Origin of the sequence: Sphingomonas sp. 37zxx (assembly GCF_000786205.1) — a bacterium.
GTDB lineage: Bacteria > Pseudomonadota > Alphaproteobacteria > Sphingomonadales > Sphingomonadaceae > Sphingomonas.
The window spans coordinates 1-54,378 of sequence record NZ_JROH01000011.1; the positions used below are offsets into that span (position 1 = coordinate 1).

At 63.7% G+C, this 54,378-nt stretch carries 65 protein-coding genes, 1 other RNA gene and 1 pseudogene (1 of these 67 only partly in view); 30 read left to right on the plus strand and 37 right to left on the minus strand.

The features are described 5' to 3' along the window. Positions 1-142: 142 nt before the first annotated feature. Together QU44_RS06880 and QU44_RS06885 are read right to left on the minus strand one after the other, a co-directional pair. Positions 143-1,228, minus strand: coding sequence for a PepSY-associated TM helix domain-containing protein (locus QU44_RS06880; protein WP_231621646.1), 1,086 nt, complete (start codon positions 1,226-1,228; stop codon positions 143-145). A 28-nt stretch (positions 1,229-1,256) separates the two neighbouring features. Further along, entirely contained in the window at positions 1,257-3,377 is a 2,121-nt protein-coding gene (locus tag QU44_RS06885) for a TonB-dependent receptor domain-containing protein (RefSeq protein ID WP_052134405.1), read from the minus strand. Positions 3,378-3,482: 105 nt separating this feature from the next. On the opposite strand from QU44_RS06885, the gene QU44_RS06890 reads away from it, so the two are divergent. The 3 genes from QU44_RS06890 (at position 3,483) to QU44_RS18485 (ending at position 6,942) form a co-directional block, all read left to right on the plus strand. Then, complete coding sequence (locus QU44_RS06890) at positions 3,483-5,663, plus strand: TonB-dependent hemoglobin/transferrin/lactoferrin family receptor (protein ID WP_033921178.1); 2,181 nt, start codon at positions 3,483-3,485, stop codon at positions 5,661-5,663. Positions 5,664-5,683: 20 nt separating this feature from the next. After that, entirely contained in the window at positions 5,684-6,697 is a 1,014-nt protein-coding gene (locus tag QU44_RS06895) for a DUF6607 family protein (RefSeq protein ID WP_033921179.1), read from the plus strand. Between the two features lie 77 nt (positions 6,698-6,774). Beyond that, complete coding sequence (locus tag QU44_RS18485; protein WP_231621654.1) at positions 6,775-6,942, plus strand: hypothetical protein; 168 nt, start codon at positions 6,775-6,777, stop codon at positions 6,940-6,942. Here QU44_RS18485 and QU44_RS06900 read toward each other — a convergent pair. Beyond that, entirely contained in the window at positions 6,937-8,208 is a 1,272-nt protein-coding gene (locus tag QU44_RS06900) for an MFS transporter (RefSeq protein ID WP_033921276.1), read from the minus strand. The two genes, QU44_RS18485 and QU44_RS06900, sit on opposite strands and share 6 nt — an antisense overlap. Positions 8,209-8,336: 128 nt before the next feature. On the opposite strand from QU44_RS06900, the gene pgsA reads away from it, so the two are divergent. Genes pgsA through QU44_RS06915 form a run of 3 tightly spaced genes read left to right on the plus strand, consistent with a single transcriptional unit; the run spans position 8,337 to position 9,594 of the window. Beyond that, positions 8,337-8,891 (plus strand): CDP-diacylglycerol--glycerol-3-phosphate 3-phosphatidyltransferase, encoded by a 555-nt coding sequence (gene pgsA / locus QU44_RS06905; protein ID WP_033921181.1) that lies wholly within the window; start codon positions 8,337-8,339, stop codon positions 8,889-8,891. Continuing rightward, positions 8,891-9,148 (plus strand): molybdopterin converting factor subunit 1, encoded by a 258-nt coding sequence (gene moaD / locus QU44_RS06910; protein WP_033921183.1) that lies wholly within the window; start codon positions 8,891-8,893, stop codon positions 9,146-9,148. The genes pgsA and moaD overlap by 1 nt, the downstream gene beginning before the upstream one ends. Next, positions 9,145-9,594: a molybdenum cofactor biosynthesis protein MoaE gene (locus QU44_RS06915; RefSeq protein ID WP_033921185.1), complete on the plus strand. Its 450-nt coding sequence runs from the start codon at positions 9,145-9,147 to the stop codon at positions 9,592-9,594. The genes moaD and QU44_RS06915 overlap by 4 nt, the downstream gene beginning before the upstream one ends. Positions 9,595-9,679: 85 nt before the next feature. Here the strand turns inward: QU44_RS06915 and QU44_RS06920 are convergent, their stop codons facing one another. From QU44_RS06920 to QU44_RS06930, 3 genes are all read right to left on the minus strand, one after another. Then, entirely contained in the window at positions 9,680-10,294 is a 615-nt protein-coding gene (locus QU44_RS06920) for a fasciclin domain-containing protein (RefSeq protein ID WP_081987900.1), read from the minus strand. Between the two features lie 97 nt (positions 10,295-10,391). Beyond that, complete coding sequence (locus QU44_RS06925; protein WP_033921186.1) at positions 10,392-11,312, minus strand: hydrogen peroxide-inducible genes activator; 921 nt, start codon at positions 11,310-11,312, stop codon at positions 10,392-10,394. Between the two features lie 56 nt (positions 11,313-11,368). Continuing rightward, positions 11,369-12,139 carry a sulfite exporter TauE/SafE family protein gene (locus QU44_RS06930; protein WP_443018080.1) on the minus strand — a complete coding sequence of 257 codons (771 nt, stop codon included), beginning with the start codon at positions 12,137-12,139 and terminating at the stop codon, positions 11,369-11,371. Positions 12,140-12,286: 147 nt separating this feature from the next. On the opposite strand from QU44_RS06930, the gene epsC reads away from it, so the two are divergent. Together epsC and QU44_RS06940 are read left to right on the plus strand one after the other, a co-directional pair. Further along, on the plus strand, positions 12,287-12,967 hold the full coding sequence (gene epsC, locus QU44_RS06935) for a serine O-acetyltransferase EpsC (protein ID WP_033921188.1): 681 nt from the start codon (positions 12,287-12,289) through the stop codon (positions 12,965-12,967). Further along, a complete protein-coding gene (locus QU44_RS06940; RefSeq protein ID WP_052134406.1) occupies positions 12,964-13,308 on the plus strand; it encodes a DUF2794 domain-containing protein in 345 nt (114 codons plus the stop codon). Before epsC ends, QU44_RS06940 begins: the two co-directional genes overlap by 4 nt. A 16-nt stretch (positions 13,309-13,324) precedes the next feature. Here the strand turns inward: QU44_RS06940 and QU44_RS06945 are convergent, their stop codons facing one another. The 9 genes from QU44_RS06945 to QU44_RS06985 all read right to left on the minus strand — a co-directional run bounded on the left by QU44_RS06945 (position 13,325) and on the right by QU44_RS06985 (position 21,990). Next, on the minus strand, positions 13,325-14,218 hold the full coding sequence (locus QU44_RS06945) for an SDR family NAD(P)-dependent oxidoreductase (protein ID WP_033921190.1): 894 nt from the start codon (positions 14,216-14,218) through the stop codon (positions 13,325-13,327). Positions 14,219-14,337: 119 nt separating this feature from the next. After that, positions 14,338-14,661 carry a hypothetical protein gene (locus tag QU44_RS17400; protein WP_052134407.1) on the minus strand — a complete coding sequence of 108 codons (324 nt, stop codon included), beginning with the start codon at positions 14,659-14,661 and terminating at the stop codon, positions 14,338-14,340. Positions 14,662-14,758: 97 nt separating this feature from the next. Beyond that, positions 14,759-15,451: a phosphate regulon transcriptional regulator PhoB gene (gene phoB / locus QU44_RS06955; protein WP_033921280.1), complete on the minus strand. Its 693-nt coding sequence runs from the start codon at positions 15,449-15,451 to the stop codon at positions 14,759-14,761. 11 nt (positions 15,452-15,462) lie between these two features. Further along, positions 15,463-16,152 carry a phosphate signaling complex protein PhoU gene (gene phoU / locus QU44_RS06960; protein WP_033921191.1) on the minus strand — a complete coding sequence of 230 codons (690 nt, stop codon included), beginning with the start codon at positions 16,150-16,152 and terminating at the stop codon, positions 15,463-15,465. Between the two features lie 25 nt (positions 16,153-16,177). Next, positions 16,178-16,984 carry a phosphate ABC transporter ATP-binding protein PstB gene (gene pstB / locus QU44_RS06965; protein ID WP_033921193.1) on the minus strand — a complete coding sequence of 269 codons (807 nt, stop codon included), beginning with the start codon at positions 16,982-16,984 and terminating at the stop codon, positions 16,178-16,180. Further along, a complete protein-coding gene (gene pstA, locus QU44_RS06970; RefSeq protein WP_033921195.1) occupies positions 16,984-18,282 on the minus strand; it encodes a phosphate ABC transporter permease PstA in 1,299 nt (432 codons plus the stop codon). Before pstA ends, pstB begins: the two co-directional genes overlap by 1 nt. Then, complete coding sequence (pstC, locus tag QU44_RS06975; RefSeq protein WP_033921197.1) at positions 18,275-19,651, minus strand: phosphate ABC transporter permease subunit PstC; 1,377 nt, start codon at positions 19,649-19,651, stop codon at positions 18,275-18,277. The genes pstA and pstC overlap by 8 nt, the downstream gene beginning before the upstream one ends. Further along, a complete protein-coding gene (locus QU44_RS06980; RefSeq protein WP_033921198.1) occupies positions 19,648-20,682 on the minus strand; it encodes a substrate-binding domain-containing protein in 1,035 nt (344 codons plus the stop codon). Before QU44_RS06980 ends, pstC begins: the two co-directional genes overlap by 4 nt. Before the next feature lie 57 nt (positions 20,683-20,739). Beyond that, positions 20,740-21,990 carry an ATP-binding protein gene (locus QU44_RS06985; RefSeq protein ID WP_033921281.1) on the minus strand — a complete coding sequence of 417 codons (1,251 nt, stop codon included), beginning with the start codon at positions 21,988-21,990 and terminating at the stop codon, positions 20,740-20,742. Positions 21,991-22,091: 101 nt separating this feature from the next. Here QU44_RS06985 and QU44_RS06990 point away from each other — a divergent pair, with 101 nt between their 5' ends. The 4 genes from QU44_RS06990 to QU44_RS07005 are packed head-to-tail and all read left to right on the plus strand — an operon-like array spanning position 22,092 to position 24,619. Continuing rightward, positions 22,092-22,481: a hypothetical protein gene (locus QU44_RS06990; protein ID WP_033921199.1), complete on the plus strand. Its 390-nt coding sequence runs from the start codon at positions 22,092-22,094 to the stop codon at positions 22,479-22,481. A gap of 13 nt (positions 22,482-22,494) precedes the next feature. Then, entirely contained in the window at positions 22,495-22,761 is a 267-nt protein-coding gene (locus QU44_RS06995; RefSeq protein ID WP_033921282.1) for an HPr-rel-A system PqqD family peptide chaperone, read from the plus strand. Then, positions 22,758-23,612 (plus strand): HprK-related kinase A, encoded by an 855-nt coding sequence (locus QU44_RS07000; protein WP_033921200.1) that lies wholly within the window; start codon positions 22,758-22,760, stop codon positions 23,610-23,612. The genes QU44_RS06995 and QU44_RS07000 overlap by 4 nt, the downstream gene beginning before the upstream one ends. Beyond that, positions 23,609-24,619, plus strand: coding sequence for a nucleotidyltransferase domain-containing protein (locus QU44_RS07005; protein WP_033921201.1), 1,011 nt, complete (start codon positions 23,609-23,611; stop codon positions 24,617-24,619). Before QU44_RS07000 ends, QU44_RS07005 begins: the two co-directional genes overlap by 4 nt. Here QU44_RS07005 and QU44_RS07010 read toward each other — a convergent pair. Then, the gene (locus QU44_RS07010) at positions 24,601-25,287 is read right to left on the minus strand and encodes an HAD-IA family hydrolase (RefSeq protein ID WP_033921202.1); all 687 of its coding nucleotides are present in this window, start codon (positions 25,285-25,287) and stop codon (positions 24,601-24,603) included. The two genes, QU44_RS07005 and QU44_RS07010, sit on opposite strands and share 19 nt — an antisense overlap. A 77-nt stretch (positions 25,288-25,364) precedes the next feature. Between QU44_RS07010 and glmU the strand changes: the two genes are divergently transcribed. The 5 genes from glmU (at position 25,365) to QU44_RS07035 (ending at position 31,103) form a co-directional block, all read left to right on the plus strand. Continuing rightward, a complete protein-coding gene (gene glmU, locus QU44_RS07015) occupies positions 25,365-26,720 on the plus strand; it encodes a bifunctional UDP-N-acetylglucosamine diphosphorylase/glucosamine-1-phosphate N-acetyltransferase GlmU (RefSeq protein WP_033921203.1) in 1,356 nt (451 codons plus the stop codon). Position 26,721: 1 nt separating this feature from the next. Further along, positions 26,722-28,557: a glutamine--fructose-6-phosphate transaminase (isomerizing) gene (gene glmS / locus QU44_RS07020; RefSeq protein WP_033921204.1), complete on the plus strand. Its 1,836-nt coding sequence runs from the start codon at positions 26,722-26,724 to the stop codon at positions 28,555-28,557. A gap of 81 nt (positions 28,558-28,638) precedes the next feature. Continuing rightward, positions 28,639-30,309 (plus strand): DNA polymerase III subunit gamma/tau, encoded by a 1,671-nt coding sequence (locus tag QU44_RS07025; protein ID WP_033921205.1) that lies wholly within the window; start codon positions 28,639-28,641, stop codon positions 30,307-30,309. Beyond that, positions 30,306-30,629 (plus strand): YbaB/EbfC family nucleoid-associated protein, encoded by a 324-nt coding sequence (locus QU44_RS07030; RefSeq protein ID WP_033921206.1) that lies wholly within the window; start codon positions 30,306-30,308, stop codon positions 30,627-30,629. The genes QU44_RS07025 and QU44_RS07030 overlap by 4 nt, the downstream gene beginning before the upstream one ends. Positions 30,630-30,854: 225 nt before the next feature. Next, positions 30,855-31,103, plus strand: a complete 249-nt coding sequence (locus QU44_RS07035; RefSeq protein ID WP_033921207.1) for a hypothetical protein — start codon at positions 30,855-30,857, stop codon at positions 31,101-31,103. Positions 31,104-31,124: 21 nt separating this feature from the next. Here the strand turns inward: QU44_RS07035 and mtgA are convergent, their stop codons facing one another. From mtgA to QU44_RS07050, 3 genes are all read right to left on the minus strand, one after another. Beyond that, the gene (gene mtgA / locus QU44_RS07040; RefSeq protein ID WP_052134408.1) at positions 31,125-31,832 is read right to left on the minus strand and encodes a monofunctional biosynthetic peptidoglycan transglycosylase; all 708 of its coding nucleotides are present in this window, start codon (positions 31,830-31,832) and stop codon (positions 31,125-31,127) included. Between the two features lie 73 nt (positions 31,833-31,905). Then, positions 31,906-32,811, minus strand: coding sequence for an RNA polymerase sigma factor RpoH (gene rpoH, locus QU44_RS07045; protein WP_033921208.1), 906 nt, complete (start codon positions 32,809-32,811; stop codon positions 31,906-31,908). A gap of 65 nt (positions 32,812-32,876) precedes the next feature. Beyond that, positions 32,877-33,827: an RluA family pseudouridine synthase gene (locus QU44_RS07050; protein ID WP_033921209.1), complete on the minus strand. Its 951-nt coding sequence runs from the start codon at positions 33,825-33,827 to the stop codon at positions 32,877-32,879. 17 nt (positions 33,828-33,844) lie between these two features. Between QU44_RS07050 and QU44_RS07055 the strand changes: the two genes are divergently transcribed. The 9 genes from QU44_RS07055 (at position 33,845) to rnpB (ending at position 41,424) form a co-directional block, all read left to right on the plus strand. After that, positions 33,845-34,273 carry a Mov34/MPN/PAD-1 family protein gene (locus tag QU44_RS07055; protein ID WP_231621647.1) on the plus strand — a complete coding sequence of 143 codons (429 nt, stop codon included), beginning with the start codon at positions 33,845-33,847 and terminating at the stop codon, positions 34,271-34,273. 42 nt (positions 34,274-34,315) lie between these two features. Then, a complete protein-coding gene (locus QU44_RS07060; RefSeq protein WP_033921210.1) occupies positions 34,316-34,960 on the plus strand; it encodes a histidine phosphotransferase family protein in 645 nt (214 codons plus the stop codon). A gap of 221 nt (positions 34,961-35,181) precedes the next feature. Beyond that, positions 35,182-37,494 (plus strand): chemotaxis protein CheA, encoded by a 2,313-nt coding sequence (locus tag QU44_RS07065; RefSeq protein WP_033921211.1) that lies wholly within the window; start codon positions 35,182-35,184, stop codon positions 37,492-37,494. Next, positions 37,491-37,910 carry a chemotaxis protein CheW gene (locus tag QU44_RS07070; RefSeq protein WP_033921212.1) on the plus strand — a complete coding sequence of 140 codons (420 nt, stop codon included), beginning with the start codon at positions 37,491-37,493 and terminating at the stop codon, positions 37,908-37,910. Before QU44_RS07065 ends, QU44_RS07070 begins: the two co-directional genes overlap by 4 nt. 83 nt (positions 37,911-37,993) lie before the next feature. Next, complete coding sequence (locus QU44_RS07075) at positions 37,994-38,359, plus strand: response regulator (RefSeq protein ID WP_033921213.1); 366 nt, start codon at positions 37,994-37,996, stop codon at positions 38,357-38,359. Positions 38,360-38,363: 4 nt separating this feature from the next. Beyond that, positions 38,364-39,428: a chemotaxis protein CheB gene (locus QU44_RS07080; protein ID WP_052134409.1), complete on the plus strand. Its 1,065-nt coding sequence runs from the start codon at positions 38,364-38,366 to the stop codon at positions 39,426-39,428. Continuing rightward, complete coding sequence (locus QU44_RS07085) at positions 39,425-40,252, plus strand: CheR family methyltransferase (protein ID WP_231621648.1); 828 nt, start codon at positions 39,425-39,427, stop codon at positions 40,250-40,252. The genes QU44_RS07080 and QU44_RS07085 overlap by 4 nt, the downstream gene beginning before the upstream one ends. Positions 40,253-40,344: 92 nt before the next feature. Beyond that, a complete protein-coding gene (locus QU44_RS07090) occupies positions 40,345-41,034 on the plus strand; it encodes an N-acetylmuramoyl-L-alanine amidase (protein WP_033921214.1) in 690 nt (229 codons plus the stop codon). 12 nt (positions 41,035-41,046) lie between these two features. Then, positions 41,047-41,424, plus strand: an RNA gene (rnpB, locus tag QU44_RS17405) — RNase P RNA component class A. A 137-nt stretch (positions 41,425-41,561) separates the two neighbouring features. Here the strand turns inward: rnpB and QU44_RS07095 are convergent. Next, positions 41,562-42,065, minus strand: a pseudogene (locus QU44_RS07095) (carbonic anhydrase); the annotation flags it as partial. After that, positions 42,062-43,633, minus strand: a complete 1,572-nt coding sequence (locus tag QU44_RS07100) for a SulP family inorganic anion transporter (protein WP_033921216.1) — start codon at positions 43,631-43,633, stop codon at positions 42,062-42,064. The pseudogene QU44_RS07095 and the gene QU44_RS07100, both read right to left, overlap by 4 nt. A gap of 133 nt (positions 43,634-43,766) precedes the next feature. On the opposite strand from QU44_RS07100, the gene QU44_RS07105 reads away from it, so the two are divergent. After that, on the plus strand, positions 43,767-44,303 hold the full coding sequence (locus QU44_RS07105; protein WP_033921287.1) for a J domain-containing protein: 537 nt from the start codon (positions 43,767-43,769) through the stop codon (positions 44,301-44,303). 6 nt (positions 44,304-44,309) lie between these two features. Beyond that, positions 44,310-44,627, plus strand: coding sequence for a (2Fe-2S) ferredoxin domain-containing protein (locus QU44_RS07110; RefSeq protein WP_033921217.1), 318 nt, complete (start codon positions 44,310-44,312; stop codon positions 44,625-44,627). On the opposite strand, the gene QU44_RS07115 is transcribed toward QU44_RS07110, so the two are convergent. The 9 genes from QU44_RS07115 to QU44_RS18185 form a co-directional block, all read right to left on the minus strand. Then, positions 44,624-45,028, minus strand: coding sequence for a SufE family protein (locus tag QU44_RS07115; RefSeq protein ID WP_033921288.1), 405 nt, complete (start codon positions 45,026-45,028; stop codon positions 44,624-44,626). The genes QU44_RS07110 and QU44_RS07115 overlap by 4 nt on opposite strands. A 55-nt stretch (positions 45,029-45,083) precedes the next feature. Next, complete coding sequence (locus QU44_RS07120) at positions 45,084-45,326, minus strand: hypothetical protein (protein ID WP_033921218.1); 243 nt, start codon at positions 45,324-45,326, stop codon at positions 45,084-45,086. A 40-nt stretch (positions 45,327-45,366) separates the two neighbouring features. Continuing rightward, positions 45,367-45,639: a hypothetical protein gene (locus tag QU44_RS07125; RefSeq protein WP_033921219.1), complete on the minus strand. Its 273-nt coding sequence runs from the start codon at positions 45,637-45,639 to the stop codon at positions 45,367-45,369. 12 nt (positions 45,640-45,651) lie between these two features. Beyond that, entirely contained in the window at positions 45,652-45,972 is a 321-nt protein-coding gene (locus QU44_RS07130) for a hypothetical protein (RefSeq protein WP_033921220.1), read from the minus strand. Positions 45,973-46,004: 32 nt separating this feature from the next. Continuing rightward, entirely contained in the window at positions 46,005-46,226 is a 222-nt protein-coding gene (locus QU44_RS07135) for a hypothetical protein (protein WP_443018081.1), read from the minus strand. Between the two features lie 94 nt (positions 46,227-46,320). Continuing rightward, positions 46,321-46,701: an envelope stress response membrane protein PspC gene (pspC, locus tag QU44_RS07140; protein WP_033921222.1), complete on the minus strand. Its 381-nt coding sequence runs from the start codon at positions 46,699-46,701 to the stop codon at positions 46,321-46,323. After that, positions 46,701-46,970 (minus strand): envelope stress response membrane protein PspB, encoded by a 270-nt coding sequence (gene pspB, locus QU44_RS07145; protein WP_033921223.1) that lies wholly within the window; start codon positions 46,968-46,970, stop codon positions 46,701-46,703. The genes pspC and pspB overlap by 1 nt, the downstream gene beginning before the upstream one ends. A 4-nt stretch (positions 46,971-46,974) precedes the next feature. Further along, positions 46,975-47,643 carry a phage shock protein PspA gene (gene pspA / locus QU44_RS07150; protein WP_033921224.1) on the minus strand — a complete coding sequence of 223 codons (669 nt, stop codon included), beginning with the start codon at positions 47,641-47,643 and terminating at the stop codon, positions 46,975-46,977. A gap of 68 nt (positions 47,644-47,711) precedes the next feature. After that, on the minus strand, positions 47,712-47,885 hold the full coding sequence (locus QU44_RS18185; RefSeq protein ID WP_156141002.1) for a hypothetical protein: 174 nt from the start codon (positions 47,883-47,885) through the stop codon (positions 47,712-47,714). A gap of 175 nt (positions 47,886-48,060) precedes the next feature. On the opposite strand from QU44_RS18185, the gene pspF reads away from it, so the two are divergent. Beyond that, on the plus strand, positions 48,061-49,056 hold the full coding sequence (gene pspF, locus QU44_RS07155) for a phage shock protein operon transcriptional activator (RefSeq protein ID WP_033921225.1): 996 nt from the start codon (positions 48,061-48,063) through the stop codon (positions 49,054-49,056). A 169-nt stretch (positions 49,057-49,225) separates the two neighbouring features. Here pspF and QU44_RS07160 read toward each other — a convergent pair whose 3' ends face one another. From QU44_RS07160 to QU44_RS07180, 5 genes are all read right to left on the minus strand, one after another. After that, positions 49,226-50,107 carry a transposase gene (locus tag QU44_RS07160; protein ID WP_033921226.1) on the minus strand — a complete coding sequence of 294 codons (882 nt, stop codon included), beginning with the start codon at positions 50,105-50,107 and terminating at the stop codon, positions 49,226-49,228. Positions 50,108-50,152: 45 nt separating this feature from the next. Next, positions 50,153-51,238 carry a helix-turn-helix domain-containing protein gene (locus QU44_RS07165; RefSeq protein ID WP_033921227.1) on the minus strand — a complete coding sequence of 362 codons (1,086 nt, stop codon included), beginning with the start codon at positions 51,236-51,238 and terminating at the stop codon, positions 50,153-50,155. Between the two features lie 2 nt (positions 51,239-51,240). Then, entirely contained in the window at positions 51,241-51,837 is a 597-nt protein-coding gene (locus tag QU44_RS07170; protein ID WP_156141004.1) for a hypothetical protein, read from the minus strand. Between the two features lie 69 nt (positions 51,838-51,906). Next, positions 51,907-52,137, minus strand: a complete 231-nt coding sequence (locus QU44_RS07175; protein WP_033921229.1) for an RNA-binding protein — start codon at positions 52,135-52,137, stop codon at positions 51,907-51,909. Continuing rightward, the gene (locus QU44_RS07180; RefSeq protein WP_052134410.1) at positions 52,130-52,405 is read right to left on the minus strand and encodes a hypothetical protein; all 276 of its coding nucleotides are present in this window, start codon (positions 52,403-52,405) and stop codon (positions 52,130-52,132) included. Before QU44_RS07180 ends, QU44_RS07175 begins: the two co-directional genes overlap by 8 nt. Before the next feature lie 180 nt (positions 52,406-52,585). Here QU44_RS07180 and QU44_RS07185 point away from each other — a divergent pair, with 180 nt between their 5' ends. After that, positions 52,586-53,197 (plus strand): superoxide dismutase, encoded by a 612-nt coding sequence (locus tag QU44_RS07185; protein ID WP_033921230.1) that lies wholly within the window; start codon positions 52,586-52,588, stop codon positions 53,195-53,197. Between the two features lie 45 nt (positions 53,198-53,242). On the opposite strand, the gene QU44_RS07190 is transcribed toward QU44_RS07185, so the two are convergent. Both QU44_RS07190 and ftsY read right to left on the minus strand, forming a co-directional pair. Beyond that, the gene (locus QU44_RS07190) at positions 53,243-53,821 is read right to left on the minus strand and encodes an inner membrane-spanning protein YciB (RefSeq protein WP_033921231.1); all 579 of its coding nucleotides are present in this window, start codon (positions 53,819-53,821) and stop codon (positions 53,243-53,245) included. Between the two features lie 61 nt (positions 53,822-53,882). Then, positions 53,883-54,378, minus strand: the 3' portion of a protein-coding gene (ftsY, locus tag QU44_RS07195; protein ID WP_033921232.1) for a signal recognition particle-docking protein FtsY. The gene runs 437 nt beyond the window's last position; 496 of the gene's 933 nt are visible here — the last part of the coding sequence; its start codon lies beyond the right edge, outside the window; it ends in the stop codon at positions 53,883-53,885.

Here is a 54,378-nt window from a genome sequence, read left to right on the forward strand (position 1 = left end):
CAGCGACGGCGAAAACCGCTCTAGTCGGTCGAAACGTTGGAGCCTGAGGATCAAGGTAGCCCAGACCGACCAAATGATCGATCCAAGCCGCCGCACGGCGCAAACCCCATTTTCGCAAACATCGCAATGCCCGGAAACGGCGCTATCGCTTTCGCCGCCGCCACCACAGGCGAACGCCGCTCCAGGCGAGCAGCAACGTAACGATGCCGCCGATGCTGACCAATATACGGCCAGCCCAGCCTGCCGCATGGCCCGAATGCAGCGGATATTGCCAGGCGAAAATGGCATCGCCCGCGCTTTCGCCGGCGTCATGGCGGCTGCCCACCACCTGGCCGTTGGTCATGGCGACATAGGTCCAGAGCCGCCCCTGATTGTCGACATCGCGGGCGTCGAAGCTACGCACCGCATACATCCCCTGACGCGGTAGCAGCCGGATGCTGTGAACCTTGGCCGGGGCGTTGGTGGCATTGGCGAGGGCTGTATCGATCGGAATCGGAGTCGGAATATCGCCGATCAGTGGCATGGTTTCGTGCAGCCGTTCGTTGACGGGGGATGCGAGCCCAACCAGGTCGCGCGACGCTTCGGGCCAGGCGAGGGTGAGGCCGGTCAAAGCAAGGGTCATGGTGATGGGCCATGCCCACATCCCCTTGGCCCGATGCCAATCGAATAGTCGTTTCAGGCTGCCGGGCCGGCCCGCCATGCGAAACGCATCGCGCCATTGTTGCCGTGGCGGCAGCGCCAATGCGATGCCGACACCATGGTCGATCACCCACAGCAGCGCGACAAGTCCCAGCAACCAAGCGGCAGTTTCACCCAGCAGCAAATCGGTGTGGATGCCATAGAGCAAGTCCATCAGGTGACGGCGATCAAGGCGGAGTGCACCGGTTTCGCGCCAGCCCAGCACCGCCCCGGTGGCTGGATCGGCAAATATCTGCACCGGCACCGGGGCGACGCCATTCAGCGGGGCGCGGCCCACCAGCCAATGAACATCGCCCGGTTGACGCGCGAGTTGGATCTGGCTGGCGGTGAAGCCCGGCAGGGTCGCGCTGGCCTGGTCCAGCACGTTTTGGAGTGCAGCGGGGCGCGCGGTGCTGATTGCGGCGCGCCGCCAATCGGGATTGAGGGCGGTGTCGACCTCGTCATACCAGGCAATCGCGATGCCGGTCAGGCTGAGCAGCGCGAGCCAAAGCCCGGCTCCCAGCCCGAACCAACGATGCCATAGCCGCAAAGCCTTGCGATGCCGCCCCATCGCCCGATCAGAAGCGAACGGCTGCCGTCAGGCGAATGTTGCGCCCCGGCTCAGGCAGGCCGGCAACAATGCCATAGCCGGGAATGCCGCCGTAATCGGCCACACTGGCATGGGAGCGATACTGCAGATCGAGCAGGTTATACACCGCTGCCTGCAATTCCAACATGTCAGTGCCGAAAGGCTGCCAGCGCGCGAAGATGTCGACGACGGTATAGCCCGGCTTGTCGACGGTGCGCGTGCCATCGATGAAGCCAAGTTCGGCTTCGCGGAACAGCACCTCGATGTCGTTCAGGTCTTCGAACCGGGTGACGCTGGCCTGGAATGTCAGCGACGGGGTAGGGGCATAGCCCGCCGTCACGTTCCAATTGTCGCCCATCGAATTGCCGATCGCGATTTGTTCATAGCCCTCGATCAGCTTGTCGTTGAGCCGCGAGTCATAATGGTTGAAATAGCCATCGATCGTGAACGGCCCGCTGGCATAGCCCGCACGTAGTTCGACGCCCTTTGACGTGAATCGACCGACATTTTCGAAATATACTGGCCCTTCGAGCGGCTGGCCCGGCGCTGGGCGGCGCGTGCCCAGCTGATCGACGATCACGTCGTCGATCGTCATGTCGAAATAGGCAACCGATGCCGTGAAACCGTTGCGGGCGTAGCTGGCGCCGACCTCGATATTCTCCACGCGCTCTGGCTCCAGTCCGGGCTGCAGCGTGAGCCGTCCGGGGCGCTGTTCGAGCGTGAAGGCATCGCCGATTTCCTTGCCGCGAAATGCCTGCGCATAGCCGGCATTCAGCGCCAGGCCCGGCAGGATTTCATAGCGCGCGCCGGCGTTGAGGCTCAGCCCGTCGCTGTCGGTCGCTTCATTATAAGTGGTCAGATTGACGTCATAGGCGTCGTAGCGTGCGCCGAAGCTCAGCAGCAGCGGCTCGAACACCTGCCAATGATCCTGAATATACAGCCCCATCAGCCCGCCGCGCTCCTCGAACCGGCCAACCGCCGGATCCCAGGTCCAGGGCTGCCATTGCGCCGGATCGCCCAGATATTGGCTCATGACGCGATCGCTGCGATGTTCGATCCCTGCGATCACGTCGTGGTTGCCGCGCTGCAATCGCCCGCGAAGGTCAAAGCCATAGGTTTCAATCTCGGCACCATACAGGCCCCAGCGATCGAAACGATCCTGGGTGAAGTTGGTGCGGGTCCAATAGCCCGTCGCTTCGACACCGATGCCGTCGGGACCGCGATAGCCATAGTTGACGACGGCAGTCCTACGCTTGCCCTCCGCAGGGAATAGCGACGCGGTAGCCAGCACCGGCCAGTTCGGACGCTGGCCGAATTCGCCCGATTCGTCGCGCATTTCATAGCTGGCCACCAGCCGGTGTCCGCCGCCAAGCTCGCCGCCGATCTTGACGAAGCCCAGCTCCTGGGTCGCGGCGGTGCCGCGCAACGTCTCGCCGTCGCCGTCGCGGAAATCCTCACGATCGGTGCGGACATAGGAGCCCATAATGCCAACGTCGCCGGTCAACCGGGCGAATACGGTGCCTGAAACCTTATAGCCTTCGTTCGAAAACCATCCGGCCTTGGCAATGCCGCCCACCGACTGGCCGTCGCGCAGCAAATCGCTTGGGTCGCGCGTGCGAAAGCGGATTGCGCCGCCAACCGCGCCGAACCCCGCCGTTGCTTCGCCAGCCCCAGCCTGGACTTCGACGGTTTCCAGCAGCTCGGGCTCGACCGTGACTCGCCCGACATGGTGGAACAGCGTGCCGCGCTGTGGCGCGCCGTCAATGGTGACGTTGAGCAGCGAATCCTCGAGCCCGCGAACGTAGATTTTCTGCGCGATGCCGAGCGATCCGCCGACCGAAACCGAGGGCACGCGACGAAACAGGTCTGCCAGATCGTTCGCCTGGGAAAGCTCGATCTGTTTGCGATCGATTTCGACATCGGTCAGCGCGCCCACCACCACAATGTCATGCCCCAGCGAATCGTCGCTGTCATCGCGCGTGCTGCAATCGGCGATCGCCGGGTCACAATCGCCTTCCCGCGTAAGCTGGCCGAGCGCAGTCTGGGCCTGCGCCGGCAGGTGCGCGCCCAGCGCGCCGAGCGCCGCGCCCATCATCAACATGTTCCGCATAAATCGGGTCCCTCCCTGTGCATTCAACAATTGCTGTTGCGAAGCGTTGGCAATAAGGTCAAGAGGCAATCAGCTAATGAGAGCGATTCGCAAAGGGAACACGGTATGAATTTGGGGGTTATGGCGGCCATCCTGTTGGCGGGCGGAGCCAATGACGGGGTCGACACGCGCGAGAACGACGATCGCGACATCGTCGTTTCGGCGACGCGGACGCCGATCGAAGCGCAGGATGCGCCGGTCACGGTTACCGTGAAGACCGACGCCGAGATCGCCGACGAACTCGCCACCGACATCAAGGATCTGGTCCGCTTCGAACCCGGCATCAGCGTTCGCCGGGCGCCGACGCGCTTTGGCGCTGCTGCCGGCACCACCGGGCGTGCGGGCAATGAAGGTTTCGTCGTCCGCGGGATCGGCGGCAATCGCGTGCTGATCCAGGTCGACGGCGTTCGCGTTCCCTATGGTTTCAGCTTCGGCGCACAGGATGCCGGACGCGGCGATTATGTCGATGTCGGGCTGGTCAAATCGGTTGAGTTCCTGCGCGGGCCGGCATCGGCGCTGTACGGCAGTGACGGATTGGCCGGCGCGGTGAGCTTCACCACCAGCGACCCCGCCGACATTTTGGGTGGCAAGAGCATCGGCGGCCTGGTCCGCACCCAGTATAATTCGGCGGATGAAGAATTCACCCAGACGGGCATTCTGGCGGGGGCGTTCGGCAATGTCTCGGCGATGCTGTCCTATACCCGGCGCGATTTCGCCGAACTGAAGAATCAGGGCGAGGATTTCCGGTCGGGCGTCGAGCGCACCGCGCCGAACCCCCAGGAAGGCCATTCGAACGCCACCATCGGCAAGCTGGTGTGGCAGCCCGGCGGCGGGCACAAGCTGCGCCTGACCGGCGAATATCTCGACAACCAGGTCGATACCAATGTGCTCAGCGGCGTCTCCACCACCGTTGCCGGATTGCAGGCAAGCGATAGCGGCAAGCGCTGGCGCACGGCGGCTGACTGGACGTTCGACGGCGAAGGGCTGATCGAGTTCGCGCGCGCGGCGGTTTATTTGCAGGATGCCGACGACCGGCAGTTTTCGGCCGAAGACCGCACCGTGCTGGCCGATCGCACCCGGCTCAACACGCTGGAAAACCGGGTATATGGTGCCTCGGCCGAAGCGCGGCTTGGCTTCTCGACCGGGGCGATCACGCACCGGCTGGTCACCGGGGCCGATTTCAGCGTGCTGCGCCAGCGCGGCCTGCGCGACGGCACGGTGCCGCCCTTTGGCGAGACATTCCCCACCCGCGCCTTTCCCCAGACCGATTTCACGCTGGCGGGCATGTTCGTCGGCGACCAGATTACGCTTGGCCCGGTAACGCTGCATCCGGCGCTGCGATATGACTGGTATGACCTGTCGCCCGAGGATGATCCGCTGCTGCCGCAATTCGCCGGTGCCGGCCAATCGGGCGATCGGGTGAGCCCGCGCATCGGCGCTGTCGTGAAGCTCGACGAGACGGTGCGGCTGTTCGCCAGCTACGCACAGGGCTTCCGCGCGCCCGAGCCTGGGCAGATCAACCAGTTCTTCTCGAACCTCGCCTCTGGCTACACATCGGTGCCCAACCCCAATCTGCGCCCCGAAACCAGTGAAGCGATCGAGGCTGGGGTCCGCCTCAACACCTCGGCAGTCGAAGTGTCGGCCAGCGTGTTCCAGTCGGATTACAAGGATTTCATCAGCCAGGAAGTCGTCGGCGGCGCGTTTACCCCGGCTAACCCGGCGATATTCCAGTTCATCAATCTCGACCGCGCCAAGGTACGCGGGGCCGAGGCTCGGTTCGAGGCAAAGGCGGACAATGGCGTGACGGGAACGCTGGCCATCTCCTATGCTGAAGGGGAACAGATCGCACCCGATGGCGACAGCATGCCGCTGTCGACCGTCGATCCGCTGAAACTGGTGATGGGGATTGGCTGGCGTGAGCCGGTGGCGGGCCGCTTTGGCGGGCAAGTCATCATGACCCACAGCGCGCGCAAGTCGCTCGATGACACCACCGGGCTGTGCACGCGCGAATGCTATCGCCCCGATGGCTTCACCATCCTCGATGCGACGTTGTTTGCGCGGCTCACCGACGCGGTGACGCTGCGGGCGGGCGTCTTCAACCTGACCGATGCCACCTATGCCTGGTGGTCGGACGTGCGCGGCCTTGCGGTGCAGCGGGCGTTACCTGCCGGTGCGGCCGATGTACCCACCGCCGCCTTCACTCAGCCTGGGCGCAATGCCAGCGCCTCGCTGTCGATCCGCTTTTGATGCCAACCGGGAGGAAGACCATGAAACGATCCTTGCTGCTTGCCGCCGCGATTGCCGCGCTGGCCATGACCCCCACTGCCGCGTTCGCCGACGGACCGGTGAAACACAGCAGCGCAGAGGCAAAGGCGGCCTATGACGCCGACCGCGCCGAGATCCTGGCGATGGCGGGCAATTTCAAGGTCCGCTTCGACATGCAGGAAACCACGCCGTGGCTGGCGGGGTACACGCCGCTTGATCACAAGACATCGGGTGGCCACGAAGTCGTCCGCGTGATCGAAAGCAGCCCGACGCGGATCGTCCTCCAGCATCTGCTGGTCGCCGAACATGAGGGCAAGAGCCACGTCATCAAGCATTGGCGGCAGGACTGGGAATATGAGCCTGCGCGCGTGCTGGTCTATGGCGGCACGGGCAGCTGGACCTGGGAAGACGTGCCTGAACGGATGCGGGCAGGGCGCTGGTCGCAGACGGTGTACCAGGTCGATGACAGCCCGCGCTATGCCGGCTGGGGACAGTTCGAAACCCAGGCGGGGGTTCGCCGCTGGCGATCGAACTGGACCTGGCGGCCGCTGGCGCGACGCGATGCGATCCGCAACCCGGTGTATGACCGCTATTATGCGATCAACCGGCACCAGCCGACCCCGACCGGCTGGCTGCATTGGCAGGACAATACCAAGATGGGGATGAAGGATGGAAATCTGGTGCCCATCGTCCAGGAATCAGTGCTGAACACCTATACCCGCTTCGACGATTATGACGTGAAGGCCGCCGATGATTATTGGGCCAAGACCAGCAATTATTGGGCTGCCGTTCGCGCCGCCTGGGATCGGGTGGCCAATAGCAAGGGTGGCATCGCGATCGAGGAAGAGGCCAAGACCGGCACCGTCATCAGCGGTCGCCTGCTGACACTTGGCGACGAGGTGGCATCGGATAAGCGCAAGGCGACCGATGCGATTGCGGAAGCTGTCGGGCTGATCGAGCGCAAAACGGTCGCATTGACCAAGTCCGGGACGCAACTGGCTGCTGCCGCGCGGTAAACCGCCGCGTCCCGATCCGATACAGTCGGGTGCTCGGTTGGGGTTGGACCAAATCGCTAACAAAGCGTTTACTGCACGTGATGCAGCGTCCAACCCCACCGGCCCCGCAGGGGCATCCGTTCCGCCGCAGCCTTGCGCGCAAACCAGCGCCGACCGCGCGGGTGCGCGAAGAGGATGGCGACATCAAGCTGTTCGTGCTCAGCTTCACCGCCTTCTTCATCTGCTTCTATACGTTTCTGTTATAGGGTCTGGTCGCGCGCCTGATGCAGCCGCCAGGCGCAATAGGCCGAGACCAAGGTGGTGGCGATCAGCACCCAGAGCGCGTTGACTAGCGCCAAGCCAAAATTGGTCACGCCCAGGATGCCGACCGATCCGACAACCATGGCACCCGAATTGACGATGTTGTTCGCCGCCACCGTTCGCGCGGTTTGCGACTGATCGACGATCGTCGTCAGAAAGGCATAGAGCGGGACCACGAACATGCCGCCGGTGATCGAAATCCCGGCCAGATCGATGAATACCCGCACCGCTCCCGGATCGCGAAGAAAGGTGGGCAGATCGGCAAGGCCGTGCACTACCGGTGTCCATCCGCGCGACGTGAACCAGAAATCGATCAGGAACGCGCCCATCGCCAGCACCGATGCGGGGGCATAGCGCGCCGAAACCTCACCCATCAGCAGCCGGTTGATGATCACCGATCCGATCGCGATGCCGATCGAGAACACGGCAAGGAAGCTGCTGGCGACACTCGGCTGCGCGAAATAGACGTTCTTCACCAACGGCGGAAACAGCACCGCGATCATCGCCGCGATGCTCCAGAACACGCTGATCGCGACGATCGCGAGGAATAGCTGGCGGACGTGCATCGTCGCGCGAACCAGTCGGATCGACGAGCGCAGCACATTCCAGTCGAGCTTGATCGCCACCGACGGCGGTGCGGGGGGAATCGCGCGCGCAGTCAACATGCCGATGATCGCGATGCCGATCACTGCCACCGCCGCGACATGAGCGTGCAGGATGCCGCCGGCGATCGTGCCCATCAGGATCGCGACATAGGTGCCCGCTTCGACCAGGCCGGTGCCGCCCAGCACCTCTTCGCGCCGCAAATGCTGCGGCAGGACAGCGTATTTGATCGGGCCGAAAAAGGTCGAATGCACCCCCATCGCGAACAGCGCGAGCAGCATGATCCAGGTCTGTTCGAGGAAGATGCCGGTCGCGCCGACCATCATGATGCCGATCTCGGCCCATTTGATGGTCCGCATGATCGCCGCCTTGTCATGGCTGTCGGCAAGCTCACCGGCGAGCGCGGAAAACAGGAAGAAGGGCAGGATGAAAATGCCCGTCGCCACCGCCGAAAACGCCGTCTCTGCGTTGACATCACTGTACACCGAATAGGTGACGAAGAAGATCATCGCGTTCTTGAACAGATTGTCGTTGAAGGCACCCAGAAACTGGGTGGCGAACAGCGGCAGGAATCGGCGCGCGCCGAGCAGGCTGATGGACGGTATCATCGGGTATGCGTTATCCGCGTCGCTCTCGGGAGACACCCCATAGGCCATTGGCAACGCATGGGACAATGACGATTGCACGGCTGCGGCGTTGCGAGAACGCGGGAGTGCCCTTAGAGCCGTAGGCGTCTATGCTTACTTTGCCCAATATCCTGACGCTGTCGCGAATTTTCGCGGTTCCGATCCTGGTTGCCCTGCTGTGGTGGCCCGGCTGGCAGGTCGGATACGGCTTTGCCTTCGTGCTCTACTGCATCGTCGGGTTCACCGATTATCTCGACGGGTATCTGGCGCGCTCGCAAGGGACGGTGTCGAAGCTGGGCATTTTTCTCGACCCGATCGCCGACAAGATCATGGTTGCCGCCGTGATCCTGATCCTGGTGGGCACGCATGATATAGAGGGCGTGCATATGATCGCCGCGCTGGTGATCCTGCTGCGCGAGATCATGGTGTCGGGATTGCGGGAATTTCTGGGGAGCGTGCGGGTTTCCATGCCGGTGTCGCAACTGGCGAAGTGGAAAACGACGCTGCAATTGGTGTCGCTGGGCGCGCTGATCCTGGGGGGGGCGCTGCCCGGCTGGCCGCTTGTGAAGCTGGTCGGCCTCACATCGCTCTGGGGTGCCGCCATCCTGACGTTGATCACCGGCTGGGACTATCTGCGCGTCGGGCTGAAGCACATGGATAGCTGATGGCGGTGCGGCTGCTCTATTTCGCCTGGGTGCGCGAAGCGGTGGGCACGGGCGAAGAGACGCTCGACCCGCCAGCCGAGGCCGTGACGCTGGGCCAGTTGATCGACTGGCTTTCGACTTTAAGCCTGGGCCACGCGGCTGCCTTCGCCGATCGTGGGCGACTGCGCGCGGCGATCGATCAGCAGTTCGTGGCGATGGATGCGCCGGTAGCGGGTGCGCAGGAAATCGCGATCTTTCCGCCGGTGACCGGCGGGTGATCCGCATCGGCGTGCAGACCGCGCCGATCGACCTGGCCGAAGCACTGGCCGGTGTCGAGGCCAGTATCGAGGCGGCGGGGATGGGGGGCATCGCCAGCTTTACCGGGCTGGTGCGCGCCGATGACGGGGTCGCCGCGCTGACGCTGGAACATTATCCCGGCATGACCGAGGCGGCGTTGCAAGCGGTGGCCGAAGCAGCGGTCGCACGCTGGTCGCTGGGAGCGGTGACCATCCTGCACCGGGTGGGAACGATGCGGCCGGGCGAACGAATCGTCTTCGTCGCCACCGCTGCCGCGCATCGGGCCGAGGCGCTGGCAGCGTGCAGCTATTGCATCGACCGGCTGAAGACCGACGCGCCCTTCTGGAAGCGCGAGGCAACCCAGGCTGGCGATCGCTGGGTCGAGGCGCGTCCCGCCGACGCGAATGCGGCGCAGGACTGGGGCTGAACCCGAAACGTCGTTGCTCGATTGCCCCAAATGAAAACGCCGCCGGGTTTCCCCGACGGCGTTTCGCAGTTCAGTGATCGGTCGATCAGCTCAGCTTGGGAACGACCACGCCGTTGACGACATGGACGACGCCGTTCGACTGGTTGACGTCGGGGACGGCGACATAGCTCTTGTTGCCGCTGACGTCGGTCAGTGCGATCGCCAGACCTTCTTCGGTAACCTTTAGCGGGCTGCCCTCGACCGTGGTCAGCGTCGCGGTGCCGCCGCCGGCCTTCATCTGCTCCTTGAGCTGCGCCAGCGTCACCTTGCCTGGGACGACATGATAGGTCAGCACCTTGGCGAGGACCGCCTTGTTCTCGGGCTTCAGCAGCGTGTCTAGCGTGCCGGGCGCGAGCCGGGTGAAGGCTTCATTTTCGGGCGCGAATACGGTGAAGGGGCCGGTGCCCGACAGTGTTTCGACCAGGCCGGCGGCCTTCAAAGCGGTGACCAGCGTGGACAGATTGGGTGCGGCTGAGGCGTTTTCGACGATGGTCTTGGTCGCGATCATTTCCGCGCCGCCGACCTGCGGATTTGGCAAGGCTGCTGCGGTCGCAGGCATCGTCGTTGTCGTCGTGCCCGTCGTCGGCGTCGTGGTCTGCGCGATGGCGACGGACGACGTGGCGGCAAGCGCGGCTAGGGTGAGTGCTGACAAGCGAAGCATCTGGTTCTCCAGTAATCTGAATAGAAATAAGCACATCGGCGGTCCGACACACATTATTAGGTACGCGCGAAAGGCCGATTCGGTTTCGTACCCGATACTATTTCCTGGGATCGGCCGCCGGTGCATGGCTGCGCAGGACGTCGGCAAGCAGCCGAAAATCGCGCTCGCGCGGGCTGGCGCGCCGCCAGACCAGCGCGATCCGGCGGGAGGCGCGATCCGATTCAATTGCTCGGGCGACGATATGCGTGCCCTCGAGTATCCCGGCTTCGATCGCCATCGCGGGCAGCATCGTGACGCCCAGCCCGTTTTCGACCATCTGCACCATCGTGTGGAGCGACGTGCCCAGCATCGATGCCTTGCCGCGCAATTCGAGGTGCGAACATGCCGCCAGCGCATGATCCTTCAGGCAATGACCGTCCTCGAGCAGCAACAGCCGGGTTTCGTCAATGTCTTCGGCGACGATCGGGCCGTTGATGCCGCCGACATCGCCTTGCGGGAAGGCGACCAGCAGCCGATCGTCGAACAGCTCATCGACCTCGACGTCGCCGCAGGCATAGGGCAGGGCGAGCAGCACGCAATCGGTGCGCCCCTGTTGCAGCGCCTCGCACGCCTGGCCGCTGGCTTCTTCGCGAAGATACAGCTTCAGGTCGGGATAATCGCTGCGCAGGCGCGGCAGGATTCGCGGTAGCATGAATGGGGCGATGGTGGGGATGACGCTCATCCGCATTTCGCCCGACAGCGGTCGCCCGGCGGCGCGGGCGATCTCACCCAGCTCATCGGCTTCGCGAAGGACGCGGTGCGCCTTTTCGACGATTCGTTCGCCTAGCGGCGTGAAACGCACCACCCGGCGGGTCCGCTCGACCAGCGTGACGCCGATCAGCGTCTCCAGCTCCCTAATACCCGCCGACAAGGTCGACTGGGTGACGTTCGATGCCTCGGCAGCGCGACCGAAATGGCCGGCCTCGTGCAAGGCCACCAGATATTGAAGCTGTTTCAGGGTGGGGAGATAAATGGTCATTGCTGCAACGCCACTTATGGCTTTGCTCGATCAGTTACCAGAGCGACGAAGCGGGCTTATCGCAGCGCCTGCACCAGGCTGAACACACTGGTCGCGGTCAGCACCGCGCCGACCATCACCAGCAAGGTCTTGGTCGGCACGCGCTTGGCCACCAGCGCGCCGAACGGAGCCGCGATCACGCCGCCGATCAACAGGCCGACGACCGCGGTGGTGAACGCCGCGAACCCCAGATTGGCAAGGAACGTGACCGAAATCGACACCGTGAGGAAAAACTCGACCGAATTGACCGTGCCGATCGTCATGCGTGGCTGCGCGCCCTGCACCAGCAGGTTCGACGTTACCACCGGACCCCAGCCGCCACCGCCCGCCGCGTCCAGAAAGCCGCCTGCCGCCGCGAGTGGCGAGACGAAGCGCGGATCGCGATGCGTGCGCGGCGGAAAGCGAAGCCCGCGCACCAGCAGATACACGCCTATCCCGGCGAGATAGGCCATGACGAACGGGCGGGTGACGCCAGCGTCGAGCGAACTCAGCAGATACGCTCCCGTCACCCCGCCGATCACGCCCGGGATCAACAGCCGCCAGAACAGCTTCCAATCGACATTCTTGTGCAGCGCATGGCTGATCCCCGAAACGCCGGTGGTGAAGCATTCGACCAGATGCACGCCCGCCGACGCGGTTGCAGGCGGCACGCCGAGGACGCTGACCAGCAAGGTGCTGGAGATAACGCCGAACGCCATGCCCAGCGCGCCATCGACGATCTGCGCCGCCAGGCCGACCGCTATATAGGGCCATAAATCGGCGAAATCGAAAGCTTCCAGCATGCACATCTTTCCAGCGAAGAGCGGCGGTCTTGCGCGATCCGATCAAACCCCACAAGACACATAGACTTTACCCCCGCCAAGGGCGATCGGGGGGTGTTCTGGTAATCGGTGCCACCACCCCTTAGATTACAGGCGTCGCAAGGGGACGCGCCGATGTTTAGCAGCCTGAAAACCTATCTGGATTCGATTAGAGCGCGCGATCCCGCGCCGCGTTCGCGCGCCGAAATCCTGCTCTATCCGGGCGTTTGGGCGCTTGGCTATCATCGGATCGCGCATGCCCTGTTCCGGCGGAATCTGTATTTCCTGGCCCGATTGGTCAATCACTGGTCACGCTGGATGACCGCGATCGACATCCATCCGGGCGCGACGATCGGGCGGAATTTCTTCATCGATCATGGCTTTACCGTGATCGGCGAAACCGCGGTGATCGGCGATAATGTCACCATCTATCAGTGCGTGACGCTGGGCGGCACCAGCCCCGACAATGGCGTTGTCGGCAAACGTCACCCGACGCTGGCCGACGGGGTGATCGTGGGAGCGGGCGCGCAAGTGCTTGGCCCGATCACGGTCGGCGCGCGGGCGCGGGTGGGGGCGAATGCGGTGGTGACCAAGGATGTGCCCGAGGGGGCGACGATGGTCGGCATCCCGGCAAAGCCTACGCTGATCGGTGCCGGAACCTATCAAAAGCCGTTCATGCCCTATGGTACGCCATGCAGCGACATCGGCGATCCCGCAACGCAAAAGGTCGACGCGCTTCGCTGCGAACTCGAAACCCTCCGCAAGCGGCTCGATCTGCTGATCGACGAGGCAGAAGAGCGGCGCGATCGCGCGTGAGCGGCATCGTTCTGCCATTGCCGCTGAACGGTCAGCGGCCAAGCCAGATCGGTTTCGAGCGGGTCGAGCTCACGCGGATATTGGACCTGTACGGTCGGATGGTGGCAGCCGGGCATTGGCGCGATTATGCGATTCAGTTGGGACGCGACGCGGCGGTGTTCGCGGCGTTTCGCCGGGCCGCCGAAAACCCCGAATTCCGCATCGAAAAACGCCCGGCGCATCGTAATCGCCAGGGGATGTGGGCGCTGTTGGGTGAGAACGGCACTGTGCTGAAGCGCGGTGCCGAATTGGGGCCGGTGCTCGCGCCGATCGAGCGCCGGCTGATGAAGCTGGTGGATTAACGCTTTGCGCGCGGCATCAGCCGAGTTTGCGGAAAATCGCCTGTGCCTGCTCATTGCCCGATTGCGGCACGATTTCGCCGGTGCGATCGATGATCGCCGACCAATTGGCCGCGATCCCTTCGGGTGACAGCGCCTCGCCCTGCAACCGGACGCCGGGCGTGAGCGTGATGTACGACGCCTGAAACACGCCGGCCCCCGCCCCGACGATCATGTTGGTCGGCGCATCCTCGGACACCAGGAACAGCGCGGCGGGCACGACCTTGTCGGGGCTGAACGCAGCAAAGGCTTCGGCGGGGAAGATGTCCTCGGTCATGCGCGTGCCCGCCGTCGGGGCCAGCGTGTTTACCCGGACATTATATTTGGCCCCTTCGAGATAGAGCGTCTTGGTAAGCCCCGCGAGGCCCAGCTTTGCCGCGCCATAATTGGCCTGGCCGAAATTGCCGAACAGGCCGGTCGACGAAGCGGTCATCAGAATACGGCCATATTGCTGGTCGCGCATCAGATCCCACACCGCCTTGGTGCAGATCGCTGATCCGATCAGATGGACCTGCACGACAAAGGCGAAATCCTCGTGCGACATCTTGGCAAAGCTTTTGTCGCGCAGGACGCCGGCATTGTTGATCAGGATATGGACCCCGCCGAACCGATCCCTTGCCTCGGCCACCATCGCTTCCATCGCCGGGGGATCGGTGACGCTGCCCGAATTGGCGATCGCTTCGCCGCCCATCGCGGCGATCTCTGCGACGACTGCGGCAGCGGCATCCGAATGGCCCGATCCGTCGCGCGCACCGCCCAGATCATTGACCACCACTTTCGCGCCGCGCCGCGCCAGTTCGAGCGCATATTCGCGGCCCAATCCGCCACCGGCCCCGGTGACGATGGCGACGCGGCCGTCATAGCGAATGGTCATGGCAATGCTCTCCCGATATTTTGCAGCCACCCTAGCATGCGTGTGCCGATGAAAAAGGGCCGATGAAAAGGGGGCGCGGCATCGCTGCCGCACCCCCCGATCGTCGCATCAATGCGCGATCATTCGCCGCGATTGCGGCAACCGTCGGTCTGGCCGCGCTTGCAGACCGGATATTCGGCCTTTGGCGCGGGTGGCGGGAAGGCCTGGCTGGCGGGCATCGACGGCTGGACCCGGATGGTCGCACCGGCCTGCGCCGGACCAGACATTGGCGGCTGCGCTGGCATGTACCCGCCGGGGCGCATCGACGGGTCGGCTGGCATCTGCTGGCTGGTCATCGGGGCATCGGCACCCGATGGCGGGGTGTTGCCCGAGGTGGTCGGCGACGTCTGCGCGAAGGCGGCGGTGCTCAATGCCAGCGCGGCGGTCATTGCGAAGAATTTCATGCGGATTCTCCTGTTCGGAACCGAGGCGCGATACGATGCGCTGCCAGGGGAACGCGCTGGCCGGAGAATCTTTCCTTGGTCGCGGGAGAGAAGCCCCTCAGCTACCCGAATCGAGCGCGTAGCCCGCCGATCGCACGGTGCGGATGATGTCGGGGCGGTCGGTGCCGTTGATCGCCTTGCGAAGCCGGCGGATATGCACGTCGACCGTCCGGCTCTCGATGTCGCTGTCATGCCCCCATACCGCGTCGAGCAGCCGCTCGCGCGAAAAGACCCAGCCGGGGTGTTCGAGGAAATGCTTGAGCAGCCGGAACTCGGTGGGGCCAAGCGGCACGACTTCGCCGCCGCGGCGCACCTTGTGGCCGACGGTATCCATTTCGATGTCCGAATAGACGAGTTGTTCACCCGCCAGCGCGGGGCGGACCCGGCGAAGCACCGCGCCGACACGCGCGACGAGTTCGCGTGGGGAAAAGGGCTTGGTCACATAATCATCGGCACCGGTTTCGAGGCCGCGGACGCGATCTTCTTCCTCGCCGCGTGCGGTGAGCATGATGATCGGCACGTTGGCGGTCTCGGGCATCCGGCGCAGGCGGCGGCACACTTCGATGCCCGACAGCCCCTCGACCATCCAGTCGAGCAGCACGATGTCGGGAGTCGCTTCCTTGGCGAGCAGCAACGCTTCCTCGCCATCGGGGGTCTGTTTGACCTCGAAATCCTCGCGCTTGAAATGCCAGGTCAGCAGTTCGGCGAGCGCGGCATCATCTTCGACCAGCAGCATCTTCACTCGTGCCATCGTCGCCACTTTCAATTGGCCGCAGTAGAGGGAATGCGTTCGCGTTCGCCCATCTGCTCGCCGGTTGCCGCGTAATACACCATTTCGGCAAGGTTCGTCGCCTGGTCGCCGATCCGCTCGAGGTTCTTGGCGACGAACAGCAGATGTGCGGCCTGTCCGATGCTGGCGGGGTTCTCCATCATGAAGGTGACGAGCGTGCGGAAGATCGAGTTATAGAAATCATCGACCGCACGGTCGCGCTCGCCGATCGACATCGCCTTTTCAATGTCACGGGCGGCGAAAGCGTCGAGCACGTCGTGCAGCATCTCGCTTGCGAGCCCCGCCATTGCGGGCAGCACCGACAGCGGTTCGATATGCCGATGCCCCTCGATGTCGGCGACCCGCTTGGCGATGTTCTTGGCATGGTCGCCCACGCGCTCGAGCGTGTTCGAGATTTTCATCGCCGCGACGACTTCGCGCAGATCGTCGGCCATCGGCGCCCGCAGCGCGATCAACTGGACCGCCAGCCGCTCGACCTCATGCTCGAGCACGTCGATCTTTTTATCGCCCTCGATCACTTTTGCGGCGGCGACCAGGTCATGGCGCACCAGCGCCTCGATCGCGCCGCCGATCGCCTGTTCGGCAAGCCCGCCCATCTGTGCGATCAGCCCGCGCAATTGCCCCAATTCGTCGTCGAAAACCTTGACCGTATGTTCATTCATATCGTTGTGCCTCGAGGCGAAAGGATCAGCCGTATCGGCCAGTAATATAGTCCTTGGTGCGTTCCTGGCGCGGGTTCGTGAAGATATCCGAGGTCACACCATATTCGACCAGATTGCCCAGATGGAAAAACGCCGTCCGCTGTGACACGCGCGCCGCCTGCTGCATGTTGTGGGTGACGATCACAATCGCGTAGCGCCCGCGCAGTTCGTGGATCAGCTCCTCGATCTTGGCGGTGGCGATCGGATCGAGCGCGCTGCACGGCTCGTCCATCAGGATCACTTCGGGATCGACCGCGATCGCGCGCGCGATGCACAGCCGCTGCTGCTGGCCGCCCGACAGCGCGGTGCCTGAATCGGCGAGCCGGTCCTTTACCTCTTCCCACAGTCCGGCCCGGCGAAGCGAGCGTTCGACGACATGGTCGAGATCGGATTTCGACGGCGCGAGGCCGTGGATTCGCGGGCCATAGGCGACGTTTTCATAGATCGATTTGGGGAAGGGGTTTGGTTTCTGGAACACCATTCCCACCCGCGCGCGCAATTGCACCACGTCCATCGACGGCGAATAGATATTCTCGCCATCCAGGGTGATGTCGCCTTCGACCCGCGCGATCGGGATGGTGTCGTTCATCCGGTTGAGCGTTCGAAGGAAGGTCGACTTGCCACAGCCCGACGGGCCGATAAAGGCGGTGACATTGTCCATGTCGACGTCGATCGACACGCCCTTGATCGCGTGGGTTTTGCCATAGAATACGTCGACGTTGCGCGCCGCCATCTTGATGGGACGGGCCGGCGCATGCGTGTCGGCAGCGGGTTTCACATGAACATCGGTCATTACCAGCGGGTCTCGAATCGGTTGCGGAGATAGATGGCGAGGGCATTCATCGCGAGCAGGAACATCAACAGCACGATGATCGCCGCGCTCGTCTTTTCAACAAAGCCGCGGCTGACCTGATCGGACCAGAGGAATATCTGCACCGGCAGCACCGTTGCCGGGCTGGTCAGGTCATCGGGTGCGGTCGAGATGAAGGCGCGCATGCCGATCATCAGCAGCGGCGCGGTTTCGCCCAGCGCGCGCGCCATGCCGATGATGGTGCCGGTGAGGATGCCGGGCAGCGCGAGCGGCAGGACGTGGTGGAACACCACCTGGATACGGCTTGCACCGATGCCCAGCGCTGCGTCACGGATCGACGGCGGCACCGCCTTCACCGCGTTGCGCCCGGCGATGACGATGACGGGCATGATCATCAGCGCCAGCGTCACGCCGCCGACGATCGGCGCGGATCGCGGCATGTTGAAGGTGCCCAGGAATACCGCGAGGCCGAGCAGGCCGAAGATGATCGACGGCACCGCCGCCAAATTGTTGATCGACACCTCGATCAAGTCGGTCCAGCGATTGCGCGGGGCATATTCCTCGAGATAGATCGCCGACAGCACCCCGATCGGGAAGGCCAGGGCGAGCGTCACCAGCATCGTCAGGAACGATCCTTTCAGCGCGCCCCAGATGCCGACTGCGGTGGGATCGGTCGAATCCGCGCCGGTGAGGAAGGTCCAGTTGAAGCCGGTGGTCAGTGCGCCACGCTTGGTCAGCATCGCCGCTGCCGCTTCGGCTTCGGGAGTGGCGTCCTCGGTTGCGGCGGCATGGATGTTGCTGGCGGCGGGGACGGTGATCGTCGCCTGCCGGGTCAGCAGCGATGGATCGTCCTTCACCGCCTCGCGCACCGTTACCCAGGCGCTGTCCGAGATATAGCGTTCGCCCTCTTCGCCAAAGGCTTCGACGGCGGCGACGCCGACCGCATTTTGCAACCCGGCACCGGCGAGCGCCAGATCGGCCCCGCGCCGGCCAAGCTGTTCGGCGGTGACGTCGAGGTTCATCGCGGCGAAGTTCAGCGGCAGGCGAACTTCGGTGCGGCTAAAGCCCGCCAGGCCGTTCGACAGCATGGTCCACAGCAGGAATGCCAGAAACCCCGCCGAGATCGTGACGGCCCCAAGGCCGATCAGCCTGAAACGGCGTTCGGCGGCGTAGCGGCGGCGGATCCGGCGCTGCATCGACTGGGTCTTCCAGTCGGTGGGCGCTCGCTCGGCGGGTTCGTGCCCCTGCGCGAGCGACTGGGCGACGAGGGTGCTAGTCATACGCTTCCCGGTATTTCTTCACGACGCGAAGCGCGACGATGTTCAAAAGGAACGTTATCACGAACAGGGTCAGCCCCAGCGCGAAGGCGGCCAGTGTCTTGGGGCTGTTGAATTCGGCCTCGCCGGTCAGCAGGTCGACGATCTGCTTGGTGACCGTGGTCGCGCTGTCGAAGGGGTTGAGCGTGATCGTCGCGGCACCGCTGGCGGCCATCACGACGATCATCGTCTCGCCGATCGCGCGCGACACCGCCAGCAGCACGCCGGCGACGACGCCGGGGAGCGCGGCGGGCAGCAGCACCCGGCCGATCGTCTCCGAGGTGGTCGCGCCCATCGCCAGGCTGCCGTCGCGCATCGAGGTTGGCACCGCGGCGATCGAATCATCGGCCATCGACGAGACGAAGGGGATGATCATCACCCCCATCACCAGCCCCGCCGACAGCGCGCTTTCCGAACTGGCGAAGGTGAAGCCGAGCGACACCGCAAGGTCACGGATCGCGGGGCCAACGGTGAGCGCGGCGAAATAGCCATAGACCACGGTGGGAACGCCCGCGAGGATCTCAAGGATGGGCTTCATCCATTTGCGCACCGTAGGCGCTGCATATTGGGTGAGGTAGATCGCGCTCATCAGCCCGAACGGGATTGCGACCAGCATCGCGATGACCGCGCCGATGAAGAAGGTGCCCCAGAATAGCGGCACCGCGCCCAGATCAGCCCCCGGATCGGCCGGATTGATGACCTGTGGCGCCCAATTGGTGCCGAACAGGAAATCGGTGATCGGCACGATCGCAAAAAAGCGTGCGCTTTCGAACAGCAGCGACAGGAAGATGCCGAGCGTGGTCAGGATCGCGATCAGCGACGCGACCAGCAGCGCCAGCATCACCGCGCGCTCGACGCGGGTTCGTGCCCGGAAATCGGTGGAAATCCGGGTATAGGCATAGGCACCGCCGGCAAAGGCCAGCAGCACTGCGATCGCGGTGCCGATCCAGGCATAGCTGGTCATGTAACCGTCGAACACCGGGGCGAGCATTTCGGCCTCGGGATTGAACGCGCCAAGGCCCTCGGTTCCGGCAAGGTTGCGCGCTTCGCCCAGGATCGCCGATCGTTCGAAGCCGGCGGCGGGCAGCGATTGTGCCTGCGGCGTCGCCAGCACCGCGTCGTTCACCAGTTGCGGGCTGAGCCATGACCAGAAAGCGAGGAAGATCAGTGCAGGCACCGCGACCCACATCGCGACATACCAGCCATGCTGGCCGGGAAGCGAATGCAGCCGCTTGCCGCCGACACCCTGCAATCGCGTGGCGCGCGCGCGGGCGGTGAGCCAGCCGATCAGCGCAAGCCCGACGATCAACAGCAGCAATGCAGTGGCGGTCATTTGAGCACCGCCGGATCGAGCGCGATGCCGCGCTTGACGATTTCGGCCGACCGCTGACGCACCTCACGCGGTGCCGCGATCATGCCCTTGCGGACCAGCGGACCATCCGGACCCCAGGCGGCGACATAATCGTCGAGAAACGCCTGCATACCGGGGATCGGCCGGATATGCTGTTTCTTGACGTACAGATAGAGCGGGCGGGCGCTGGGATAGGCGCCCGATGCGATCGTTTCATAGGTGGGTGCGACGCCGTTCAACGTACTGCCCTTCAATCGGCCCATATTCTCTTCGAGATAGCTGAAGCCGAAAATGCCGATCGCGTTCGGATTGGTCACCAGATTCTGGACGATCAGGTTATCATTCTCGCCCTTGTCGACATAGGCCGCGTCGTTGCGGACGCGGGTACACATCATGTCATAGGCTTCTTCGTCGCTTTTCTTCAGCGCCTCGGCTTCGGGCACTGCCGCCTTGCAACCGGGTTCGAGGATCAGTTCGACAAAGGCATCGCGCGTGCCGCTGGTGGAGGGTGGCCCGAGCACCTGGATCGGGATTGCGGGGAAGGATGGGTTGACCTGCGACCATAGCCGCGCGGTGTTCGGCTTGCCGCCGGGATTGGCGGCGACCGCGCGATAAATGTCGGCTACGGTGAACGACAGGCCGGGGCCGCTTCGCGATTCGGCAAGGGCGATGCCGTCGATCCCGACCTGCACTTCCAGGATTTCGCGAACGCCATTGGCCTGGCAATCGTCATATTCCGATCGATGCAGCCGGCGCGACGCATTGAGCATATCGGGGAATTGCGGGCCGACGCCGGCGCAGAATTGCTTGATGCCAGCGCCGGTGCCGGTCGATTCGATGACCGGCGACTTCATGTCGGGCCGGGCATTGTTGAACTGTTCGGCGACGGTGGTGGTGAACGGATAGACGGTCGACGATCCGACGACGCGAATCTCTTCGCGCGCGGCTCTACTGTCGCTGCAAGCGGCGAGTGCGAGCGCACCCAGGCTCACGAAGGCGACGAAACGCAACATGTGGACTAGCCCCCCAGGCTCGCGCGGTATGCGCTGTTGTCGGGCCGTAACACCCACTCACGGACCCTCTGTTGCATTGACGTTGCGTTTTGATGACATCGACCCCGCTGGCAGCAGGATCGTCACCACGGTGCCGGTGCCGGGGGTGCTGGCGATGTCGAGGCGACCGCGATGGCGCTCGACGATGTGCTTGACGATCGACAGGCCAAGGCCAGTACCGCCCATCGCCCGGCTGCGTCCCGAATCGATACGATAGAAACGTTCGGTCAGACGCGGCAGGTGTTCGGGAGAAATCCCTTCGCCTTCGTCCGTAACCGACAAGCGCAGCATCGATCCACCATCGTGGCGAAGCTGGATCGTTACCGGGGTGCCGGGCCGGCCATATTTCATCGCATTGCCAACGATATTGTGCAGCACCTGGCTCAACTGTGCGCGATCGCCCTTGATCGGTGCGACGTCGGCAACTGCCGAGCACAGATCGCCGCCGCGCCCGCTGCTGGCGGCGGCGATTTCGGATCGAACTTCCTCGACCAGATCGCCCAGATCGACCAGCGCATCGGGCTCGCGATATTTTTCGGCCTCGATCCGGCTGAGCGACATCAGGTCGTCGATCAGCCGCCGCATCCGATTGGCTTCGTCGAACATCACTTTCAGAAAACGTTCGCGGATGCCGGGGTCTTCGCCCGCCTCGTCGCGCAGCGTTTCGATGAAGCCCAGGATCGATGCGAGCGGGGTACGAAGCTCGTGGCTGGCATTGGCGACGAAATCGACGCGAATCCGGTCGGTGGCATAGCTGCCGGTGCGATCGACCAGGTGGACGATCCGCATGTCATCCCCCACCTCGCGCACCCGCATTTCCCAGCGTTGTTCGCGGGTGCCGAGGCCGACCAGATGGATGGGTTCGTCATCGGGTGATCCGGTCGCGGCAACCAGCCGTTCGGAAGCCGCCGGATGGCGAATCGCGAGGCGAACGTCTTCGCCTAGAATATGCTCGCCCAGCAGCGACTTGGCGGCGGCATTGGCGCGGATGACGCGCTTTTCGGCGACGACCAGCATCGGTTCGCCGATTGCCGCGATCACGTCGGCTATCGCGGGTTCGGGCGTCGTGGGTGGCGCGACCAGCGGCTCGGGCGGGCGGGGCGGCGGTTCGTCCTCGCCCGTGCCGATCGCCACCAGCACCGCGGCGATGCCGCCGACCAGCGCCACTGCGACCGATTCGATGCTCGCCCCGATCACGAAACCGGCAAGCGCGCTGATGGCTGCAAGGCCCAGCGCAAGCGCCGCCCGAATCCCTGACCCCTGTAACATGGGTGCCATGTACCCGATCCGGGACGCTTTGGGGTAGCACCTGATATTGTTAACGCTGTTTTGCCATTGCGTAAGCTTTCCAAGCCTACAAAGGTGGGGTCATGACCGACGAACCGTCCAAGCCAGCCGAACCGGGCCGCCGCGCATTGATGCTGGGTGCGGTTGGGGCGTCGGCGATCGTATCGATCCGGCCCGCGCTGGCGCAGACCGCCGCTTCGCTGTCGACCTGCGAAATCCCGGTTCCCGATCCGGGGCGCGCAGGCAGTTACATCGCGCAGGACGGCAAATTGGTGCCTGCCGGCACCGCAGGCGCGTTCCCGCCGGCATCGCGGCCCTTTACCGGCGAGGAAGTAAAGCGCGCGCTCAACGGCGGATCGCTGCCCGGCGCGGATTATTCGCAGAGCAAGGCGTATACCAACTATATCCGCCGCCTGCAGACCGGCACCAGCGGCTTCACCTGCTTCGCTTCGTTGCAGATGCCGCGCGGCTGATCGGCTGGTGCCCGTGCAATATCGGGCAGGCGCGCGCGCCGCGTTGCGGATCGTGCCGCTCGATTTGCTGACATTGATCTATCACCGGGCGTCGGGGCAGACGCATGTCGTCGCATCGCCGGTGCCCGAAATCCTCGATGTGCTGGCCGACGAAGCGATGGACGTGCCCGCGCTGCTGGCGGCGCTTGCCGCGCGCTATGAGCTGGGCGACGCCGATGCCGATGCTTTGACTGCGCGGCTGGAGGAACTGGCGGCGGTTGGACTGGTCGAACGCGGGTGAAGCACGTTTTCCACGTCAGGATCGGGCGGATCGGCTTTCGCGTTGGGTCGGACTGGCGGCAGCCGATCGCCGAGCTGGAAACGCTGTATCGCGATTACCCCAAGCCCGATGACGGGATACCCGATTTCTCGGTCCGGCTGTTCGCGGCGCGGCCCTGGCGGCGCTTCGTGCGGCCCGCGGTGATGATCGGCGGCGATTATACCATTCCCGATGCCGCGCCGTTGCCGCTGTCGCTTGGGCTGCTGGCGGCGGAAATGGGGATGAACCTGCAAATGGCGCTGGCGCAGCGGCGATATTTGCTGCTGCACGCATCCTGCGTCGAGCGTGACGGGCGCGCGGTGCTGATGACGGGAATTTCGGGCGCGGGCAAATCGACGCTGGCGGCGCTGCTGATGGCACGCGGCTGGCGGCTGATGGGCGATGAATTCGCGCTGGTCGATGCCGAGACCGGGCTGATCCACGGCTTTCCCCGGCTGGTGAGCCTGAAGAACGAAAGCGTGAGCGTGGTAGAGGCGGCGCTGCCGACCGCGCGCTTCGGCCCGTTGCAGGTGGGAACGCCCAAGGGCGACATCCGCCATCTGGTGCCCGATGCCGATTCGATCGCGCGTATGGCCGAACCCGCGCGTGCGGCGGCGATCCTGTTCCCGCGTTTCGGCTTCGACGCGGCGCAGCGCGCGGTGTTGCCGAGCGAGACGTTCGTGCGGCTGACTCAGGCTTCGACCAATTATGTCGCGATGGGTGAGCGGGGGTTCGATGCGCTGACCGGGCTGGTGCAGGGTGTTCCGGCGATCGCGATCGACTATCCCGACGCCGCGACGGCGATCGCTCAGGTCGAGGCGGTGGCGGCATGAGCGCGATGCTGCTGGTCGCCGCGCTGCGCGATCCGTCTAGCGTCGCCGCGCTTGATCCCGAAGGCTGGACCGCATTGATCGGGGCGGCGCGCGCCGAGCAGATGATCGGCACGCTCGCTTATCGGCTGCAAGGTTTGCCGATGCCCGATGCCGCCGCGCGAATCCTCGCCGATGCGCGATTGTCGGCCGATCAGGGGCGGATCGCTGCATTGTGGGAAGCTGAGATGGCGCGGCGCGCGCTGGCACCGCTTGGGGTGCCGGTGGTGCTGCTGAAGGGCACCGCCTTTGTCGCGGCGGGGCTGTCGGCAGGGAAGGGGCGTTCGATCGGTGATCTGGATATTCTGGTGCCGCGCGGCTCGATCGATGCCGTCGAGGCGGCGCTGCTGCGCGCGGGCTGGGAATGGGCGAAGCCCGACCCCTATGACGACGCCTATTACCGCCAATGGATGCACGAGCTGCCGCCGCTGATCCATCGTGAGCGCGACCGGATGATCGACGTGCATCACACGATCCTGCCGCTGACGGCGCGGGTGCGGCCCGACGCGGCTGGGCTGATCGCCGACAGTATCGAGATCGGCAATGGGATGCGGATGCTGAGCCGCCGCGACGTGCTGATCCACGCCGCCGCCCATTTGTTTGCCGATGGCGATCTGGCGGGGGGATTGCGAAATCTGTGGGATATTCGCTGTCTGCTCGACGAGTTTGACGGCCCGGCGTTCCGCGCGAGCCTGATGGCGCGCGCCGCGCACCACGAACTGTCGCATGCGATGGCCCGGGCGATGCGGCTGGCCGACCTTTATTCGCCGGACGCTTCGCCTGCGCGCATGCACTCAAGCGACCGCCCCTATCTTCGCCGTCTGCTGGGCCGCGACGGATGGGGCGTACAGCGGCGCAAGGCTACCGAATTCGCCTTTTATCTGCGCGGCCATTATCTGCGGATGCCGCCGGCGATGCTTGCGCGCCACCTGTGGACCAAGTGGCGAAAAGGCTATCGCCCGCCGGGCTGAGCCAAGCGGTACAGTGCCGGGACCAGTTGGTCGAAATGGTCGATTACCGCGTCGGCCCCCAATTCTTCGACCGGCTGCCACAAAAAGCCGAAGCTGACTGCGATCGAGGGGAGGGCGGCTGCCTTTGCCGCCTGGATGTCGAAGATCGAATCGCCGACGAATGCGGCGCGGCCACCGCCGCAGCGGCGGATCATTTCGTGGATGGGCAGGGGCGATGGCTTGGCATTGCCCTTGCCCATCGTGTCGCCGCCGATGATGCAGGCGAACCGATCCGCAAGGCCCAGTTCGGTGACGAGCTTCACCGCCATTGCTTCGAATTTGTTGGTGACGATGGCCACCGTCACGCCGTGCCCCTGCAGCGTATCGAGCGCGTCGAGCATGCCCGGAAACGGCACCGTCCCAGCCGAGATATTCGCCGCATAGCGTTCGAGCAGCAGCGGATAGCCCGAATCGAGCAGCGCCTCATCGACCCCGCCCGATGCCGCCAGCCCCTGTTTGAGCATGTGCCGCGCGCCCAGTCCGACCATCGGCTTCACCGCTTCGACCGCCAGCGGCGCGCGGTCGTGCAGCGCCAGCACATGGTTCACCGCCGCCGCCAGATCGGCGCTGGTATCCAGCAAGGTGCCGTCGAGGTCGAAACCGACAATGTCGAAGGGAAAGGATGTCATCCCGCCCGACTGCCAGCTACCCTATGGAATTGGCAAGACATTCGTGGCAGTCGCCCGAGCGAAACCAAGGAAGCTGCATGACCACGCGACCGATTGCCGCCATCATCCTGGCCGCCGGCAAGGGCACCCGGATGAAGTCCGACCTGCACAAGGTGCTCCACCCGATCGCCGGGCGGCCGATGCTGCTGCATCTGGTCGCGTCGGTTGGCGAATTGGCCCCCGATCGAATCGTCGCGGTGGTGGGCGCTGGGCGTGCGCAGGTCGAGGCGGCGGTCGCGCCGCACGAGCTGGTGATCGCGCATCAGGCCGATCAGCTCGGCACCGGCCATGCGGTGGCGCAGGCGGCATCGGCGCTCGACGGTTTTTCGGGCGATGTGCTGATCCTTTATGGCGACGTGCCGCTGGTGCGTGCGGCGACGATGCAGCGGATGATTAATCGGCTGCACCAAAACGACGCGCCCGCGACGGTGGTGCTGGGTTTCCGCCCGCATGATCCGGGTGCCTATGGCCGGGTGATCGCCGACGGTGACGGGCGGATCGAACGGATGATCGAGTTCAAGGACGCCAGCGAAGCCCAGCGCGCGGTGACGTTGTGCAATTCGGGGCTGATGGCGGTGCGATCGGAGGATCTGTTCAATCTGTTGGCGCGGGTCGGCAATGATAACGCGGCGGGCGAATATTATCTGCCCGACATCGTGATGCTCGCCGCCGCCGATGGCCGCGCCTCCGCCGTGATCGAGACGGCGGCGCAAGAGGTTGCGGGGGTAAACAGCCGCGCCGAACTGGCAGCGGTCGAGGCCGATTGGCAGGCGCAGCGACGGCAAGCCGCGATGGCGCAGGGCGCGACATTGATCGCGCCCGAAACCGTGTGGTTCGCGCATGATACGGTGATCGGCCGCGACGTCGTGATCGAACCGAACGTCGTATTCGGCCCCGGCGTGTCGGTCGCCGATGGCGTGACCATCCACGGCTTTTCGCACCTTGAAGGGGCGACAGTGGCCGAAGGCAGCACGATCGGCCCGTTCGCGCGGCTGCGGCCCGGCACGGTGGTGGGACGCGGGGCGCGAGTCGGCAATTTCGTCGAGACCAAGAATGCGGTGCTGGGCGAGGGGGCAAAGGCAAACCACCTGACCTATCTCGGCGATGCCGAAGTCGGGGCCGATGCCAATATCGGCGCGGGCACGATTACCTGTAATTACGATGGCTTCTTCAAATACCCCACCAAGATCGGCGCTGGGGCGTTCATCGGATCGAACAGCGCGTTGGTGGCCCCGGTGACGATCGGCGATGGCGCGATCGTCGGGGCAGGCACGGTGGTGACCGCCAATGTCGAGGCTGGCGCGCTGGCGCTGACCCGCGCGCCGCAAACGACGCGCGCAGGCTGGGCCACCCGGTTTCGCGCGGTGATGCAGGCTAGAAAGGCAGCGAAATAACATGTGCGGCATCGTAGGGATTCTGGGGACCACCGACGTCGCCGAGCGGCTGTTCGACGGCCTGAAGCGGCTGGAATATCGCGGTTATGATTCGGCGGGCATCGCGACCTTGCACGAGGGGCGGATCGAGCGTCGCCGCGCGCAGGGCAAGCTGGTCAATCTTGGCCGCTTGCTCGCCGCCGAGCCGCTGCCGGGCCATGTCGGCATCGCGCATACCCGCTGGGCGACGCATGGCGCACCTACCGAGGATAATGCCCACCCGCATACCGCCGGGCGAGTGACAATAGTCCACAACGGCATTATCGAGAATTTCAAGCCGCTGCGCGAGGAGCTTCAGGCGCAGGGCCGGGTGTTCCTGAGCCAGACCGATACCGAAGTGGTGGCCCATCTAGTCGACGCGGCGCTCGACGCCACCGGCGATCCACAGGCGGCAGTGCGGTCGATCCTGCCGCGACTGCACGGCGCGTTCGCGCTGGCGATCCTGTTTCGCGATCATCCCGGCCTGCTCATCGGCGCGCGGCTCGGCTCGCCGCTGGTGGTCGGCTATGGTGCCGAGGAGGACGGGGGGGAGAGCTATCTGGGTTCCGACGCGCTGGCGCTGGCACCGCTCACCCAGCGTATCGCCTATCTTGAGGAAGGCGATTGGGCCGTGCTCACGCGCGAAGGCACGCAGGTATATGACCGTGACAACCAGCCGGTCGATCGACCGATCACGATCAGCGGCGTCACCGGCGCGCTGATCGACAAGGGCAACCATCGGCATTTCATGCTGAAGGAAATCTACGAACAGCCGATCGTCGTCGCGCAGACGCTGCGTTCGTACATCCGGCCGCTGGAAGAGCAGGTCGCGCTGCCCGACATGACGTTCGACTTGTCGAGCGTCGAGCGGGTGACGATCGTGGCCTGCGGCACCGCCAGCTATGTCGGCATGATCGGCAAATATTGGATCGAACGCTTTTCGCGCCTGCCGGTCGAAGTCGATGTCGCGTCGGAGTTTCGCTATCGCGATCCGGTGTTGCTGGCCAACACGCTGGGCGTCGTGGTGAGCCAGTCGGGCGAGACCGCCGATACGCTGGCGGCACTGCGCCACATGAAGGAAAACGGCGTCACCACCGCGGGCATCATCAACGTGCCGACCAGTTCGATGGCGCGCGAGGTCGATCTGCTGCTGCCCACCCATGCCGGCCCCGAAATCGGCGTTGCATCGACCAAGGCATTCACCTGCCAGTTGGCGGTGATGGCGGCGCTGGCGATCAATCTGGCGCGGGCCAAGGGCAAGCTGGGTGCCGCCGAGGAGCGGGAAATCGTCAGCCATCTGCGCGAAGTGCCCGCCGCGATCAACGCCGCATTGGCGCATGATGACGACATCAAAGCGATGGCGGGCACGATCGCGGGCGCGCGCGACGTGCTGTATCTGGGGCGTGGTCCTGATTATCCGCTGGCGCTGGAGGGTGCGCTAAAGCTCAAGGAAATCAGCTACATCCATGCCGAAGGTTATGCGTCGGGTGAAATGAAGCACGGGCCGATCGCGTTGATTGACGAGCATGTGCCGCTGATCGTGCTCGCGCCTTCGGGGCCGTTGTTCGACAAGACGGTGTCGAACATGCAGGAGGCCCAGGCGCGCGGCGCGCAGGTGGTGTTGATTTCGGACGCCGACGGGCTGGCACAGGCGGGCCAGGATGCGGTCGCGACGATCGAAATGCCCAAGGTCCACCCGCTGATCGCGCCGATCGTGTACGCCATCCCGGTGCAATTGCTTGCCTATCATGTCGCAGTCGCCAAGGGTACCGACGTCGATCAGCCGCGCAACCTTGCGAAAAGCGTTACCGTTGAATGAGTTGACGGCTACGGCGCGAGCTGGGTCGCGGACAGGCTGATCCCTTCGACAGCGGCCATTGTCTGGGCTAGAACGCGCGGCATGTCCGATCCTTCCTTTGACCTAGGCGAGCCAGCGCCGCCGCCCAAGCCCGAGGCGTATCGGGTGCTGGCGCGCAAATACCGGCCGCAGACTTTTGCCGAGCTGATCGGCCAGGATGCGATGGTCACGACGCTGGGCAACGCGATCAAGCGCGATCGGCTGGCGCATGCGTTCCTGCTGACCGGAGTGCGCGGGGTCGGCAAGACGTCGACCGCGCGGCTGATCGCCAAGGCGCTGAATTGCATCGGGGCGGACGGGCAGGGCGGGCCGACGATCGATCCGTGCGGCGTGTGCGATCCGTGCCGGGCGATTGCCGAGGGGCGGCATATCGACGTGATCGAAATGGACGCCGCCAGCCATACCGGCGTCGATGACGTGCGCGAGATCATCGAGGCGTCGCGTTATTCGGCGGTGTCGGCGCGATACAAGATCTACATCGTCGACGAAGTTCACATGCTGTCGAAGAACGCCTTCAACGCGCTGTTGAAGACGCTCGAGGAGCCGCCCGCGCACGTCAAATTCCTGTTCGCCACGACCGAGGTGAACAAGGTGCCGATCACCGTGCTGTCGCGCTGTCAGCGTTTCGACCTGCGGCGGATCGGTTCGGACAAATTGGCGGCGCATTTCGCGCATGTCGTTGCCGCCGAAGGGTTTGAGGCCGAGTCCGAGGCGCTGGCGCTGATCGCGCGCGCCGCCGAAGGATCGGCGCGCGACGGGCTGTCGATTCTCGACCAGGCGATCGCGCATGCCGGGCTGGAAGGCGGCGGGGTGCGCGCCGATGTCGTGCGCGACATGCTGGGCCTGTCGGATCGCGGCGCGGTGCGGGCGATGTTCGCGCTGTTGCTGGGCGGTGATTCGGCGGGCGCGCTGGCGGCGATGCGGCGGCAATATGATCTGGGCGTCGATCCGCTATCGGTGCTGCGGACGCTGCTCGAGACGGTGCATGGCGTGACGCTGGCAAAGGTGGGGACCGATCCCGACCCTTCGCAACCTGTGGAAGAACGTCAGGCCCTGGCCGACTGGGCCTCGCGCCTGTCGTTTCCGGTGCTGCACCGGCTGTGGCAATTGCTGTTGAAGGGCCATGACGAGGTGGCGCGGGCCGCGCTGCCGATCGAGGCGTGCGAGATGGCGTTGTTGCGGGTGATCCACGCATCGCAATTGCCCGACCCCGGCGAGTTGGCGCGCCAGATTGGTGAGGGCAGGGCACCTGCGGTGCCGGCGCAGGCGCAACCGGCGGTGGCCGCTTCGGGCAACCCGGTTGCTGCGGCGACCCCTGCCGCACCGGCACCCACCGCCCCAGCGCTGCCCGATACGATCGAGGCGATCCGCGACCTGCTGGCCCGCCACGGTCGGCACGCGCTGGGCGAGGCGGTGCGCAATCATGCGCGGCCGACCCGGATCGAACCGCCCGAGATCGAGCTTGGCGCGCAGCGGCCCATCCCATCGGACTTCGCCAATGATCTGGCCGATGAACTGAAACGGATCACCGGTGCCCGCTGGCGCGTTACCACCAGCGATGCCCCCGGTGCGCCTTCGCTGCGCGAAGCCGAAGAGGCAGACGAAGCCGCCAAGGAAGCCGAGATACGCAATTCCCCCGTCGTCGCAGCCGCGCTTGCCGCCTTTCCCGGCGCAAGACTGTTGGGCGTCACCACCAATCGGAGTGCAGGATGAAGAACCTCGAAGACATCATGGCCATGGCGCAGAACGTCCAGGCCGAATTGGAAAAGGCGCAGGCGAGCCTCGACACGATCGAGGTCGAAGGCGTGTCGGGCGGCGGGCTGGTCAAGGTGCGTGCCAGCGCCAAGGGGCGGATCATCGGCGTCGACATCGACGAGTCGCTGCTTGCTCCGTCGGAGAAGGGCATCGTCGAGGATCTGGTCGCAGCGGCACTGAACGATGCGCGCGCGCGGGCGGATGCGGCCTCTTCGGCGGAGATGTCGAAGCTGACCGCGGGCATGCCGCTGCCGCCGGGGTTCAAGCTGCCGTTCTAAAACAAGAATGGGTTTGAGCTGATCCGTCGATCGTTTCTTTGTCATTCCCGCGAAGGCGGGAATCCATAACCACCGCACTGGCGTATGGATTCCCGCCTTCGCGGGAATGACGAAAGCGATGGCGAGCATTATGCTCTAAGGCCGGCGGACCGAACGTTTCACAACGGGAACAATAGCTTGTCCCTCGTCGTTTATCGCGTCTGACTTACCAGAGGGACGCGATACATGACCGAGGAACGGACGACGGAAACCCGCGCGCCGCACACCACCACCACCGTGATCGAGCGGCGCGGTGGTGGCGGCACGATTTTGATCGGCGTCGCGCTGCTGATCGCGGTCGTTGTCGGTGCTTATTTCCTGATGAACCAGAGCCGCAACGACGCGATCAAGACCGACGCCATCAGTGGTGCCGCCGATGCGGTGAAGGACGGGGCCACGGCAGTCGGCGATGCGGCCAAGAAGACGGTGGAATAAAATAAGCGATCGGGGGCTGGGCTAGCGCAGGCAGCTATCCAGCCCCTGTCGCCGCACGACCCCGATCCGCGACTGTATCGAGCGGGCGTAGCGCCGGGTGAAGCCGGTAGGGGAGACCCCGGCGCGTTTCTTGGGCAGCGGCAGTACGGCAGCAATCTGCGCGGCTTCGCGCTCGGACAGCGTTGCCGCCCCGTGGCCGAAATATCGCCGCGCGCCAGCCTCGGCCCCATAGGTCCCAATGCCGGTTTCGGCGACATTCAGATAGACTTCCATGATCCGCCGCTTGCCCCAGATGGTCTCGATCAACAGGGTAAACCACGCCTCGAGCGCTTTGCGGACATAGCCACCGCCCTGCCACAGGAACACGTTCTTCGCAGTCTGCTGACTGATGGTCGAACCGCCACGGATTCGCCCGCCCTTGGCATTGCGGACAACCGCCGCGCCGATCGCCTGATAATCGAAGCCGCTGTGCGAACAGAAGCGCGAATCCTCGCCGCCGATGGCAGCGCGCGCCATGTCGGCGTCGATCGCCGATAGCGGCTCCCAATCCTTGGTAACGCTGCGACCGGCAAAAACGTCGCCCATCATGGTCAGGGTGAAAGGCGGCGGCACGAAGCGGAAGATCACCACGAGCAGCAGCGACACGAGCACGAAGCCGATGATCAGCTTGATCAGCCAACCCAGCAGCCGCTTGCCGATCGGTTTACTGGAACGCGAAACGCCGGCCATGGGGGATCGCCCCGGGCCGGCGCTGCGCCGTTTGTTGGTGGTACGAATGCTCACCCGATCGACGATTGCCCGATCAGTTGAAGGCGAGCAACCGCTTCTCGCCTGCCAGGCGCATCATGCCCTTTTGCAGCTTTTCGAATGCGCGCACTTCGATCTGGCGCACCCGCTCGCGCGACACGCCATAGACCTGGCTCAATTCCTCAAGCGTCTTGGGATCGTCGGTTAGCCGCCGCTCGGTCAGGATATGCTTTTCGCGCTCGTTCAGGTCGTCCATCGCCTCGATCAACATCGTGTGCCGGACATCGGCTTCCTGCGCCTCGGCGACCCGCTCATCCTGCAATGGCTGGTCATCGGCGAGCCAATCCTGCCACTGGCTTTCCGAATCCTCACGCATCGGCACGTTGAGCGAGGTGTCGCCGCCCATCGCCATGCGGCGATTCATGCTGGTGACTTCGTCCTGCGTGACGCCCAGATCCTTGGCGATCTTTGCAAGGTCGTCGGGACGCAGATCGCCGTCCTCGAACGCATCGAGCTTGGCCTTCATCCGCCGCAGGTTGAAGAACAGCTTCTTTTGCGCGGCGGTGGTGCCCATTTTCACCAGGCTCCACGACCGCAGGATATATTCCTGGATCGAGGCGCGGATCCACCACATCGCATAGGTGGCGAGGCGGAAGCCGCGATCGGGCTCGAACTTCTTCACGCCCTGCATCAAACCGATATTGCCCTCGGAGATCAATTCGGACACCGGCAGGCCATAGCCGCGATAGCCCATCGCGATCTTTGCCACGAGCCGCAGATGCGAAGTGACGAGTTGCGCCGCTGCCTCGGGATCCTGATGCTCCTGAAAGCGCTTGGCGAGCATGTACTCGCGTTCAGGCGCCAGGATCGGAAATTTCTTGATCTCGGAAAGATAGCGGTTGAGGCTGGCCTCGCCGCCCAGGGCGGGAACCGTTGCGGGCACGTTGCTGCCGATTGCCATAACCAAATCTCCCTCAGTAGGGCAATATCGCCGCGCGGGGCTGCGCGGACAATATCACCATAAGACTATACGTGAAGTGCCGTGAACAGTTCCTGCATGTCGCCGGGCATTTCGCTATCAAACGCCAAAGCGATACTTGTCACCGGATGAATGAACCCCAGCCGGGCGGCATGCAACGCCTGTCGCCGGAAACCCATGGTTTCCAGCATCGGGCGATGCACCGCCTTACTCCTGCCATACACCGGGTCGCCCAGCAATCCATGACCGATCGAGGTCATGTGAACCCGCACCTGATGGGTGCGTCCGGTTTCCAGGCGACATTCGATCAGCGAGGCATCGCGCAGCAGCTTGAGCAAGCGATAATGCGTCACCGCGCGCTTGCCGCCCTGTACGATGGCGATCATCTTGCGGTTGGCCGAGGATCGGGCGAGCGGCGCATCGACCGTGCCGGTGGCCGGATTGGGCCGCCCCGCGACGATCGCGCGATAGCGGCGATCGATGCTGTGGTCCTTGAACTGGCGGGCAAGTCCTTCGTGCGCTCGGTCGGTCTTGGCGGCGACCATCAACCCCGACGTGTCCTTGTCGATGCGATGGACGATGCCGGGGCGCGCGACTCCGCCGATCCCCGAAAGCTGACCCGCGCAATGATGCAGCAGCGCGTTGACCAGCGTGCCGTCGGGATTGCCCGCGGCAGGATGCACGACCAGGCCGGCTGGCTTGTCGATCACGATCAGCGATTCGTCCTCGTACACGACGACCAGCGACAAATCCTGCGCCTGCGCTTCCGCCGGGGTCGGTTCGGGAATGCTGATGGTGAATTGCGACCCCGCCACCGCCTTGCGCGAAGGATCTACTGCAGGGACGCCGGCGCCGTCGAACACATGGCCCGCGGCCAGCAACGCCTTCAACCGCTCGCGTGACAGGGTGGGTACCGCTTGCGCCAGGGCACGATCGAGCCGCCAGCCATTGGCTGCGTCTGCGATGTGTGCATCTATGGTGGAAACCCCCCGGCTCATTGTCATATTATAGGTCGGTGCAGCACATTGGGATTACAAGTTCGGCCCTGGCGGTCATTCACGCGGCAGCGGCGGAAACGCCCGCTGTCGAGGTATGCGGTTTGTTGATCGGCGATACCGTGATCGCGCTGGCAGTCCAGACCCCAAATGTCGCAGCCGAGCCTGCCCGCACCTTTGAAATCGATCCGGCGGCACTGTTCGCTGCGCTCAAGGTCGAGCGCGCCGGGGGGCCGCGTGTGCTTGGTTATTGGCATTCGCATCCGAGCGGCGATACCAGGCCATCGGCAACCGATGCGGCGATGGCGGCGGCGGACGGTCGTATCTGGATTATCGTTGCGGCAAACCAAGTATCGGCTTGGACCGCAACGGCGGGCGGCGCGGTCGAGGGTTGTTTCGATGCCGTCGAACTGGTTATGATGAGCGACCAACGCTTGCTTGCGACTTGACCGCGCCTGCGCCACAAGGCGGCAACCCCACGGAGCCATGCTTTGGATATTTCCCCGACCGAATTTGCGAGCCTGCTGTGTTCGCGACTATGCCATGATTTGCTGAGCCCGGTTGGCGCGCTCAACAACGGGCTTGAATTGCTTGCCGATGAAAATGATCCCGAAATGCGGGCGCGCTGCATGGAGTTGCTGGCGGAAAGCGCGCGGGCATCGGCCAACAAGCTGAAGTTTTTCCGTCTGGCCTTTGGCGCGGCGGGCGGTTTCGGCGAGACCATCGACACGCGCGAGGCACATGCCGCGATCGAGGGATTGTTCGCCGATAACCAGCGGTTGACCATCGGCTGGATGGTCGACGCGCCGGTGCTGCCCAAGCATGCGATCAAGGTGTTGATGAATCTGGCGCTGATCGCCGGCGACGCGCTGATCCGTGGCGGACGGCTGGATGTCGGTGCCGAGGTGACTGAGGACCGGGTCGAGATCGTCGTCCGCGCCGATGGTGCGCGGATCGTGCTCGACCCCGAATTACGCAACGCCCTGGAAGGCGGAGTTGCCGAAGCCGATGTGACTCCGCGCTCGGCCGCTGCGTATCTGGTACGATCGCTGGTCGATCAGGGTGGCGGCGATCTGCAGGTTTCGCCCGCCGACGCCGAAATTCTGTTGTTCGGCGCATCGTTTCGCACGCGCTAGTGGTCCGATTCTGACATTTGCTACCCCCTTCGGCTTAGTCAGGAGCAAATGTCAGAATCTCCAGGACCACTAAAAAACATTTGATTCTAGTGGATTTTATGATTTTGACATTCGCAGCGAGAGCGTGCCGCAGGCGGGATGCGAATGTCAAAATCAATCCACTAGGCTAACTTGCTCTTAACCCAGAGAGGTCATGACTGCTCTACCGACTGCGGGGGCACATGGACGATCTGCTGCAAGAATTCATTGCCGAAACCCGCGAAACGCTCGAGGCGCTGTCGGGAGAGGTGATCGCTTGGGAAGGTGCGCCCGACGACCGCGCCCGCCTCGATTCGATTTTCCGCTTTGTCCACACGGTGAAGGGCAGTTGCGGCTTCCTCGATCTGCCGCGACTGCAGCGGCTGAGCCATGCCGCCGAAGATGTGCTGTCGCAGGTTCGCGACGGCGCACGTCGGCCCGATCGTGCATTGGTGAGCGCTGTGCTGGCGATCATCGATCGGATCGGTGAAATCGTCGAGGCGATCGACGCGGGCATCGCGCTCGACGATACCGGCGAAGACTTGTTGATTGCAGCGCTTGCCGAAGGGGCGGCGGAGACGGCGGTTGCGGTGCCGGCAATCGCCAACCGTGCGCCGGCGCGCAGTGTTCGGTTGAGCGTCGAGCTGCTCGATCGGATGATGGGCGGCATGTCGGACATGGTGCTGGCGCGCAACGAGCTGGCGCGGCGGATGCGCGAAGGCGATGTCGACCCGCTGGTCGAGGCGGCACTGGAGCGGATGTCGGCTACCGTCACCGAATTGCGCGACACGGTCACCCGGACGCGGATGCAGAAGATCGACGGGCTTTTCTCGGCGCTGCCGCGCATGGTGCGCGATACCGCGGCTGGGGTCGGCAAGGCGGTGACGCTGTGCATCGAGGGTGCCGATGTCGAACTCGATCGCGAAATGATCGAGGTGATGCGCGATCCGCTGGTGCATATCATCCGCAACGCGATCGACCACGGGATCGAAACCCCGGCGGAGCGGGTGGCGGCAGGCAAGCGCGAACAGGGTCGTCTGACCGTCAGCGCGCGGCAGGCGGGCAATCAGATCATCCTGGAGATCACCGATGATGGGCGCGGGATCGATGTCGATCGCGTGATCGCCAAGCTGGCGGCCAGCGGTCGCAGCGAGCGCGAACTCCGTGCATTGCCCGAACGCGCCAGGCTGGCGCTGATCTTTGAACCGGGCGTGACGACCAAGGACGAGGTGTCGGCGGTGTCGGGGCGCGGGGTCGGGATGGACGTGGTTCGCGCCTGCGTCGACCAGATCGGCGGTCGGATCGACCTCGACAACGTTCCCGGCGCCGGCTTGCGGATTGCCATTCACGTACCGCTGACATTGTCGATCATCGCGACGATCATCGTCGGGGTGGGCGATCACCGCTTCGCCGTGCCGCGCGCGGTGATCGAGGAGATCGTCGCCGAACAAAACAGTGCCGTGCGGCTGGACCGGATCGGCGACAGCCAGGTGTTGCAGGTCCGCGATCGGTTGCTGCCCGTGGTCGGGTTGAGCGCGTTGCTGGGGATCGAAGCCGCCGCGACCGAGGGAGCGGGAATGTTCCTGATCGTCGGCATCGGCAACGCGAGCTTTGCACTGGCGGTCGATCATGTGATCGACGCCGAGGAACTGGTGATCAAACCGGCTGCACCGGCGGTGATGGCTGCCGGCGTCTATGCCGGCCAGACGATGCCCGACAGCGGGCAGCCGATGCTGCTGCTCGACTGCGCCGGCATTGCCGATGTCGCCGGGCTTCGCTTCCAGCGCGAGCAGGTGGAGGAGGCGACCGAGGAGCCGGCGGCGCGGGTGCCGATGATGCAGGTGCTGTTGTTCGTCGATCTGGACGGTGCGCGCCGTGCGGTGCCGCTGTCGGTGGTCGATAGGATCGAACAGGTGGCGACGGAGGCGGTTCGGCTGTCGGCCGGAAGGCTGCGGCTGGCACTCGACGGCTTGTTGCTGTCGCTGGTGGCGCAAGGGCCATTGCCCGCCGCGCCATCGTTTCCGGTGTTGCGCCTGAAAGACGATCGTTCCGAGATCGGCTATGCCATATTGGAGGCAGCCGACATCGTCGAAACGCCGCAGGCGATCTCCCCGGCAGCGACGCAAGGGCCGGTCGCGGGGGTAAGTCTGATCGACGGTGAGCCGATCGAGATACTCGATCCCTTTTGGCTGTTTGCGAACCACGCCGATGTCGCGGCGACCAATGATCGCCCCTTGTTCCTGATCGAGCCCGATGCGGCGGGGTGGATGCCGGGCTTTCTGGCACCGATCCTGTGCAATGCCGGCTATCGTGTCGCGACCGAGGCAAGCGAGGGGGATCGACCGGCGGCGATCCTGCGGCTGGAAGGTGAGGGGTCGCGCTCTGACGGCGACTTGCCGGTGGTGGTGCTGCGGCATGAGCGCGCGGGTGAGGCGGGTATCTATCGCTATGACCGCGAAGGGCTGCTGGAGGCGCTGCGCGACTGTTCGCGCCGGGCGGCAGGAGCGGGGCGATGAATAATCTGTATCTGATCGCGCATGTCGCCGGGCGAACGATCGCGATCGAATCGGCCTCGGTCGAATCGGTGGTGGATATTGGCCCGGTGACGCCAGTGCCGCGAACTGCCGCCACCGTGCGGGGTCTTGCGACCTTGCGAAGCCGGGTGGTCACGGTAATCGATACGCGATCGGCCTTGGGGATGGGCGGTGAGGCCGACATGGCTCGCCGCGCCATCGTCACCCAGGTCGACGGGCATCATTATGCCTTTCTGGTCGACACGCTCGACGACGTCGCGCCTTTCGTGGCGCAACCGATTGCCGGCACCGCGGCGCTGGAGGGGGCATGGGCGCTTGCGGCACGCGGGCTGATCGATCGCGACGGAGAGCCGGTGTTGATCATCGATCTGGCCTGGCTGTTGCCCGCGACGGTTTAGCCTGAGATTTCCGATCGATTAACGCTACGCTTACGATGTCCGTGGCATGGGTCGAACACGCCTCCAGCAGGATATGCTTGCCGATGAAAAGCTGCCTAGTCGTCGATGATTCCAAAGTGATCCGCAAGGTTGCGCGCCACATATTGGAGACGTTGGATTTCGAAGTGCGCGAAGCGGCCGATGGGCGCGAGGCGTTGGACAGTTGCCTGGCGCAAGCGCCCGATGTGGTGCTGCTCGATTGGAACATGCCGGTGATGAGCGGGATGGATTTCCTGCGCGCCTTGGGGGACAGCGGCATCGAACGCCGGCCCAAGGTAGTGTTCTGCACCACCGAAAACGGCATGGCCTATATCCGCGCGGCGATCGACGCCGGGGCCGACGAATATGTGATGAAGCCGTTCGATCGCGACACCCTGGAAAGCAAGCTCCAGATCGTCGGCATGGCCTGATGCCGTGAACCGATCGTCGAATGCGCGGGCCGACGCGACCAGCGCCGATCGGCGGGTGCTGATCGTGGATGATTCGGCAGTAGCCCGCGCGGTGCTGGCGCGGATCGTCAACGGAACCCCGGGCTATTGCGCGGCGCGCATGGTGGGCAATACCGCAGCCGCTTTGGACTATCTGGTCGCCGCCTCGGTCGACATCATCCTCCTCGACATTGATATGCCGGGAGCCAGCGGCCTGGCGGCGCTGCCCGATATTCTGGTTGCCGGGCGCGGGGCGCGGGTGATCGTGGTGTCGTCGGCTTGTAAGGAAGGGGCCAGCGCGACGATCGATGCCCTTGCCTTTGGCGCATCGGCGACGCTGTTGAAGCCGGCGATAGGCAATTTCGCGGGCGAGTTCGCGGGCGCGCTGCGCGACCGGCTCGAGCGAGTGGCGGCCAACGAACCCATGCTGCCTGCCTCGCCGCCGGCGAAGCGGGTTGGTGCCGCCAGCCGGCCCGATGCTGCGGTGTTGGCGATCGGGGCGTCGACCGGAGGGATTCACGCGCTCAGCCAGTTGCTGCGGTCGCTCCCGGCGAGTTTCGACGCGCCGATCCTGATTACCCAGCACCTGCCGTCATCGTTCATGCCCTATTTCGCCGCGCAGGTGGCGGTGCTCGCCAAACGGCCTTGCGTGGTGGCCAGCGACCGGCTGCGACTGCGCGATCGCCACGTCGTGGTCGCGCCTGGCACCGCGCATATCCGCTGCGTCGCCACCTCCGACGGCGTGGCGATCCGCCTGGTCGAGACGCCGGTGGCCAATGGATGCATGCCGTCGGTCGATCCGATGTTCGCCAGTGTCGCGCAGCTATGGGGCACGCGGGCGATTGCGGTGATCCTGAGCGGCATGGGCCGCGATGGTGCCGAGGGCGCAAAGGCGGTTTCGGCTGCTGGGGGCACCGTGATCGTGCAGGACCGTGAAACATCGGTGGTGTGGGGCATGCCCGGCGCGGTTGCCGAGGCCGGCATCGCCGATGCGATCCTGCCGCCCGAAGCCATCGGCGAACTGGTCGGTCGTCAGGGGCGGGGGCGGTGATCGCCGCCGCTCAGACCCAGCGAATTTCGCCCGGCGCGGCAAACATCATCGTCGCGCTGATGGAGGAGCGCACCGGGCAAAGGATCGCCGCCAACCGCGTCTGGCGGGTCGAAACCGCGCTTGCCCCGCTGCTGCGGGCGCATGGATTTGCCACCATCGACAAGCTGGCGGCGGCGCTTGGAAGCGGACATCACCAGTGTTTGGAGCGCGAAGCGGTAGAGGCGCTGCTGAACCATGAGAGTTCGTTCTTTCGCGATCCCGCGGTAATCCAGCAGGCGGGCAGATTCCTGCTGGCCAAGCAGGAAGCCGATCCGGGACGGCGGCTGCGGATATGGTCGGCGGGCTGCTCCACGGGTCAGGAACCGCTGAGCGTGGCGATGCTGCTGTCCGACCAGGCCGGCGAGCATCCCTTCCCCGAAATCCAGGCGACCGACATTTCGGCAACCGCGATCGCGCGGGCGAAATCGGGCTGCTTCACGCAATTCGAGATACAGCGCGGATTGCCGGTGCGAAGCATGGTGCGTTGGTTCGAAGCCGCCGGCAACGCATGGACGGCGCTGCCGGAATTGCTGTCGCGGGTGCAGTTTCGCACGCATAACCTTGCCCACGACGCGCCGCTGCCGGGCAAGTTCGACCTGATCCTGTGTCGCAACGTGCTGTTGTACCTGTCGCCGGAATTGCGCTGCGACGTCCTGGGCAAGCTGGCGCGGGCGCTTCGGCCCGATGGACGGCTGGTATTGGGGGCGAGCGAAACCGTGACCGGGCAGGCCGATTCGTTGGTCGCGTGCGGCGAGTATCGCGGTTTCTATTGCGCCAGCGATTGACCGAGCAACCGGCGACCAGCGCAACCCCATAAGCGCTTGCGCCGACCGCCGATCGGTCGCATCGACGGACGAGGTCGTTCGGGTGAGGTGGCATGGAATTCGTCGAGGCACCTTCGCCCAATTTCGATGACCGCTTGCTGCCCATCACGATGATCGTGCTGCACTATACCGGCATGCAGGATGCGAAGGCCGCGATCGATCGCCTGCGTGATCCTGCCGCCAAAGTGTCTGCCCATTATGTGGTGACAGAGGATGGCAGCGTGCTTCGCATGATCGATGAGGCGCGGCGTGCCTGGCATGCCGGGCGCGCGAGCTGGCGCGGCATTCGCGACGTCAACAGCGCATCGATCGGCATCGAGATCGTCAATCCGGGGCATGCATGGGGCTATCGCCCGTTTCCCGAAGCGCAGATCGATTCGGTCATCCGCCTGGTCGACGCCGTGAAGCAGCGCCATGCGATCACGCGCGGCAATATCGTTGGCCATTCGGACGTCGCGCCCGACCGCAAGGATGATCCGGGCGAGCTGTTCCCCTGGGGCAGGCTGGCACGGCTGCGGCTGGCGCTGCCGCGTCCGACCCGGCATTTGATGGACCCCGAATGGAGCGATAGCGGGTTTTTGCTGGCGCTCGAACGGTTCGGCTATGACGTGCGCGATCGGGTGAAGAGCGTGACCGCCTTTCAGCGGCGCTTTCGCCCCGAAATGATCGACGGAATCATCGACGCCGAATGCCGCATGATCCTGCTCGCGTTACTGCTTCCCAAACCGCAGGGCGATGACTAGGACGGCGACTTGCCAGAGGGTCGGGCGACCGCGGGCGGGCAACCGCGCGAGGAAAGTCCGGGCTCCACGAAACGACGGTGCCGGGTAACGCCCGGCGGGGGCGACCCCAGGGAAAGTGCCACAGAGAGCAGACGGCTAAGGCTTCGGCCCAGTCAGCGTGAAAGGGTGCGGTAAGAGCGCACCGCGCGCCTGGTAACAGGGGCGGCACGGCAAACCCCACCGGGAGCAAGACCGAATAGGGACGGCACATGCGCCTCGTTTCGGCGCGTCGTCCGGGTTGGTTGCTTGAGCGCGTCGGCAACGGCGCGCCTAGAGGAATGGTCGCCCATCCGCCCGCCGCGCAAGCGAACGGGCGGTGGACAGAACCCGGCTTACAGACCCTCTGGCATTTCCGCCGCCAGCGCCGACTGGGGGCGGCTCAGCACATCGAGATCGGTCGCGGCATCGATTTCGAGCAGCGGTTTGATCAATCCATCGCTGACATCATAGACCCAGCCGTGGAGCTGGAGCGCCTTGCCCTTGGCGAATGCGGCCTGGACGATGTCGGTCCGCGCTACGTCGAGCAGCTGGTCGCGCACATTGCATTCGACGAATCGGTTCACCTTGGCGTCTTCGGACGGCTGCGATTCGATTTCATGGGCATGGCGGGTCCGCACGCCATTGGCGTTTTCCAGCCACTCGGCGATCGGCCCCTGGACGCGGCCTTCGAGCACCGCCCGGATACCGCCACAACCATAATGGCCGCACAGGACGATATGCTGCACTTCGAGCACTTCGATGGCGTATTGCAGCACCGACATGAAGTTCAGGTCGTCCGCATGGACCAGATTGGCGATGTTACGGTGGATGAACATCTCACCGGGCAATGTCTGGGTGATCTGGTCGGGCGAGACGCGGCTGTCCGAACAGCCGATCCACAATATCTCGGGCCGCTGGCCGCCGACCTGGCGCTTGAAGAATTGAGGATCCTGTTCGGTGATTTCCTGCACCCATGCCTTGTTCGACAGGATCAGCTGCTGATAGCTCTTCATGCGAAAACGATCTCCTTGGTCGGCGCCTTGATCTGCGAGGCGGAGCGCCCGGCAAGATCGCCGCGGACGCTGACCTTGATGTCGCGATATTCGGCATTCTTGATGAATGCGTTGATGATGTCGATGTTGTCGGGGTCGACGAATTCGGTCGCGGTGATGTCGATCACTATCGAAGCATGATCGGGCACCCGGTTCAACGCCGAGGTCAATTCCACCTTATGGATGAAATAGAGGTTGCGGCGCGCGCGTACCATCACGTTTGAGCCGTCCTCGACATAGCTGACCGAAGGGCGGAAGTTGCGCGCGATGACGAACACGAAGCCGACGCCCAGCCCAATGATGATGCCGATCAGCAGATCGGTGAACAGGATCGCGACGATCGTCACCACGAACGGCACGAACTGGGCATAGCCCATCTTCCAGCGCGCGACGAACAGCGCGGGCTTGGCGAGCTTGTAGCCGGTCTGGATCAGGATCGCGGCCAATGCCGACAGCGGGATCAGATTGAGCACGGTCGGGATCAGCGCGACGCTGAGCAACAGCCAAAGCCCGTGGTAAATCGTCGACATTTTCGAACCGGCATTTGAATCGACGTTGGCCGAACTGCGAACGATCACCGACGTTACCGGCAGGCCGCCGATCATGCCCGAGACGATGTTGCCGCCGCCCTGCGCCAGCAATTCGTGGTTCTTGTCGGTCACGCGGCGTTTGGGATCGAGTTCATCGACTGCCTTGACGCTGAGCAAGGATTCAAGACTGGCGACGATCGCCAGCGTCAGCGCCACCGTCCAGACCGCCGGGATAGTGATCGCGCCGAAATCGGGGAAAGTGAACAGGTTCACGAACTCGCCGATGGAGCTGGCGATCGGCACCTCGACCAGGTGCGAGCGCTGTACTTCCAGGCCGGGCGCGGTCGCTGAGAAGACCAGGTTGGCGACGATCGAGAACACCACCACGACCAGCGGGGCTGGCAGAAAGCGCAGCGGGCCATCCTTGGGGCGCGCCTTGTCCCACCAGAAGAGAAATGCCAGCGACACCAGCGCGATAATCGCCGCGCCCCACAGAAAACTGTCGGTAAGCGTGTACCAGATCGCGCTGAAGGTGTTGAGGCCATCGGCCTGGAAGAAGTTCCAGTCACCCTCTGGATCGCCATCATATCCCATCGCGTGCGGGATCTGCTTCAGGATCAGCGTGAGGCCGATCGCCGACAGCATCCCGGTAATTACCGAAGTTGGTACAAATTCGGCGAGAACGCCCGATTTGGTGAGCGAAAAGCCCATCTGCATGATGCCCGCCAGCACGACCGCGAGCAGAAACGCTTCATAGCTGGGCACGCTCTGGATCGCGCTGAACACGATCACGGTCAGGCCGGCGGCAGGGCCGCTGACCGACAGGGGGGATTTCGATAGCAGCCCGACGACGATACCGCCGACGATGCCAGCGATGACGCCCGAGAACAAAGGCGCACCCGAGGCAAGTGCTACGCCGAGGCATAGCGGAAGGGCGACGAGCGCCACGACAATCGAGGCGGGCAAATCCTGCCGCCAGGTTGCGAAAAGCGCGTTCAAGTTCGAAATCCCCTGTTGTGATTTTGCAACGGTGCCGGACAATTATGCAGGTGTTGGCAGCTACAGGCAACCCGCGACGGTTATCGACAAGGGCAGCTTGCTATGAAGCGATGGCAGCCTATGTCGTTCCATGATGGCCAAATACACTCGTTCAAATGATTGGGGCTTCCCGCGTTGGCGGGGCTATGGTTCAGGCCGCGAGGCGACCCAGGTACGGATTTGCGACCGGCATGGCTGCGAGGAACCGGGGGATCGGCCCGCGCCGAAATCGCCTAACAGCCCGGAACGCTGGTATTTTTGCGAGACCCACGCCGGCGAGTATAATCGCGGCTGGAATTATTTCGAAGGGCTGAGCGCCGAAGACGCGGCCAAGCGCGAGGCCGAGGAGCGCGGCGATACCTCAGGCTATCGCGAATCCAGCCATCACGCCTGGGCGGGACCGGGTGACGGCAGCCGTTCGCGCGACGAAATGCGGGCGCTGGAATTGTTCGAACTCGATCCCGATGCCGATTTCGAAGCGGTGCGCGCGGCGTGGCGGCGGCAGGCCAAGGCAAATCACCCCGACGTCCGCCCCGGTGATGCCGAGGCGGCGACACGCTTTCAGGCGATCCAGGCCGCCTATGAAGTGCTTCGTGCCGCCGAAGAGCGCCGCCAATGGCAGCCGGACTGACATCCAGTGAAAACACAGGTTCGGTCAAACTGGTCGCAGACGGTGCTCGTCTGCGCCAAATGCTCAAAGAAAGTCGGCGGCGGTTTTGGCGAGGGCGGTAAACAGCCGCTGGCCAAGGCGCTGCGCCGGCATCTGGGATTGAAGAAAGGCCGCAAGGGCAATGCCGGCATCGTCGAGGTGAGTTGCCTTGGCGTGTGTCCTCGCAATGCAGTGGTGGTCGTCAACGGTGCCGATAGCCGGATCTGGAACCTGGTGCAGCCCGGTGCCGACCTCGATGCGGTGGCAGACAGCCTCGGCCTGGCAGCGACACCGCCTGCCGATTAAACGTAGCGCTCGGCAGTGGCGCGGATCAGGCCGATCATGTTCGGAATGCCCTGGGTCCGATTGGAACTGAGCTGGTTCTTGAGGTCGAAGGGGGCAAGTGCCTCGGGAATATCGGTTGCCAGAATGGCGTCGGCTGGCTTGTCCTGCACGCTGGTGAGGACCAGCGCGATGATCCCCTTGGTGATCGCGGCATTGCTGTCGGCCAGGAAATGCAGCGTGCCGTCACCGGCGACCGTAGGATACACCCACACCGCTGCCGAACATCCGCGCACCAGTGTCGCATCGGTTTTCAGCGGATCGGGCATCGGTTCGAGCGATTTCCCGAGATCGATCAGCAAGCGATAGCGATCGTCGGGATCGAGGAAGCTGTATTCGTCGGCGATGTCGGTAAGCGTCTGCATCGGTGCGCCATAGCGGGAGGGCGCAGCGGGGGCCAGCGGGGCTTGCGTCACCCCGTTAAAGCTCGACCCCGGCGGCAATCGCTTCCAGCTTGCGCATCCGCTCCTTCAGGTCGGCGATTTCGATCCGCTGGCTGGCCGACGGGCCGGGCATCGCCGGATCGGGTGCGCCGGTCGCCGCCAGTTCGTGGCGCTTATACGCTAGCCAGCCGCGCCAGCCGGCGAGCAATCCGGCGATCACCAGGCCAAGTCCCAACAGTCCTTCGGTCGCAAGAATAAGATAGAGATGCGGTTCAGTCATTGCCGTGCCTTTCCTGTCAGCGCGGTGGAGGGGAGGGGGTTTAGTTCAGGGGTGCGTCGCGCAGCCGTTCGATCTCGTCGGCAATGCCCATTCCGCGATCGGTGACGATCCGTTCGAGTACCCGCACCCGCTGTTCGAGCCGTTCGACCTGCGCGGCATATTGCGCGGCCTTTTCGGCGGTTTCGTGCGTGAGCGCGGTGGTCATCGCTTCCTTATGCTTGAGCCAGCGCCTGAACATGTCGCTGCCAACACCCAAAATTACCGGGATACCGACAACGATGAAGAAGAAACCGAGGATGAAACCAGCGCGCATGGAACGATCCTTTCAGTTCGCGCGGCCGCGCAGTTGTTCGATCTCGCGATCCAGACTGTGGCTGCTGTCGGTGACGATGCGTTCGACATTGGCGAGCCGGTCCTTGATCGAGCCGAGTTCGGCGCGAAGCTGGGCGTTTTCCTGACTGAGCAGCTTGACCCGTTCGATCGTTTCGTCGTTGCGCTGCGGATAGAGTGCCTGTCCCCAGCTTCCGTCGAGCGGATAGCCGTTCTTGATCCGAAGCCAGGTGGTGAAGGCCCAGCCGGCGGTGCCGATCGCGACGACCGTTACGATGAGCGGTGCGGCGTCCATCAGAAATTGCAGTTTTTCCATCCCTCGTTCCCCTTTGTTTTGGCGCGGCTTGTTCAGCGCAGCGCGTCGATGTCGCGGCCCAGCCGTTCGGCGGGATCGGTGGCGATGCGTTCGAGCACCGCGATCCGCTCCTCGAGCCGTGAGACCTGGCCGGTCAGCCGCTCATTCTCGGTCGACAGCAGCGCAATCTTGCGGTCGGTGTCGGGGCCGATGCGATGCACCGTGTGGCCGTCCTCGTCTTCGAGCGGATAGCCATGCTTGGCCTTGATCCACATCTTGAAGGCGCTGGAGATGCCGATCGACGCGACGATCAGTACGGGGACCAACCAACTCCACTGCATGATATTCTCCCTTTATGCACCGGCGCGCTCAGCGCAGCCGGTCGATCTCGTCGGCCAGCCGAGTGTTGCGGCTGACGTAGAAGGTCTCGATGTCCGCCAGGCGGCGATCGATGTCGCGAAACTTCGAGCGGACCTCGGCGGTCGACCGCTTGGGATTGGAGCGCACGCCCTGCCAGAATTTGGCATCCTCGGCGCTGTCATACAGGCCGGTTGGTTTGTGCGGTGCCATCCAGCCGATCATCACATAGGCGATCAGCGTCCAGGGGAAGCCACCCAGCAGCGTCAGCAGTACCGCGCCTACGCGGACCCAGGTGACGTCTACCCCGGTATAGTCGGCGATGCCCGCGCATACGCCCATCCATTTCCCGTTTGGCTTGTCGAGATATAATTTGGTGCGGCTGGCGGACATTAGTTCCTCCGATAGTCATAAGGCGATTCGGGCTCGGCGCTGCGCGCCTGCGGCCGGAAATCTGGGTTGTCGGCAGCGACGATCCGTTCGATCGTCTCAAGCCGTTCGTCGAGGCGGCGGGCCATCAGATGCAGCTCGTCGAGCAGCTTTTCGTCCTCGCCGGTCAGCGTCGGTGCCTGTTTCCACTTCGTGATGTAGTGGAGGATGATCCACGGCATGCCGATAAACAGCACCGCGCAGATCATGATGGGCAGGAAGAAACTTGCCATCGGGTCAGCCCTCCTTGCCCATGCGTGCCTTCAGCGCGGCAAGATCGGCATCGACCTTTTCAGCGGAGCGCAGCTCGGCAATTTCCTCTTCGAGGCTCTTGCCAACGCCGCCCAATCCGGCGGCATCCGCACGCCCCTCGGCAATGTCCACCCGGCGTTCGAGAATGTCGAAGCGCGAGAAGGCGTCGGCGACCTTTTCGCCGGCATACATTTCGCGCATCCGCACGCGGTTGTTCGCGCTTTCCAGGCGAGTGACGATTGAGTTCTGCCGGGTACGTGCCTCGCGCAGCTTGTTCTGCAACTTGGCAATATCGGCTTCCGAAGCGGTCAGCGATTCATCGAGCAGTGCGATTTCGGCATGGAGCTGGCCGGCCATGTCGGCAGCCTTTTGGCGTTCGACCAGGGCGGCCTTGGCAAGATCCTCGCGGTCCTTCGACAGTGCCAGCTCGGCCTTTTCGGTCCAGCTATCCTGCAGCTTGTCGAGCTTGGCGATGTGCCGGCGCATTTCCTTTTGGTCGGCGATCGTGCGGGCGGCAGATGCGCGGACTTCGACCAGGGTTTCCTCCATTTCGAGGATGATCATGCGGATCATCTTCGCGGGGTCTTCGGCCTTGTCGAGCAGGTCGGTCATGTTCGCGGCGATGATGTCGCGAGTGCGGGAAAAAATGCCCATCTAGCTACTCCTCGGATTTACTTCGGAAAAAGACCGGAGCGGGCGAACCCGCCCCGGTCAGTGGCCAGTCACGCAATCGCGCGACCAGCGGGAACATCGTTAGAAGCTACCAGTACCGGAGCCAGGCCGCCATCGGTGGCGACATTCGTCAGCGCTGCGGTGCTGACGATCGACGCGATCAGCGCGATGGCGGCGAAGCTGGCGGACTGGCGGCGAAACATTTTGGTGCTCTGGATCGTCATGGTGGTTTTCCCTGAACCCTGGTGATTAATGCCCGCTCTGGGGCGGTTGCAGGAAGCTTTGCATGACCCGTGCCAGTTTTGAAAATGGCGGTTTTCCGTGGGTTTGGCGCGATCGTTACGGTCAGGATTAAAGTGGGTTACCAAATGTTGGCAATTTACGCCACAAGCTTGGGCAATGGATCGCATTACCCCCGTTATCGGCCAGTCCTCGGTCTTTCTCGACGCGCTGGAGCGCGCCAGCCGCGCCGCGACGCTCGACCGTCCGGTGCTGGTGATCGGCGAGCGCGGCACCGGCAAGGAGCTGGTTGCCGAGCGACTGCACCGGCTGAGCAACCGCTGGGATCAGCCGTTGGTGGTGATGAATTGCGCCGCGCTGCCCGAAACGCTGATCGAGGCCGAATTGTTCGGGCACGAGGCAGGCGCGTTCACCGGCGCGTCAAAGGCGCGGGCCGGGCGGTTTGAAGAGGCTGATGGCGGCACCTTGTTCCTCGACGAATTGGGGACGTTGTCGATGGCGGCGCAAGACCGGCTGCTGCGCGCGGTGGAATATGGCGAGATCACGCGGATCGGTTCGTCGCGCGCGATGCGGGTCGATGTGCGGATCGTCGCTGCCACCAACGAGCATCTGCCCGGACGAGTCGACAAGGGCACGTTCCGCGCCGATCTGCTCGACCGGCTGAGTTTCGAGGTGGTGACGCTGCCGCCGCTGCGCGCGCGCGTCGGCGACATATTGGTGCTGGCCGATCATTTCGGGCGGCGAATGGCGGCAGAGATCGGGTGGGAGCAATGGCCGGGTTTCGGGCCGAACGCGGTCGAGATGCTCGAACGCTATGGCTGGCCGGGCAATGTCCGCGAGCTTCGCAACGCGGTGGAGCGATCGGTGTATCGCTGGGAAAGCGGCGGGGCGATCGACGTGATCCAGATCGACCCGTTTGATTCGCCCTATCGTCCCGGCGCATCGGCCGCGCCGACCAGCGCGGAGGCGACGCCCGCCGAAATCGCCGCCGAGCCGATCGAGGGCGATTTCCGCACCCGCGTGCAAAGCTATGAGCGCCGTTTGCTCACCCGCGCCCTGGCCGAGCATCGCCATAACCAGCGCAGCACCGCGACCGCGCTTGGGCTGACCTATGACCAGCTTCGCCACGCGCTTCGCAAACATTCATTGCTATAGGTAGTGTCTCAGTTTGAATTCGGCTTTCCGCATACCATCCGACCCATGTCGGCCTGATCAGCGCTCGCGTATCCTCGCACGCAAGTTTGATACGGCGAAAAATAGACGTAAATGCAGACGGCAATGATAATGCCCCCGGCAATAATCAGCGCCCGCTTGGTCCCATCGCTCACCCCGCGCTCTCCCGCTTTTTGTAAGGCCCCCGCTTTGCCGGCGGCGGTGTGTCGGCGTCAATCCGGGCAATAACGTCTTCCAGCGACCAAAGCCGATCCGTGATGCCAGCAGCCATCGCGGGCGACATACGCAGCGTCTTATGAATGCGGCAGAAATTGTAGAACACAAAATATAGCGACAGAGCGTGAACGTGGTTGTCGAACTTCTTTGAGAAGGCGTTGGTGAGGCGCGTAAACCGACGCATCGACATACGCATGGTAAGGTTCTGGCGCTCGACATAGCTGGTCGAGACGTGCGCGATATCCGGATTGCCCTCGCGACGAATTTTCTTGATCCCGGTGCATTCGGCAGGGCTGTAACGGCCCGGTGCGGTGACCGTGGGTCCGTACAGCTTCACAAGCTGCGCGTAGTCAACGTCCGCGCCGAAAGCGCCTTCTACAGCTTCCAGATAAGCCTTGTGGCCATCGGTGGTGAGCTGAACGCGGTTAGCTAGGCGCGCGCGCAGATCATCCATAAGGATCATGGCATCTTCGCCTGAACGGCTACCGACATGGTAGGACACGATCAGCTTGGTATCGGCATCGATCGCAGTCCACGTCCACATGTCGCCAGCGCCTTCCGGTGCGGCCTTTGCGGTCGCGACGTTCTTTTCCTTAGCGTGGCAGAACGACCAAATCTCATCGCACTGAATGCGGCTTGCCTGCACGTTGCGCGCCGTCTCATCGTGCAGCGCGAGGCAAGCTTCCCCGGCCTGTTCCAACAGCTTCGTGACCGTGTTGATCGACACGTCCACAACGCGGCTGATTGAGCGCATGGACGAACCCTCGCACAGCATGGCGAGGATTTGGGTGCGCTTGGCGAGGGGGAGCTTGTTCATACACATTGAATATGAACTTCTATGCTTAGCGTCAAGCATAAAGGCTCATTTCACGGCATAGAGGCCGGCTTTGCCTTTGCCGATATAGGGGCGATATAAACGCTGAAGGTCCGCGGCATTACTGCTCACCAAGTTTCCTATTGTATGAAGATCGTATCCAAGGGTATGGTCGTGAAGCTTTAGAAGCTCAGGGAACGCAGTTGGCTCTTCGTAAGCGAAGTCGGTTTCCTGCGGCTCACGTGTGCGCCAACCAAGCGATGAAATTCGCTTCCAAACGTATTCAGTTTGGTGCCGGGTTACTATTCCAAGCGCTCCCGCTCGGTAGAGCAGGAACTGCATTGATACCTTCCAATAGGCCTTCTGCCGCGCCAGCCATTCCAGCGTGACCCCGCCACGCGCGTTGAACTGTCGCCGGAACTGTCGTTCCGGCACCAACAATTCAGCCGCAAAAGCATTGGCCTCGTCCTCAATCTCGTCCGTTGGAATGCGGTGCATTATCACGTGACCCAACTCATGCGCGAGCGACGCGCGCATGCGATCAGGCGGCACATTTCGATTCAAGAAGATGCACGGCGGAAGATCACGAACTTTTAATGTAACCCCGTCGATCCCCTTGCCCAAATCGCACCAGATCACCAAGATTCCAGCGCGCTCGCACAGATCGGTGAGATTTGTAATCGGACCTTCCGGCACCGACCACGCCCTACGCAGCGTGCGCGCTATCTCTTGCGGCCCTGCGCCTTCGTCCACATCAATCTCGGGCAGCGGCAAATCGGGGTGAATTTCCGCCGCGCGAAGATAGCGCCGAAGATGAATCAGCCGAATATTCAACTCCGCATGGATTTGCTTAAGAGGAGTTACTCCAACCGATGCCTTTTTGCGGTTCATAGGGTGTATGCTGAGCGGCAGGCCGGTCAATCCATCCTGCAAATAGAAAAAGGCGGAAGGGAAGTCTAAAGCGTCAGCAATTTTCTGGACGTTCTCAGCCGAAGGCCCTTCGGGCAAAAGGCCATTTTCGATACGAGAATAGTGACCTTGGTCGAGGCTTGCGCGTCCCGCAACCGCGCCCTGACTCTCCCCCCTATACTGCCTCGCGAGAAGCAATAGTGCGTGATTGAAAATGTTTGACATGCTTACTCTGCATCATCGGCCTGTTTGCCGACCTCTGGTATGTTCGGGCGAATAACTGTCTTGCCAGCGGGCAAAGTCGGCGCGACCGGGAAAGTAATAACTTCAGCTTCACCACAGCGAAGCTCGAAATCCCAAATGATTTGCTTACCCTCGCGCGCAACGACGCCAATCCACTCGATACCAGTAGTAAATCGATCGAATGTATGGACAATTTCGACGCGTTGAAAACCCTCATGACCGTACAGATCGGCCGCGTGCCGATGAAACATACCAGCCAACGGCGTAGGGTAATTGCTGCTGAAAAGCTTTCGGTCGGCCTTCTTAAGACGGAAAAATACCAAGTCGTCTGCGATGAACGAAGCGGTGTCGTGATGCTTTACAGCAACAAGCCGAGCATCGTCTTCGACGACCTCCATCACACGCTCAACGGAGTACTCCCACATTATCGAACGCAAGGTCGTCTGACGCCGCCACCACGCACGGTCGGGATATTTTTGCTTGACGTCTTGCCAAGCCCGCCCAATCGCGTCGCGTATTTTTAAATCGCGATCATTCTTTTCCAGAATGGCACGAACGGTTTCTCTATTTGGCGTCGGCATAAGGCCCCCTTGGTAGGGCCACTTATGCCAGCGCATTTTCCGGAAATCAATGCCTAAATATGCGTGCGCCTATGTCTTATCACGCCACCGGGTTTGGGCAGCTTTCTTTGCGATCTCCGCCCGCCGCTCTGGCGTCATGTTTTCAGCGCGCTTCTTGCCCCCAACTCGCCCCATCTCGGCGGCGGCGCTGGACAGGCTTTCGCGTTCGTCCTCAATCTCGCCCGTGGCGATCTTGCCGATATGCACCGCAAGGCCGATCGCGTCGGCGGGGCGCTTCTCTCCGTTGGGGCCTTTAGGCATCGGGCTCATCCTTCCGAATATCATAGAGCGCTTCGTGAAGACCCTTGAGAAAGCTTGGAGTGAAAACGCCCTTGCGGATCGCGTCGCACATCAACGGGAGCAGCTCGCTTTCGGGAAGGTCTAGCGGTCGGATAACCAGCGTGCCGTTCTTCCACCACGAAAAGCGTATTTCTTCCTGCTCGTGTTCTTTGACGAAAATTCGTTCGATGGACTGCCCAATTGAATCTGTCGCCGAAACGATTTCTCGTGCGTAGGGTGTGTCGCGCATATTGCCTCCATGCTTTGCGCTAAGCATATAGGAAGCGCGCGGCTGGCGCCAACGGATCAGCGGTTAAATTCAAACTGAGACACTACCTTGCTATAGGCGCGGTTGCGTAACGATCGCAGCGGACCCATTGAAGGCGTCCGGCGTTCCTTCGGTGAACCCACAAATCAGGAGCATGATTCCATGGCTTTCGAACTGCCCCCGCTGCCCTATGCCTATGACGCGCTGGAGCCGACCATCGACAAGGAAACGATGACGTTCCATCACGACAAGCATCACAAGGCCTATACCGACAAGCTGAACGAAGGCGTCGCCAAGGACGGGCTTGAGGGCAAGTCGATCGAGGAAATCCTCGGCAGCATCTCGTCGGCATCGGCGATGGTTCGCAACAATGGCGGCGGCTATTGGAACCACGACTTTTTCTGGAAGACGATGGCCCCGGCGGGCGAGCGCGGCGAAATGTCGGCTGAGCTGAAGGCTGCGGTCGAAGCGTTCGGCGGTCTCGACAAGCTGAAGGACGAATTCAACACCAAGGGCGCGGGCCAGTTCGGTTCGGGCTGGGCGTGGCTGATCGCCGATGCATCGGGCGCGCTGCACATCACCTCGACCCCCAATCAGGACAATCCGCTGATGGATGTGGTGGAGACCAAGGGCACGCCGCTGCTGGGCAATGACGTGTGGGAGCACGCTTATTATCTGACATACCGCAATGATCGCGGCGCGTATCTGAAGGCGTGGTGGGACGTCGTGAACTGGGACGTCGTGTCGCAGCGTTATGCAGCCGTGAAGGGCTGATAACCCGCAAGCCCCTCCTTCTTTTCAGGGGAGGGGCTTTTGCGTTCAACCCTCGGGCGGGATTGGCGCTTCCTTGGGGTCGCTCACCTTCAGGCCGTGGCGCATTAGCATCGGGATGTTGGCGATCGCGAAGATCAGGGTCATCGGGATCACCGCCCAGGTCTTGTAAGCGACCCAGCCATCCCAATCGAGCCAGGCGCGCATCGCTTCATTCAGCCCCGCCTGCGCGACGAAGAAGATCATCCAGTTGATCGTCAGCAGCCGCCACCCCTTTGGCGTCAGCCCCGGATAGGCGGTTTCGAGCAGGCTTTGCAGCAAGGGCCGCCCGGTGATCAGGCCGAACGCCAGGATAGCGGCGAACATGCCATAGACCATCGTCGGCTTTATCTGAATGAAGGTCTGGTCGTGGAAATACAGCGTCAGGCTGCCGAACACGAGCACCAGCGCACCCGATAGCCACAGCATCGGCGAGATCGTCCCGGACTTGATCTGCGAATAGGCCATCGCGGTAATGATCGCGACCATGAACACCGCAGTCGCCGCCAGTACGCGCTCTAGCTGGCTGCCGGGCAACAGGCTGTTGGCGGCGAAGAACACGACCAGCGGGCCGTAATCGATCGCCATGCGTGCGGTGGGGGAGAGGGGAGGCTTGGTGGTCACGAATTCTGCTTCCAAATGGGGTGCATCATCGCACCATCGCTTCAACGCCCGAAATGATCCGTGCGACTTCATTGGCGTCGAACGGGCGCAGGTCGTCGGCCTGCTCGCCGACGCCGATCGCGTGGATCGGCAGGCAATATTTCTCCGCCGCCGCCACCAATACGCCGCCGCGCGCGGTGCCGTCGAGCTTGGTCATCACCAGGCCGGTGACGCCGGCGACTTCCTTGAACACCTCGATCTGGCTGAGTGCATTCTGGCCGGTGGTGGCGTCGAGGACCAGCACCACGTCGTGCGGCGATTCCGGATTCAATCTGCCGAGGACGCGGCGGATTTTCGCCAGCTCGTCCATCAGTTCGCGCTTGTTTTGCAGCCGCCCGGCGGTGTCGACGATCAGCACGTCGATGCCGGTCGCAGTTGCCTGCTTCACCGCTTCGAACACGATGCCCGCCGCGTCGCCGCCTTCGCTGCCGCGCACCAGCGGCACGCCGACCCGGTCGGCCCAGGTCTGTAACTGGCCGATC

Coding starts and splice junctions, on each gene's coding strand:
- QU44_RS07025 (WP_033921205.1), top strand. CDS start 28,639: ATGTCCGATCCTTCCTTTGACCTAGGCGAGCCAGCGCCGCCGCCCAAG.
- QU44_RS07065 (WP_033921211.1), top strand. CDS start 35,182: ATGGACGATCTGCTGCAAGAATTCATTGCCGAAACCCGCGAAACGCTC.
- pstC (WP_033921197.1), bottom strand. CDS start 19,651: ATGACCGCCACTGCATTGCTGCTGTTGATCGTCGGGCTTGCGCTGATC.
- QU44_RS06895 (WP_033921179.1), top strand. CDS start 5,684: ATGAAACGATCCTTGCTGCTTGCCGCCGCGATTGCCGCGCTGGCCATG.
- QU44_RS07115 (WP_033921288.1), bottom strand. CDS start 45,028: ATGCAGACGCTTACCGACATCGCCGACGAATACAGCTTCCTCGATCCC.
- QU44_RS07075 (WP_033921213.1), top strand. CDS start 37,994: ATGAAAAGCTGCCTAGTCGTCGATGATTCCAAAGTGATCCGCAAGGTT.
- pspF (WP_033921225.1), top strand. CDS start 48,061: ATGGATCGCATTACCCCCGTTATCGGCCAGTCCTCGGTCTTTCTCGAC.
- pstB (WP_033921193.1), bottom strand. CDS start 16,984: ATGACCGATGTTCATGTGAAACCCGCTGCCGACACGCATGCGCCGGCC.
- QU44_RS06890 (WP_033921178.1), top strand. CDS start 3,483: ATGAATTTGGGGGTTATGGCGGCCATCCTGTTGGCGGGCGGAGCCAAT.
- QU44_RS07035 (WP_033921207.1), top strand. CDS start 30,855: ATGACCGAGGAACGGACGACGGAAACCCGCGCGCCGCACACCACCACC.
- QU44_RS07120 (WP_033921218.1), bottom strand. CDS start 45,326: ATGACTGAACCGCATCTCTATCTTATTCTTGCGACCGAAGGACTGTTG.
- epsC (WP_033921188.1), top strand. CDS start 12,287: ATGTTTAGCAGCCTGAAAACCTATCTGGATTCGATTAGAGCGCGCGAT.
- phoB (WP_033921280.1), bottom strand. CDS start 15,451: ATGGCACGAGTGAAGATGCTGCTGGTCGAAGATGATGCCGCGCTCGCC.
- rpoH (WP_033921208.1), bottom strand. CDS start 32,811: ATGGCAATCGGCAGCAACGTGCCCGCAACGGTTCCCGCCCTGGGCGGC.
- pgsA (WP_033921181.1), top strand. CDS start 8,337: ATGCTTACTTTGCCCAATATCCTGACGCTGTCGCGAATTTTCGCGGTT.
- phoU (WP_033921191.1), bottom strand. CDS start 16,152: ATGAATGAACATACGGTCAAGGTTTTCGACGACGAATTGGGGCAATTG.
- QU44_RS07130 (WP_033921220.1), bottom strand. CDS start 45,972: ATGGAAAAACTGCAATTTCTGATGGACGCCGCACCGCTCATCGTAACG.
- pspC (WP_033921222.1), bottom strand. CDS start 46,701: ATGTCCGCCAGCCGCACCAAATTATATCTCGACAAGCCAAACGGGAAA.
- QU44_RS07165 (WP_033921227.1), bottom strand. CDS start 51,238: ATGTCAAACATTTTCAATCACGCACTATTGCTTCTCGCGAGGCAGTAT.
- QU44_RS07185 (WP_033921230.1), top strand. CDS start 52,586: ATGGCTTTCGAACTGCCCCCGCTGCCCTATGCCTATGACGCGCTGGAG.
- QU44_RS07170 (WP_156141004.1), bottom strand. CDS start 51,837: ATGCCGACGCCAAATAGAGAAACCGTTCGTGCCATTCTGGAAAAGAAT.
- QU44_RS18185 (WP_156141002.1), bottom strand. CDS start 47,885: ATGACGATCCAGAGCACCAAAATGTTTCGCCGCCAGTCCGCCAGCTTC.
- QU44_RS06920 (WP_081987900.1), bottom strand. CDS start 10,294: ATGCTTCGCTTGTCAGCACTCACCCTAGCCGCGCTTGCCGCCACGTCG.
- pstA (WP_033921195.1), bottom strand. CDS start 18,282: ATGACTAGCACCCTCGTCGCCCAGTCGCTCGCGCAGGGGCACGAACCC.
- QU44_RS07160 (WP_033921226.1), bottom strand. CDS start 50,107: ATGAACAAGCTCCCCCTCGCCAAGCGCACCCAAATCCTCGCCATGCTG.
- QU44_RS07050 (WP_033921209.1), bottom strand. CDS start 33,827: ATGAGCCGGGGGGTTTCCACCATAGATGCACACATCGCAGACGCAGCC.
- pspA (WP_033921224.1), bottom strand. CDS start 47,643: ATGGGCATTTTTTCCCGCACTCGCGACATCATCGCCGCGAACATGACC.
- QU44_RS07135 (WP_443018081.1), bottom strand. CDS start 46,226: ATGTGGATCAAGGCCAAGCATGGCTATCCGCTCGAAGACGAGGACGGC.
- moaD (WP_033921183.1), top strand. CDS start 8,891: ATGGCGGTGCGGCTGCTCTATTTCGCCTGGGTGCGCGAAGCGGTGGGC.
- QU44_RS07005 (WP_033921201.1), top strand. CDS start 23,609: ATGAGCGCGATGCTGCTGGTCGCCGCGCTGCGCGATCCGTCTAGCGTC.
- mtgA (WP_052134408.1), bottom strand. CDS start 31,832: ATGGCCGGCGTTTCGCGTTCCAGTAAACCGATCGGCAAGCGGCTGCTG.
- QU44_RS07090 (WP_033921214.1), top strand. CDS start 40,345: ATGGAATTCGTCGAGGCACCTTCGCCCAATTTCGATGACCGCTTGCTG.
- QU44_RS06990 (WP_033921199.1), top strand. CDS start 22,092: ATGACCGACGAACCGTCCAAGCCAGCCGAACCGGGCCGCCGCGCATTG.
- glmU (WP_033921203.1), top strand. CDS start 25,365: ATGACCACGCGACCGATTGCCGCCATCATCCTGGCCGCCGGCAAGGGC.
- QU44_RS06900 (WP_033921276.1), bottom strand. CDS start 8,208: ATGATACCGTCCATCAGCCTGCTCGGCGCGCGCCGATTCCTGCCGCTG.
- QU44_RS06980 (WP_033921198.1), bottom strand. CDS start 20,682: ATGTTGCGTTTCGTCGCCTTCGTGAGCCTGGGTGCGCTCGCACTCGCC.
- glmS (WP_033921204.1), top strand. CDS start 26,722: ATGTGCGGCATCGTAGGGATTCTGGGGACCACCGACGTCGCCGAGCGG.
- QU44_RS06930 (WP_443018080.1), bottom strand. CDS start 12,139: ATGTGCATGCTGGAAGCTTTCGATTTCGCCGATTTATGGCCCTATATA.
- QU44_RS07190 (WP_033921231.1), bottom strand. CDS start 53,821: ATGGCGATCGATTACGGCCCGCTGGTCGTGTTCTTCGCCGCCAACAGC.
- QU44_RS06945 (WP_033921190.1), bottom strand. CDS start 14,218: ATGACCATTCGCTATGACGGCCGCGTCGCCATCGTCACCGGGGCCGGT.
- QU44_RS07125 (WP_033921219.1), bottom strand. CDS start 45,639: ATGCGCGCTGGTTTCATCCTCGGTTTCTTCTTCATCGTTGTCGGTATC.
- QU44_RS07180 (WP_052134410.1), bottom strand. CDS start 52,405: ATGCGCGACACACCCTACGCACGAGAAATCGTTTCGGCGACAGATTCA.
- QU44_RS07175 (WP_033921229.1), bottom strand. CDS start 52,137: ATGCCTAAAGGCCCCAACGGAGAGAAGCGCCCCGCCGACGCGATCGGC.
- pspB (WP_033921223.1), bottom strand. CDS start 46,970: ATGGCAAGTTTCTTCCTGCCCATCATGATCTGCGCGGTGCTGTTTATC.
- QU44_RS07030 (WP_033921206.1), top strand. CDS start 30,306: ATGAAGAACCTCGAAGACATCATGGCCATGGCGCAGAACGTCCAGGCC.
- QU44_RS07070 (WP_033921212.1), top strand. CDS start 37,491: ATGAATAATCTGTATCTGATCGCGCATGTCGCCGGGCGAACGATCGCG.
- QU44_RS07105 (WP_033921287.1), top strand. CDS start 43,767: ATGGCCAAATACACTCGTTCAAATGATTGGGGCTTCCCGCGTTGGCGG.
- QU44_RS06925 (WP_033921186.1), bottom strand. CDS start 11,312: ATGACCATTTATCTCCCCACCCTGAAACAGCTTCAATATCTGGTGGCC.
- QU44_RS17400 (WP_052134407.1), bottom strand. CDS start 14,661: ATGAAATTCTTCGCAATGACCGCCGCGCTGGCATTGAGCACCGCCGCC.
- QU44_RS06885 (WP_052134405.1), bottom strand. CDS start 3,377: ATGCGGAACATGTTGATGATGGGCGCGGCGCTCGGCGCGCTGGGCGCG.
- QU44_RS07010 (WP_033921202.1), bottom strand. CDS start 25,287: ATGACATCCTTTCCCTTCGACATTGTCGGTTTCGACCTCGACGGCACC.
- QU44_RS06985 (WP_033921281.1), bottom strand. CDS start 21,990: ATGTTACAGGGGTCAGGGATTCGGGCGGCGCTTGCGCTGGGCCTTGCA.